The sequence below is a fragment of the Streptomyces sp. NPDC058308 genome (genome assembly GCF_042880275.1).
Lineage (GTDB): Bacteria > Actinomycetota > Actinomycetes > Streptomycetales > Streptomycetaceae > Streptomyces.
Genome location: NZ_JBHVZA010000002.1, coordinates 54,254 through 109,566 on the forward strand (window position 1 = coordinate 54,254; position 55,313 = coordinate 109,566).

The 55,313-nt window shown below is 72.9% G+C and carries 54 protein-coding genes, 1 pseudogene and 1 riboswitch (2 of these 56 running past the window's edge); of the genes and pseudogenes, 30 read left to right on the plus strand and 25 right to left on the minus strand.

The genetic code is table 11. The annotated features are described in order from the left end of the window. The 4 genes from ACFVYL_RS02815 to ACFVYL_RS02830 form a co-directional block, all read right to left on the minus strand. On the minus strand, nt 1-137 hold the beginning of the coding sequence (locus tag ACFVYL_RS02815) for an enoyl-CoA hydratase/isomerase family protein (RefSeq protein WP_389712513.1). 667 nt of this gene lie to the left of the window's left edge; only the first 137 of its 804 coding nucleotides appear in the window; the start codon lies at nt 135-137; its stop codon lies beyond the left edge, outside the window. A 135-nt stretch (nt 138-272) separates the two neighbouring features. Further along, entirely contained in the window at nt 273-494 is a 222-nt protein-coding gene (locus tag ACFVYL_RS02820; RefSeq protein WP_055550175.1) for a helix-turn-helix domain-containing protein, read from the minus strand. 398 nt (nt 495-892) lie between these two features. Beyond that, nucleotides 893-2,491, minus strand: a complete 1,599-nt coding sequence (locus tag ACFVYL_RS02825) for an ABC-F family ATP-binding cassette domain-containing protein (RefSeq protein WP_389712514.1) — start codon at nt 2,489-2,491, stop codon at nt 893-895. A gap of 122 nt (nt 2,492-2,613) precedes the next feature. Continuing rightward, nucleotides 2,614-3,378, minus strand: coding sequence for a hypothetical protein (locus tag ACFVYL_RS02830; RefSeq protein ID WP_389712515.1), 765 nt, complete (start codon nt 3,376-3,378; stop codon nt 2,614-2,616). A 227-nt stretch (nt 3,379-3,605) separates the two neighbouring features. Between ACFVYL_RS02830 and ACFVYL_RS02835 the strand changes: the two genes are divergently transcribed. Beyond that, entirely contained in the window at nt 3,606-4,496 is an 891-nt protein-coding gene (locus ACFVYL_RS02835) for a neutral zinc metallopeptidase (RefSeq protein WP_389712516.1), read from the plus strand. Nucleotides 4,497-4,499: 3 nt separating this feature from the next. Here ACFVYL_RS02835 and ACFVYL_RS02840 read toward each other — a convergent pair whose 3' ends face one another. The 3 genes from ACFVYL_RS02840 to ACFVYL_RS02850 all read right to left on the minus strand — a co-directional run bounded on the left by ACFVYL_RS02840 (nt 4,500) and on the right by ACFVYL_RS02850 (nt 7,960). Beyond that, nucleotides 4,500-5,960 (minus strand): hypothetical protein, encoded by a 1,461-nt coding sequence (locus ACFVYL_RS02840; RefSeq protein ID WP_389712517.1) that lies wholly within the window; start codon nt 5,958-5,960, stop codon nt 4,500-4,502. A gap of 111 nt (nt 5,961-6,071) precedes the next feature. Then, entirely contained in the window at nt 6,072-7,208 is a 1,137-nt protein-coding gene (locus ACFVYL_RS02845; RefSeq protein WP_389712518.1) for an alpha/beta hydrolase family protein, read from the minus strand. A 65-nt stretch (nt 7,209-7,273) separates the two neighbouring features. Continuing rightward, complete coding sequence (locus tag ACFVYL_RS02850; RefSeq protein WP_389712519.1) at nt 7,274-7,960, minus strand: class II aldolase/adducin family protein; 687 nt, start codon at nt 7,958-7,960, stop codon at nt 7,274-7,276. A gap of 355 nt (nt 7,961-8,315) precedes the next feature. Here ACFVYL_RS02850 and ACFVYL_RS02855 point away from each other — a divergent pair, with 355 nt between their 5' ends. The 7 genes from ACFVYL_RS02855 (at nt 8,316) to ACFVYL_RS02885 (ending at nt 16,807) form a co-directional block, all read left to right on the plus strand. Further along, a complete protein-coding gene (locus ACFVYL_RS02855) occupies nt 8,316-9,611 on the plus strand; it encodes an anion permease (protein ID WP_389712520.1) in 1,296 nt (431 codons plus the stop codon). 12 nt (nt 9,612-9,623) lie between these two features. Next, a complete protein-coding gene (locus ACFVYL_RS02860; protein ID WP_389712521.1) occupies nt 9,624-9,848 on the plus strand; it encodes a hypothetical protein in 225 nt (74 codons plus the stop codon). 188 nt (nt 9,849-10,036) lie between these two features. Next, nucleotides 10,037-10,110: riboswitch (cobalamin riboswitch) on the plus strand. A gap of 129 nt (nt 10,111-10,239) precedes the next feature. After that, the gene (locus tag ACFVYL_RS02865) at nt 10,240-11,196 is read left to right on the plus strand and encodes a cobalamin biosynthesis protein (RefSeq protein ID WP_389712522.1); all 957 of its coding nucleotides are present in this window, start codon (nt 10,240-10,242) and stop codon (nt 11,194-11,196) included. Further along, nucleotides 11,193-12,701 (plus strand): cobyric acid synthase, encoded by a 1,509-nt coding sequence (locus tag ACFVYL_RS02870; RefSeq protein WP_389712523.1) that lies wholly within the window; start codon nt 11,193-11,195, stop codon nt 12,699-12,701. The genes ACFVYL_RS02865 and ACFVYL_RS02870 overlap by 4 nt, the downstream gene beginning before the upstream one ends. Before the next feature lie 58 nt (nt 12,702-12,759). Then, nucleotides 12,760-14,835 (plus strand): putative cobaltochelatase, encoded by a 2,076-nt coding sequence (locus ACFVYL_RS02875; protein WP_389712524.1) that lies wholly within the window; start codon nt 12,760-12,762, stop codon nt 14,833-14,835. After that, entirely contained in the window at nt 14,835-15,443 is a 609-nt protein-coding gene (gene cobO / locus ACFVYL_RS02880; protein ID WP_389712525.1) for a cob(I)yrinic acid a,c-diamide adenosyltransferase, read from the plus strand. Before ACFVYL_RS02875 ends, cobO begins: the two co-directional genes overlap by 1 nt. Further along, a complete protein-coding gene (locus ACFVYL_RS02885) occupies nt 15,437-16,807 on the plus strand; it encodes a cobyrinate a,c-diamide synthase (protein ID WP_389712526.1) in 1,371 nt (456 codons plus the stop codon). Before cobO ends, ACFVYL_RS02885 begins: the two co-directional genes overlap by 7 nt. Before the next feature lie 14 nt (nt 16,808-16,821). Here ACFVYL_RS02885 and ACFVYL_RS02890 read toward each other — a convergent pair whose 3' ends face one another. Continuing rightward, nucleotides 16,822-17,553 carry a ZIP family metal transporter gene (locus ACFVYL_RS02890; RefSeq protein WP_389712527.1) on the minus strand — a complete coding sequence of 244 codons (732 nt, stop codon included), beginning with the start codon at nt 17,551-17,553 and terminating at the stop codon, nt 16,822-16,824. Nucleotides 17,554-17,628: 75 nt separating this feature from the next. Here ACFVYL_RS02890 and cobC point away from each other — a divergent pair, with 75 nt between their 5' ends. Continuing rightward, nucleotides 17,629-19,122 (plus strand): Rv2231c family pyridoxal phosphate-dependent protein CobC, encoded by a 1,494-nt coding sequence (gene cobC / locus ACFVYL_RS02895; protein WP_389712528.1) that lies wholly within the window; start codon nt 17,629-17,631, stop codon nt 19,120-19,122. A gap of 753 nt (nt 19,123-19,875) precedes the next feature. Here cobC and ACFVYL_RS02900 read toward each other — a convergent pair. Both ACFVYL_RS02900 and ACFVYL_RS02905 read right to left on the minus strand, forming a co-directional pair. Continuing rightward, a complete protein-coding gene (locus ACFVYL_RS02900) occupies nt 19,876-20,787 on the minus strand; it encodes an SCO1860 family LAETG-anchored protein (protein ID WP_389712529.1) in 912 nt (303 codons plus the stop codon). A 342-nt stretch (nt 20,788-21,129) separates the two neighbouring features. Further along, the gene (locus tag ACFVYL_RS02905) at nt 21,130-22,227 is read right to left on the minus strand and encodes an amidohydrolase family protein (protein ID WP_389712530.1); all 1,098 of its coding nucleotides are present in this window, start codon (nt 22,225-22,227) and stop codon (nt 21,130-21,132) included. 112 nt (nt 22,228-22,339) lie between these two features. Here ACFVYL_RS02905 and ACFVYL_RS02910 point away from each other — a divergent pair, with 112 nt between their 5' ends. From ACFVYL_RS02910 to thpD, 7 genes are all read left to right on the plus strand, one after another. Continuing rightward, complete coding sequence (locus tag ACFVYL_RS02910; protein WP_389712984.1) at nt 22,340-23,440, plus strand: pyridoxal-phosphate-dependent aminotransferase family protein; 1,101 nt, start codon at nt 22,340-22,342, stop codon at nt 23,438-23,440. Nucleotides 23,441-23,543: 103 nt separating this feature from the next. Next, nucleotides 23,544-23,726: a hypothetical protein gene (locus ACFVYL_RS02915; RefSeq protein ID WP_389712531.1), complete on the plus strand. Its 183-nt coding sequence runs from the start codon at nt 23,544-23,546 to the stop codon at nt 23,724-23,726. Then, a complete protein-coding gene (locus ACFVYL_RS02920; protein ID WP_389712532.1) occupies nt 23,723-24,247 on the plus strand; it encodes a DinB family protein in 525 nt (174 codons plus the stop codon). The genes ACFVYL_RS02915 and ACFVYL_RS02920 overlap by 4 nt, the downstream gene beginning before the upstream one ends. Before the next feature lie 373 nt (nt 24,248-24,620). Further along, a complete protein-coding gene (gene ectA, locus ACFVYL_RS02925; protein WP_389712533.1) occupies nt 24,621-25,172 on the plus strand; it encodes a diaminobutyrate acetyltransferase in 552 nt (183 codons plus the stop codon). 65 nt (nt 25,173-25,237) lie between these two features. Beyond that, nucleotides 25,238-26,509, plus strand: coding sequence for a diaminobutyrate--2-oxoglutarate transaminase (ectB, locus tag ACFVYL_RS02930; protein ID WP_389712534.1), 1,272 nt, complete (start codon nt 25,238-25,240; stop codon nt 26,507-26,509). Between the two features lie 52 nt (nt 26,510-26,561). After that, entirely contained in the window at nt 26,562-26,966 is a 405-nt protein-coding gene (locus tag ACFVYL_RS02935) for an ectoine synthase (RefSeq protein ID WP_362335612.1), read from the plus strand. A 51-nt stretch (nt 26,967-27,017) separates the two neighbouring features. Then, complete coding sequence (thpD, locus tag ACFVYL_RS02940; protein ID WP_389712535.1) at nt 27,018-27,917, plus strand: ectoine hydroxylase; 900 nt, start codon at nt 27,018-27,020, stop codon at nt 27,915-27,917. Between the two features lie 106 nt (nt 27,918-28,023). On the opposite strand, the gene ACFVYL_RS02945 is transcribed toward thpD, so the two are convergent. After that, nucleotides 28,024-29,085 (minus strand): alkene reductase, encoded by a 1,062-nt coding sequence (locus ACFVYL_RS02945; protein WP_389712536.1) that lies wholly within the window; start codon nt 29,083-29,085, stop codon nt 28,024-28,026. Nucleotides 29,086-29,254: 169 nt separating this feature from the next. Between ACFVYL_RS02945 and ACFVYL_RS02950 the strand changes: the two genes are divergently transcribed. Continuing rightward, nucleotides 29,255-29,776, plus strand: coding sequence for a MarR family winged helix-turn-helix transcriptional regulator (locus tag ACFVYL_RS02950; RefSeq protein ID WP_389712537.1), 522 nt, complete (start codon nt 29,255-29,257; stop codon nt 29,774-29,776). Nucleotides 29,777-29,839: 63 nt separating this feature from the next. Here ACFVYL_RS02950 and ACFVYL_RS02955 read toward each other — a convergent pair whose 3' ends face one another. The 5 genes from ACFVYL_RS02955 to ACFVYL_RS02975 all read right to left on the minus strand — a co-directional run bounded on the left by ACFVYL_RS02955 (nt 29,840) and on the right by ACFVYL_RS02975 (nt 33,872). Beyond that, nucleotides 29,840-30,874 carry a maleylpyruvate isomerase family mycothiol-dependent enzyme gene (locus ACFVYL_RS02955; RefSeq protein WP_389712538.1) on the minus strand — a complete coding sequence of 345 codons (1,035 nt, stop codon included), beginning with the start codon at nt 30,872-30,874 and terminating at the stop codon, nt 29,840-29,842. Further along, nucleotides 30,871-31,509 carry an RNA polymerase sigma factor gene (locus ACFVYL_RS02960; RefSeq protein WP_389712985.1) on the minus strand — a complete coding sequence of 213 codons (639 nt, stop codon included), beginning with the start codon at nt 31,507-31,509 and terminating at the stop codon, nt 30,871-30,873. The genes ACFVYL_RS02955 and ACFVYL_RS02960 overlap by 4 nt, the downstream gene beginning before the upstream one ends. A gap of 59 nt (nt 31,510-31,568) precedes the next feature. Further along, on the minus strand, nt 31,569-32,624 hold the full coding sequence (locus ACFVYL_RS02965; RefSeq protein WP_389712539.1) for an aminotransferase class V-fold PLP-dependent enzyme: 1,056 nt from the start codon (nt 32,622-32,624) through the stop codon (nt 31,569-31,571). Nucleotides 32,625-32,646: 22 nt separating this feature from the next. Next, entirely contained in the window at nt 32,647-33,363 is a 717-nt protein-coding gene (locus ACFVYL_RS02970) for a DsbA family oxidoreductase (protein WP_389712540.1), read from the minus strand. A 143-nt stretch (nt 33,364-33,506) separates the two neighbouring features. Next, nucleotides 33,507-33,872, minus strand: coding sequence for a winged helix-turn-helix transcriptional regulator (locus ACFVYL_RS02975; protein ID WP_389712541.1), 366 nt, complete (start codon nt 33,870-33,872; stop codon nt 33,507-33,509). 62 nt (nt 33,873-33,934) lie between these two features. Here ACFVYL_RS02975 and ACFVYL_RS02980 point away from each other — a divergent pair, with 62 nt between their 5' ends. Further along, entirely contained in the window at nt 33,935-35,074 is a 1,140-nt protein-coding gene (locus ACFVYL_RS02980) for a Gfo/Idh/MocA family protein (RefSeq protein WP_389712542.1), read from the plus strand. Between the two features lie 31 nt (nt 35,075-35,105). Here ACFVYL_RS02980 and ACFVYL_RS02985 read toward each other — a convergent pair. Both ACFVYL_RS02985 and ACFVYL_RS02990 read right to left on the minus strand, forming a co-directional pair. Further along, nucleotides 35,106-35,816 (minus strand): annotated as a pseudogene (locus tag ACFVYL_RS02985) (DUF1349 domain-containing protein). A 4-nt stretch (nt 35,817-35,820) separates the two neighbouring features. Further along, nucleotides 35,821-37,353 carry an aldehyde dehydrogenase (NADP(+)) gene (locus ACFVYL_RS02990; RefSeq protein ID WP_389712543.1) on the minus strand — a complete coding sequence of 511 codons (1,533 nt, stop codon included), beginning with the start codon at nt 37,351-37,353 and terminating at the stop codon, nt 35,821-35,823. A gap of 171 nt (nt 37,354-37,524) precedes the next feature. Here ACFVYL_RS02990 and ACFVYL_RS02995 point away from each other — a divergent pair, with 171 nt between their 5' ends. The 5 genes from ACFVYL_RS02995 (at nt 37,525) to ACFVYL_RS03015 (ending at nt 42,390) form a co-directional block, all read left to right on the plus strand. Next, on the plus strand, nt 37,525-38,298 hold the full coding sequence (locus ACFVYL_RS02995; RefSeq protein ID WP_389712544.1) for an IclR family transcriptional regulator: 774 nt from the start codon (nt 37,525-37,527) through the stop codon (nt 38,296-38,298). A gap of 3 nt (nt 38,299-38,301) precedes the next feature. Beyond that, the gene (locus ACFVYL_RS03000) at nt 38,302-38,778 is read left to right on the plus strand and encodes a GNAT family N-acetyltransferase (protein WP_389712545.1); all 477 of its coding nucleotides are present in this window, start codon (nt 38,302-38,304) and stop codon (nt 38,776-38,778) included. 139 nt (nt 38,779-38,917) lie between these two features. Further along, nucleotides 38,918-40,183 (plus strand): sensor histidine kinase, encoded by a 1,266-nt coding sequence (locus tag ACFVYL_RS03005; RefSeq protein WP_389712546.1) that lies wholly within the window; start codon nt 38,918-38,920, stop codon nt 40,181-40,183. Further along, nucleotides 40,180-40,842 carry a response regulator gene (locus ACFVYL_RS03010; protein ID WP_389712547.1) on the plus strand — a complete coding sequence of 221 codons (663 nt, stop codon included), beginning with the start codon at nt 40,180-40,182 and terminating at the stop codon, nt 40,840-40,842. Before ACFVYL_RS03005 ends, ACFVYL_RS03010 begins: the two co-directional genes overlap by 4 nt. A gap of 99 nt (nt 40,843-40,941) precedes the next feature. After that, on the plus strand, nt 40,942-42,390 hold the full coding sequence (locus tag ACFVYL_RS03015) for a peptidoglycan D,D-transpeptidase FtsI family protein (protein WP_389712548.1): 1,449 nt from the start codon (nt 40,942-40,944) through the stop codon (nt 42,388-42,390). Nucleotides 42,391-42,478: 88 nt separating this feature from the next. On the opposite strand, the gene ACFVYL_RS03020 is transcribed toward ACFVYL_RS03015, so the two are convergent. The 5 genes from ACFVYL_RS03020 to ACFVYL_RS03040 all read right to left on the minus strand — a co-directional run bounded on the left by ACFVYL_RS03020 (nt 42,479) and on the right by ACFVYL_RS03040 (nt 46,049). After that, nucleotides 42,479-43,240 (minus strand): hypothetical protein, encoded by a 762-nt coding sequence (locus tag ACFVYL_RS03020; protein WP_389712549.1) that lies wholly within the window; start codon nt 43,238-43,240, stop codon nt 42,479-42,481. Next, the gene (locus tag ACFVYL_RS03025; RefSeq protein ID WP_389712550.1) at nt 43,237-43,578 is read right to left on the minus strand and encodes a PadR family transcriptional regulator; all 342 of its coding nucleotides are present in this window, start codon (nt 43,576-43,578) and stop codon (nt 43,237-43,239) included. Before ACFVYL_RS03025 ends, ACFVYL_RS03020 begins: the two co-directional genes overlap by 4 nt. A 1-nt stretch (nt 43,579) precedes the next feature. Beyond that, entirely contained in the window at nt 43,580-44,323 is a 744-nt protein-coding gene (locus tag ACFVYL_RS03030; RefSeq protein ID WP_389712551.1) for a CPBP family intramembrane glutamic endopeptidase, read from the minus strand. 161 nt (nt 44,324-44,484) lie between these two features. Beyond that, nucleotides 44,485-45,276, minus strand: a complete 792-nt coding sequence (locus ACFVYL_RS03035; protein ID WP_389712552.1) for an HAD family acid phosphatase — start codon at nt 45,274-45,276, stop codon at nt 44,485-44,487. 185 nt (nt 45,277-45,461) lie between these two features. After that, the gene (locus ACFVYL_RS03040; RefSeq protein WP_389712986.1) at nt 45,462-46,049 is read right to left on the minus strand and encodes a TIGR03086 family metal-binding protein; all 588 of its coding nucleotides are present in this window, start codon (nt 46,047-46,049) and stop codon (nt 45,462-45,464) included. Between the two features lie 276 nt (nt 46,050-46,325). Here ACFVYL_RS03040 and ACFVYL_RS03045 point away from each other — a divergent pair, with 276 nt between their 5' ends. Further along, nucleotides 46,326-47,531 (plus strand): MFS transporter, encoded by a 1,206-nt coding sequence (locus ACFVYL_RS03045; protein WP_389712553.1) that lies wholly within the window; start codon nt 46,326-46,328, stop codon nt 47,529-47,531. Here ACFVYL_RS03045 and ACFVYL_RS03050 read toward each other — a convergent pair. Together ACFVYL_RS03050 and ACFVYL_RS03055 are read right to left on the minus strand one after the other, a co-directional pair. Next, nucleotides 47,506-48,690 (minus strand): hypothetical protein, encoded by a 1,185-nt coding sequence (locus ACFVYL_RS03050; RefSeq protein WP_389712554.1) that lies wholly within the window; start codon nt 48,688-48,690, stop codon nt 47,506-47,508. The two genes, ACFVYL_RS03045 and ACFVYL_RS03050, sit on opposite strands and share 26 nt — an antisense overlap. Then, on the minus strand, nt 48,687-49,661 hold the full coding sequence (locus ACFVYL_RS03055) for a 5-dehydro-4-deoxyglucarate dehydratase (protein ID WP_389712555.1): 975 nt from the start codon (nt 49,659-49,661) through the stop codon (nt 48,687-48,689). The genes ACFVYL_RS03050 and ACFVYL_RS03055 overlap by 4 nt, the downstream gene beginning before the upstream one ends. A gap of 255 nt (nt 49,662-49,916) precedes the next feature. On the opposite strand from ACFVYL_RS03055, the gene ACFVYL_RS03060 reads away from it, so the two are divergent. The 6 genes from ACFVYL_RS03060 to ACFVYL_RS03085 form a co-directional block, all read left to right on the plus strand. Beyond that, entirely contained in the window at nt 49,917-50,729 is an 813-nt protein-coding gene (locus tag ACFVYL_RS03060) for an NAD-dependent epimerase/dehydratase family protein (protein ID WP_389712556.1), read from the plus strand. Nucleotides 50,730-50,975: 246 nt separating this feature from the next. Next, complete coding sequence (locus ACFVYL_RS03065) at nt 50,976-51,746, plus strand: DeoR/GlpR family DNA-binding transcription regulator (protein ID WP_389712557.1); 771 nt, start codon at nt 50,976-50,978, stop codon at nt 51,744-51,746. Between the two features lie 131 nt (nt 51,747-51,877). Further along, complete coding sequence (locus ACFVYL_RS03070) at nt 51,878-53,245, plus strand: ABC transporter substrate-binding protein (RefSeq protein WP_389712558.1); 1,368 nt, start codon at nt 51,878-51,880, stop codon at nt 53,243-53,245. Next, on the plus strand, nt 53,242-54,195 hold the full coding sequence (locus tag ACFVYL_RS03075; protein ID WP_389712559.1) for a carbohydrate ABC transporter permease: 954 nt from the start codon (nt 53,242-53,244) through the stop codon (nt 54,193-54,195). Before ACFVYL_RS03070 ends, ACFVYL_RS03075 begins: the two co-directional genes overlap by 4 nt. Then, nucleotides 54,195-55,025: a carbohydrate ABC transporter permease gene (locus ACFVYL_RS03080; protein WP_389712560.1), complete on the plus strand. Its 831-nt coding sequence runs from the start codon at nt 54,195-54,197 to the stop codon at nt 55,023-55,025. Before ACFVYL_RS03075 ends, ACFVYL_RS03080 begins: the two co-directional genes overlap by 1 nt. A 16-nt stretch (nt 55,026-55,041) precedes the next feature. After that, on the plus strand, nt 55,042-55,313 hold the beginning of the coding sequence (locus ACFVYL_RS03085) for a zinc-dependent alcohol dehydrogenase family protein (protein ID WP_389712561.1). Its footprint extends 718 nt past the window's final position; 272 of the gene's 990 nt are visible here — the first part of the coding sequence; the start codon lies at nt 55,042-55,044; the stop codon falls past the right edge of the window.

Sequence of the window (55,313 nt, forward strand, 5' to 3'; positions counted from 1 at the left end):
GCCCTCCACAGCGCGGGAGATTGGGCGTTGCGCTTGGCCGGATTGGTCAGCGTCACCGTGGCGACGGCCTCGTCGATGGTGAGGCGTACGCCGTCCTTGTCGAGAACCGGTGCGAGCTCGCTGTCGGACGAAGCCATGGGTGCCTCCGATGGGGGTGCGGTCGGGCGGACGCACAGGAGCGCCCGTAAGTGACTGCACAGTAACCACCCGGTCGGTCGGCCGACCTACCGGGTGGTCACCATCGGACCACTGGTACAGCGTGCCGCCCGCCGTCAGCCGGCGGCGGCCTTCTTGCCTCGCGTCGCCCCGCCGCGTCCCCGCAGCGTGACGCCGGATTCGCTGAGCATGCGGTGCACAAACCCGTAGCTACGGCCGGTCTCCTCGGCCAACGCACGGATGCTCGCACCGCCGTCGTACTTCTTCTTCAGGTCTGCCGCGAGCTTGTCGCGCGCGGCGCCGGTTACCCGGCTGCCCTTCTTCAGAGTCTCGGCCACCCGTGCCTCCTCGTGGGAAGTGCGCTCTGGACTTCTCATGATCACCCCTCTCGCGCTTCCTGGCCACCCATTCGACAAGGTCCATACGACGAGGTTTGCCGCTCCATAAGCGGCGGACACGAGCGGAATTATCGATTCCGCGCGCCGAATTTCGATCAATCGACCGGTCGCTCCCGCGAACCGGCAGGTCAGGGCCGTGCCAGGCGATAAGGCAAGCCCGTGTGCAGCTCAGCGCCAAAATCCGTGTATGACACACCTCGGTACGAGGAGAGCTCACACAGATGAGGGATCACCGATCGGCCGAATGATCCATACCCAGTGGATCAGTCATTCGATCAAGCGCGGTGGACGCCCCGGCACGGGGCGTCCCGGGGCGCCGGAGGTTCAAAGACAGGCTCTCAGGCGAGGGCGACCAGATCCGCGTAGTCCTGGCCCCAGAGGTCCTCGACACCGTCGGGCAGCAGGATGATCCGCTCCGGCTGGAGCGCCTCCACGGCGCCCTCGTCGTGCGTGACGAGGACGACCGCGCCCTTGTAGGTGCGCAGCGCGCCGAGGATCTCCTCGCGGCTGGCCGGGTCGAGGTTGTTGGTGGGCTCGTCGAGGAGGAGGACGTTGGCGGAGGAGACGACGAGGGTCGCGAGCGCGAGCCGGGTCTTCTCGCCGCCGGAGAGCACACCCGCCGGCTTGTCGACGTCGTCTCCGGAGAAGAGGAACGAGCCGAGCGTCTTGCGCACCTCGACAAGGTCGAGGTCGGGGGCGGCCGAGCGCATGTTCTCCAGGACCGTGCGCTCGGGGTCGAGGGTCTCGTGCTCCTGCGCGTAGTAGCCGAGCTTGAGGCCGTGGCCCTCGATGACCTGCCCGGTGTCGGGCTTCTCGGCGCCGCCGAGGAGCCGCAGGAGGGTGGTCTTGCCCGCGCCGTTGAGGCCGAGGATGACGACGCGCGAGCCCTTGTCGATGGCGAGGTCGACATCGGTGAAGATCTCCAGCGAGCCGTACGACTTCGACAGGCCCTCGGCCATCAGCGGCGTCTTGCCGCACGGCGAGGGCTCGGGGAAGCGCAGCTTGGCGACCTTGTCGTTCTGGCGCACCGCCTCCAGGCCCGCAAGGAGCTTGTCGGCGCGCTTGGCCATGTTCTGCGCGGCGACGGTCTTGGTGGCCTTGGCGCGCATCTTGTCGGCCTGCGAGTGGAGCGTCGCGGCCTTCTTCTCGGCGTTCTGACGCTCGCGCTTGCGGCGCTTCTCGTCGGACTCGCGCTGCTGCTGGTAGAGCTTCCAGCCCATGTTGTAGACGTCGATCTGGGCGCGGTTGGCGTCCAGGTAGAACACCTTGTTGACGACCGTCTCGACCAGGTCGACGTCGTGGGAGATCACGATGAAGCCGCCGCGGTACGTCTTCAGGTAGTCGCGCAGCCAGACGATCGAGTCGGCGTCGAGGTGGTTGGTCGGCTCGTCGAGGAGGAGCGTGTCGGCGTCCGAGAAGAGGATGCGGGCCAGCTCGATACGGCGGCGCTGACCACCGGAGAGCGTGTGCAGGGGCTGGCCGAGCACGCGGTCGGGGAGGTTGAGCGCGGCGGCGATGGTGGCGGCCTCGGCCTCGGCGGCGTACCCGCCCTTGGTGAGGAACTCCGTCTCCTGGCGCTCGTACTGCTTGAGGGCCTTATCGCGGGTCGCGCCCGAGCCGCTCGCGATGCGCTGCTCGTTCTCGCGCATCTTGCGGATCAGGGTGTCGAGGCCGCGCGCGGAGAGGATGCGGTCGCGCGCCAGGACGTCGAGGTCGCCGGTGCGGGGGTCCTGCGGAAGATAGCCGACCTCTCCGGAGCGGGAGATCGTGCCGCCGGCGGGGATGCCCTCACCGGCCAGACACTTGGTGAGGGTGGTCTTGCCCGCCCCATTGCGGCCGACGAGGCCGATGCGGTCGCCCTTCGCGATGCGGAAGGTGGCGTTCTCAATGAGGATGCGGGCGCCGGCGCGCAGCTCGATGCCGGAAGCGGTGATCACGGGGTTCTCCTGAAACAGAGTGGACGGCGAGAGGGACGACTGAGGTGCTCAGGAACCGGTGTCTATGCCGTCCAACTGAGGAGAGGTGCTGCCATGACAGCCAGTCTAACGGGCCGTCGCAACTACTTTTCCGGGCCGCTGCCGTGCTCGGCGCCCCCGTTGCCCAGCGGAGTGCGCCCCGGAACGATTCTTCCGTAGTCGTCCACCGCGATGACCTGCGCCGTCCAGGACGCGGTGGCGCCCGCGCAGGGCTGGGCGATCAGCAGGGCCCCGTCTCTGCGCACGGAGCGCGCGGGTTCGAAGGCGCAGCCGGAGCGCGCGGGCAGCACCCAGCGCAGATCGCCGTCCGCGGTGCGGTAGGCGGCGATGCGGTGCGGGGTGACGACGGCCAGCATACGGGCGTCCGGGGCGAGCGGCTGCAGGACCCCGGCGCCGCCGCGCGCGGCCGGGGTGCGCAGCCAGGCGGCGCTCTCGGGCACGGCCCGGTGCCAGCGCACGGAGCCGCCGTCGCCGCGCGCGGTGTCGGTGACCAGGCCGTCGTTCCAGAGCGCGAGGGCGTGGCCCGGCGCGGGCAGGAGCGCCACGGGACGGCGCCCCTGGCGCGTGTACGTCCAGTGGGGGCGGCCGCTCCGGGTGTCGTACGCCTCGACGGCCCGGCCTCTCGTGCGCAGTGCGGGGTCGGCGTCGGGTGCGGCCACGCGCGCGTGCAACGTGAGGCGGTCTCCGTAGGGGGCGGGCCGCGAGTGGTGGGCGGCGGTGATGAGCGGCAGCGCGAGCAGGGCGAGCGCCACGGGCAGGGCGATACGGGTGCCGAGGCGGGCCGGGGCGGACCACGGGACGGGTGCCTCGTGCGGCAGGCCGGTCGAGTCGAGCGGCAGAGCGGACATGACGCCCCCCTTCGGTACCCACTGCCCACGGATCAGGCGCAGAGCGTAGCGGCGGGGGTCCGGGAGGGCCGCCGTGCGGCGGGGCGACACGGCGGCGGGCGGTCCGCGTCCCCCGTTCGGACCTCCGTCCGGCGCCCGGCGGCGGAGCTCGTACCAGGATGAAGTGGCCGGTAGCCCGGTGCGGGGCGACGCGCGTCGTCCCGGATGCGCGGCAGAGGGGTGCGCCCATGCAGTTCGACGACGACGCCGACCTGGACACCTCGGAGGTGCAGGATGTGCGCGGCAGTCGGATCCCCGGCGGCCGCGCGACCGTGGGCGGCGGCATCGCCGGTCTGATCGCGCTGCTCCTGGGGCTGTTCTTCGGAGTGGGCCCCGACCAGCTGGGGCTCTCCTCCGGCAACGACGAGCCCTCGGCCACGTCCTCGTCCCTCGCGGAGGTCCAGCAGAGCTGCCGCACGGGGCACGACGCGAACAGCAAGGAGGACTGCCGCATCGTGGCGGTGGTCAACAGCGTCCAGGACTACTGGCGCCCGGAGTTCCAGCGCAGGCGGGGCACGTACTCCTCCGCGCCGACCGTTCTGTTCACCAGCCGCGTGGGCACCGCCTGCGGCACGGCCACCTCGGCGGTCGGCCCCTTCTACTGCCCCGGCGACAAGAAGGTCTACCTCGACCTGGGCTTCTTCGACGACCTGCGGACCAAGTTCGGCTCAAGCGGCGGCCCCTTCGCGCAGGCGTACGTGGTGGCCCACGAGTACGGGCACCACGTGCAGAACCTGATGGGAACCCTGCAGCGCTCCCAGGACGGGCGCACCGGCCGCGACAGCAACGCCGTGAAGGTCGAGCTGCAGGCCGACTGCTACGCCGGGGTCTGGGCGCGGCACGCGACCCGCAGCCCGGACGAGCGCACGGGCAAGCCGCTGATCAGCAGCCTCGACGACAACGACATCCGCGACGGCCTGGACGCGGCGGCCGCGGTCGGCGACGACCGGATCCAGGAGAAGTTCCAGGGCCGGGTCACCCCCGAGTCCTGGACCCACGGCTCGGCGCAGCAGCGCCAGCAGTGGTTCTACCAGGGCTACCGCACCGGCGACATGGGGCAGTGCGACACGTTCCGCTGAGGGTCACTCGCCGCCGGTGTGGACCTGGAAGGCCGCGCGGCGCACCGCCTTGGCGAGGGCCGGGTCGGGGTGGGCCGCGGCCAGGGCGACCAGGACCTGGACGGTGCGGGGGTGCCCGGCGCGGCGCACCTCGTCGAGGAGGGCGGGCACGGTGGGCTGGACCGCCGACTCCAGGTGCCGGACGAGGAGCTGGGTCTCGCCGTGGTCCGCGACGGCCGCCGCGGTGTCGATCCACAGCCAGGTGGACTCCTCGCGGGTCAGCACGAGGTGGACGTCCTCGGGGTCGGCGCCCTCCTGCTCGGCGAGCCACAGCAGGGCGTAGGGGCGCAGCGAGACCTCGTCGACGATGGCCCTGACCTCCGCCTCGGCCGGTGCGCCGACCACCCGCAGGGCCTCGAAGGCCAGGCCGCGCAGGAGGGCGTCCTCGCCGCGGGCGGCGGTGAGGAGTTCGGTGACGGCGCTGGAGACGGTGCGGGCGGCGAGCCAGGCGCGGTACTCGGCGCGGGCGGCGTTGGGGCGCAGGCGGGCGCAGCCGCGCAGCATGTCCTCGGCGGACTGTTCGATGTGCCCGGCGGGGCTCTGGGCGGCGACGCAGATCTGCTCCAGCTTGACCCAGACCGCCCAGCTGCCGAGCGGGGTGAGCACGGCCTGCCCGTCGGCGCAGGTCAGCGCGCCGACGGCGGCGAGGCCGTGCAGGGCCCAGTCGAGGAGGGCGGGGAGCGGGGCGTCCTCGGGGCAGTCGGCCGGGACGGCGGGCTCGGGCTGGGGCCCGTAGGGGATCTCGCAGCGCTCGGTGCGCAGTTCCGTGACGCGCTGGTCCAGGAGGTCGAGCAGCTGCGGTACGGGCACGGGGCCCGCCGACAGCTGCAGCAGGGAGAGGACCTGTGGCATGGCCTCGACGACCTCGGCGACCGCCGCGGGGGCGAGGGCGTCGGGCGCCGGGTGGGCCAGCGACCAGGCGTCGAAGAGGGCGACCCAGCCGCGCAGCACGGCGGTGTCGTCGCGGTCCCAGGCGCGCAGCCGCCAGCCGGGCCTGGCGCTGTCGCCGTGCACCTCGACGAGGCCCGCGAGGCGTGCGGTGTCCCAGTCGGCGCGGACCTGAGCGGGGGTCAGGCCCAGCTCGGCGGCGGCCTGTTCGGCGGTGGCGTCGGAGAGCGTGCCCTTGCCGCCGGGCGAGCCTTCGGTGCGGCGGCCGGGCCCCGGGCGCAGGGCGTCGTCGGCCCAGCGGGCGACCCGTACGGCGTCGGCGAGGCCGGCGCGCGCCGCGCGGGCCAGCTCCGAGGGGGCGGGCGTGCCCTCGGGCGGCCGGGGCGCGGGACGGCGCGTGCGGCGGTTGCTCATCGCGCCGGGGGCGGCCGAGAGGGGGCGTGTCGCGTCGCGCCGGGCTTCTCCTCGCTCTTCGGCCCTCTGGTAGGGCGCACGGACAAGTCGGAGCCTGGAGTCGCGCGGGGTACGGGACGTCACGGGAACAGTCTTCCTGTTGACGGTCCGAAAACCCAAACGGAATGGGGACGGGGGCCGTTCACCCGCCGTGCGCCGGGGCTGGGCGCGGCGTGCGGGTGGGCGTGCGGAGGGTCACAGCAAGGGGGTGAGGAAGCGGCGCAGCACCTCTTCGTAGCCCTGCGGGTCGGCGTTCCACATGGCGCCGTGCGGCGCGTCCTGCACGGGGTGCAGCGTGACCAGATCCGGACGCTGAGCAGCCAGTTGCCGGGAGAGGCCCCAGGGCGCGACGGCGTCGTCAGGACCGTGCACGAGCAGGGTGGGGACCCGCAGCACGCCGGGGCCCGCGGCGGCCAGGATCCGGTCGCCGCGCAGTCCCGTGCGCCCCTGTGCCGCACGGACCGCAAGCGGAAGGAGTGGTCCGGGGGTGCGGCGGGCGCCTGCGAGGGCGCGCAGGGTGGTCTCCCAGTTGAGGACCGGGGAGTCCAGGACGAGGCCGCTGATCCGGTCGCGCAAGGCGGAGTGCGCGGCGGCGTGCAGGCACATGGCGGCGCCGGTGGACCAGCCGTGCAGGACGACGCGCTCGGCGCCCTGGCGCACGGCGTGGCGCAGGGCGGCGTCCAGGTCGCGCCACTCCGACTCGCCGAGGTGGCCGAGGCCGTCCGGGGAGCGGGGCGCGCCGGGGTCGCCGCGGTAGGCGAGGTCGAGGACCGGCACTTGCAGGCGGCGCAGGAAGTCCATGACGACCATGGGGTGTTCGCGGGTCGTGCCCAGGCCGTGCACGGTGATGACCCAGGTGTCGCGGGCGCCGGGCACGAACCAGGCGGGCAGGGCGCCGAGCTCGCCGGGGATGTCGACGTCCGTGTGGTCGATGCCGAGCGCGGAGCGCGGGTCCCCGATGTGGACCTGCGGGGTGAGCCAGACGCGGGCGCCGGGGTCCAGGGAGCCGCGGGTGACGGCTTCGAGGCGGCGTACGACCGTGTCGGCCTCGTGCGGGGCGGACTCCAGGACGGGTCCGACGATCGCGTGGGTGCCGTTGCCGCTCAGGCCGTATGTGCCGGGGCGGCGGCTCGCCAGGGCGCGGGTCAGGCTGATCTGACCCGCGGCCGTGGCGTGCACGGTCAGGCGTGGCTCGGTCGGCAGGGGGCGGCCCGCGGGCGCCCTGAGGGCGGCGTCGCTGGCGAACCGGCCCGCCGCGATCGCGGCTGCGGCTGTTCCTAGGGCGGCTGTTACTGCGGTGACGGCCGCTGCCGTCGCTTTGGCTGGGCGCACCGTCCCAGTGTCCGGGGGCGAGGCCCCGGAGGCCAGTGGGCGGTACCCGTGGGGTGAGTCGTGGCTCAGGTGGCGGACTGGCCGTACCCCCGCAGCTTCTGGGCCGCCTCGCGCAGCCGGTCCGGGGACAGGAGCGTCGGGGTGTGGCCGGGAACCGCTGCGGCGGTGAGCCAGAGGCGGGACATCCATTCCAGCTGGGCCGTGCGGTCGTAGGCCTGGTCGAGGCTGTCCCCGTAGGTGACCGTGCCGTGGTTCTGGAGGAGGCATCCGGTGCGGTCGCGCAGGGCGTGGAGCATGTTCCCGGCCAGCTCCTCGGTGCCGTACAGCGCGTACGGGGCGACCCGGACCGGGCCGCCGAGGGCGGCGGTCATGTAGTGGACGGCGGGGAGCTCCGGGACCAGCATGGAGACGGCCGTGGCGTGCACGGCGTGGGTGTGGACGACCGCCCGCGCGCCGGTGTCGCGGTAGATCGCGAGGTGCATGGGCAGTTCGCTGGTGGGCGTGAGGCCGCCGATGATCCGGTGGCCGTCGAGGTCGACGCCGAGCGCGTCCTCGGGCCGCAGTCTGTCGTACGGGACGCCGCTCGGGGTGACCAGGACGGTGTCGCCGACCCGTAGGGAGACGTTGCCCGAGGTGCCGACGACCAGGCCGTCCCGCACCGTCCTGCGGGCCGTCCCGACCAGCTCGTCCCAGGCCCGCGCGAGCGCGTCCCCGTCCAGCTGCCGTCCTTGCCGCTGCCGCTGCTCAGTCATGCGGTGATCCTGCCAGCCGGACGCCCCGCGCTGGAGAGCGGAGGGCGCCGGGGGCGGCCCCGCAGGGGATTCCGGTTACGGCGGCGGGCCGCCGGGTGACGGGGCTCTCCCCACCGGTTTCGCAGCCGTTCGGAGGGGTGCGCGCCGGGGCCGCCGCCGGATGGCGGAACCCGACACTCCGCCCCGTTTGCGGGGGTCCCGCCACCGCTCCGTACGATCGGGATCAGACACCTGCTCAATACGGAGCAAGGGCACTCCGCTTCGGGTCACCGCACCGCCCGGCCCAGTTCACTTTCCGTTCACCCGGATTGCCTACGTTCCATATGCCACTGACGTCCAACAGAAGCCTGGGTAAATGGAACACATCACGCTTCTCCTCGGGATCGTGATCGTTACCGCTCTCGTGTTCGATTTCACGAACGGTTTCCACGACACTGCCAACGCGATGGCGACGACCATCTCGACCGGCGCTCTGAAGCCCAAGACGGCGGTGGCCATGTCCGCCGTGCTGAACCTCGTCGGCGCCTTCCTCTCCGTCGAAGTCGCCAAGACGATCTCCGGCGGCATCGTCAATGAGGACGGCCTCAAGACCGAGGTCATTTTCGCCGCGCTCGTCGGCGCGATTCTCTGGAACCTCCTCACCTGGCTGGTGGGCCTGCCCTCCAGCTCCTCCCACGCGCTCTTCGGCGGCCTCATCGGCGCCGCGGTCATGTCGATGGGCTGGTCGTCGATCAACGGCGGCACCGTCGTCACCAAGATCCTGATCCCGGCCGTCGCGGCCCCGCTGGTCGCGGGCATCGCCGCGACGCTGGCCACGCGCCTGACGTACCGCATCGGCCGCAACACGGACCAGAAGGCCACCGCCAAGGGCTACCGCGCAGGCCAGATCGCCTCCGCCGGACTCGTCTCCCTGGCCCACGGCACCAACGACGCGCAGAAGACCATGGGCATCATCACGCTCGCCCTGATCACGGGCGGCGTCCTGAACCCCGGCGCCAACCCCCCGATGTGGGTCATCGTCTCGGCCGGCATCGCCATCGCGCTCGGCACCTACCTCGGTGGCTGGCGCATCATCCGCACCATGGGCAAGGGCCTGACCGACCTCGCGCCGCAGCAGGGCTTCGCCGCCCAGACCAGCGCCGCGACCGCGATCCTCGCCTCCTCCCACATCGGCTTCTCGCTCTCCACCACCCAGGTCTGCTCGGGCGCCGTGATGGGCGCGGGCCTCGGCCGCAAGGGCGGCGTGGTCCGCTGGTCGACCGCCACCCGGATGTTCGTCGCGTGGGGCCTGACCCTGCCGGCGGCGGGCCTGGTCGGCGCGGGCGCCGAGTTCCTCACCAAGCAGGGCCCCTGGGGCATCACGGCCACCGCGGCGCTCCTGGTCGCGGGGGCGGGCGTGATCTGGGCACTCTCCCGGCGCAACGCCGTCGACCACACCAACGTCACGGACGACGAGATCCGCCACGACGACACCGCGGGCACCGAGCCCGCGGGCGTGGTGACCACCGCGATCGCCGCCGTCACGCCGCCCCCCGTGGGCGCGATGGCCGCTTCCGTCCCCTCGGACGCGTCCCTCAAGGCCACCGTCGCGGCCCCGACCACCACCACGACCGGCGCCATGGCGGACCCCGCCCGGCCCGCGACCGTGTAAGGACAGACCAGCATGAGCATCGACTGGGCAGCTCTCGGCTCCGTCTTCGGAGTCAGCCTCGCGGTGACCGTGGCCCTGGTGGGCCTCTTCACCCTCGGCATCGTCGGCCTCTCCAAGCAGGAGACGGCGGCCGCCTCCACCGGTGGCTCCGCCGCCCTCGCGCGCACCGGCGCGTACGCCTGCTTCGCCCTGTGCGCGGCGGCGGTGGCGTACGGGATCTTCCTGATCGTCGCCTGACGGCAGCGCCGTCGACCGACGGCGGCTTTCCCTCGTGGGGCGCGGAGCGTGCGAACGCTCCGCGCCCCACGCGCATGCCCGGGGCCCCCGCGTGTGGGCCCCAACACACTCTCCCGCCGCAGGTCAACAGCGAGTTGACGGGCCTTCGCGGGCCGTGGTGGACTGCCCGGGCCAACTACGGCGGCAGCAGAGGAAGCCGGTGCGAATCCGGCGCGGTCCCGCCACTGTCACCGGGGAGCCACTCCCCGCGAGCCAGGAACTCTCGCCGCCGATCACGTCGAACCAGGGCGCGGACACCCTGAGTGAGGACATATCGCGATGCTCGGCCGCCCGGTGCCGCCTTCCCCTCTGAGTACGAGTTCCCTCCTCAGCGCAGTGACGGGCTGAGCCCATGAGTGCCGATCGCGACTTCGCGTACGGCGCCGCCGCCGGCCTCCTCGGTGACCTGCTGCTCGGCGATCCGCGCCGGGGCCACCCGGTCGCCGCGTTCGGCCGCGCCGCGGGCGCCGTCGAGCGGGTGCTGTGGCGCGACCACCGCGGCTGGGGCGCACTGCACGCCGTGGTGTGCGCCGGGGGCGCGGCGGGTGCCGCCGCCCTCGCCACCGCCCTCGTACGCCGCTCCCGGGCCGGATCCGTCGCGCTGACCGCCGCCGCCACCTGGGCCGTCGTCGGCGGTACGTCCCTTACGCGGGAGGCGCGGGCCATCGGCGGGGCGCTGCAGGCCGGGGACATCGAGGTCGCGCGGGAGCGGCTGCCGCACCTGTGCGGACGGGACCCGCAGGCGCTGGACGCCGACGGCATCGCCCGGGCCGTCGTGGAGTCCGTCGCCGAGAACACCTCCGACGCGGTCGTCGGGGCGCTCGTGTGGGGCGCGCTGGGCGGCGTCCCCGGGTTCGTCGGGTTCCGGGCCGTCAACACGCTGGACGCGATGGTGGGCCACAAGTCGCCCCGGTACCGGCGCTACGGCTGGGCCTGTGCCCGCCTCGACGACGTCTTCGGCTGGCCGGGCGCGCGGCTCACCGCGGGCCTCGCGGCGCTGGCCGGCGACTCTCCCTCGGGGGCGGTACGGGCGTGGCGCGCCGACGCGGACGCGCATCCGAGCCCGAATGCCGGGCCCGTCGAGGCGGCCTTCGCCGGGGCGCTGGGCGTACGGCTCGGGGGAACGCTCTCGTACGGGGGGCGGGTCGAGCACCGGCCCGTTCTGAACGCGGCGGGGCGCGACGTCGAGGCGGGGGACATCGAGCGGGCCGCCGAGCTGTCCCGCCGGGTCGGCCTGCTCGCCCTCGGGGTCGTGGTGGGTGCCCGCTGGGTGCTGCGGTCGGCAACGTCAGGGAGAAGGAAAGCATGAGCGGTGGACTGCTGGTCGCCGGGACCACATCGGACGCCGGGAAGAGCGTCGTCACCGCCGGCATCTGCCGGTGGCTGACGCGCAAAGGGGTCTCCGTCGCGCCGTTCAAGGCGCAGAACATGTCCCTCAACTCCTTCGTCACCCGCGAGGGGGCGGAGATCGGCCGGGCCCAGGCCATGCAGGCGCAGGCCGCCCGCGTCGAGCCCAGCGCGCTGATGAACCCCGTCCTGCTCAAGCCCGGCGGCGACCGCTCCAGCCAGGTCGTGCTGATGGGCAAGCCGGTCGGCGAGATGAGTGCGCGTGGCTACCACGGAGGGCGGCAGGCGCAGTTGCTCGACACCGTCGTGGGATGCCTGGCGGAGCTCCGGGGCACGTATGACGCCGTGATCTGCGAAGGCGCGGGCAGTCCCGCCGAGATCAACCTGCGGCGCACCGACATCGTGAACATGGGCATCGCGCGAGCCGCCCGCTTCCCCGTCCTGGTGGTCGGGGACATCGACCGGGGCGGGGTGTTCGCGTCGTTCTTCGGGACGACGGCGCTGCTGAGCGCGGCCGACCAGGAACTCGTCGCGGGCTACCTGGTGAACAAGTTCCGGGGTGACGTCTCCCTGCTCGAACCCGGGCTCGACATGCTGCACGGGCTCACCGGGCGGCGCACGTACGGCGTGCTGCCGTTCCAGCACGGGCTCGGCATCGACGAGGAGGACGGCCTGCGGGTCTCCCTGCGGGGCGCCGTCCGGGAGTCCGTGGTGGCCCCGCCGGTCGGCGAGGACGTGCTGCGGGTCGCCGTGTGCGCGGTGCCGCTGATGTCCAACTTCACCGACGTGGACGCGCTGGCCGCCGAGCCGGGCGTCGTCGTGCGGTTCGTGGACCGGGCCGAGGAACTCGTCGACGCCGACCTCGTCGTCGTACCGGGCACGCGCGGGACCGTGCGCGCCCTGCGGTGGCTGCGCGAGCGCGGCCTCGCGGACGCCCTCGCCCGCCGCGCTGCCGAGGGCAGACCGGTGCTCGGCATCTGCGGCGGCTTCCAGGTCCTCGGCGAGCACATCGAGGACGAGGTGGAGTCGCGGGCCGGGTCCGTCGACGGGCTCGGGCTGCTGCCGGTGCGGGTGCGGTTCGCCCGCGAGAAGACCCTCGCCCGGCCGGTGGGCCAGGCCCTCGGCGAGCCCGTCGAGGGGTACGAGATCCATCACGGCGTCGCCGAAGTCCTCGGCGGGGAGGCCTTCTTGGACGGCTGCCGGGTCGGCGAGGTGTGGGGCACGCACTGGCACGGGTCTCTGGAGAGCGACGCGTTCCGGCGCCGGTTCCTCACCGAGGTCGCCCGCGCGGCCGGGCGCCGCTTCGTCCCCGCACCCGACACCAGCTTCGGGACGCTGCGCGAGGAACAGCTCGACCTGCTCGGCGACCTGATCGAAGAACACGCGGACACGGACGGCCTGTTGGGCCTGATCGAGAACGGCGCGCCGGCCGGGCTGCCGTTCATCGCGCCAGGAGCGCCGTCGTGAGCGCACTCGTGAGCGCCCTCGTGAGCACCACCACGCACCACCGCATCAAGGAGGCTCAGTGACCACCCCGTACCCGTTCACCGCTCTCGTCGGCCAGGACGACCTGCGGCTCGCGCTCCTGCTGAACGCCGTCTCGCCCGCCGTGGGCGGTGTGCTCGTGCGCGGGGAGAAGGGCACCGCCAAGTCCACCGCCGTGCGCGCGCTCTCGGCGCTGCTTCCCGAGGTGCCGGTCGTCGCCGGGTGCCGCTTCTCGTGCGATCCGAAGGCCGCCGACCCGAACTGCCCGGACGGCCCGCACGAGGCGGGCGGCGCCACCGCGCGGCCCGCGCGGATGGTGGAGCTGCCCGTCGGCGCGTCCGAGGACCGGCTCGTCGGCGCCCTGGACATCGAGCGGGCGCTCGCGGAGGGCGTGAAGGCCTTCGAACCGGGCCTCCTCGCCGACGCGCACCGCGGCATCCTCTACGTCGACGAGGTCAACCTCCTCCACGACCACCTGGTCGACCTCCTCCTGGACGCGGCCGCGATGGGCGCCTCGTACGTGGAGCGCGAGGGCGTCTCCGTGCGGCACGCCGCGCGCTTCCTGCTCGTCGGCACGATGAACCCGGAAGAGGGCGAGCTGCGGCCGCAGTTGCTGGACCGGTTCGGGCTCACCGTCGAGGTGGCCGCCTCCCGCGAGACCGATCAGCGCGTCGAGGTCGTCCGGCGCAGGCTCGCCTACGACGACGACCCCGAGGGCTTCGCCGGGCGCTGGCACGAGGACGAGGGCGCGCTGCGCGAGCGGGTCGTGGCGGCCCGCGCGCTGCTCCCCCAGGTCACCCTGGGCGACGCGGCGCTCCGGCAGATCGCGGCGACCTGCGCGGCGTTCGAGGTCGACGGGATGCGCGCGGACATCGTGATGGCGCGCACGGCGACGGCTCTCGCCGCGTGGGCGGGCCGTACCGACGTGCAGAGCGAGGACGTGCGCCAGGCCGCGCTCCTCGCGCTGCCGCACCGCAGGCGCCGCAACCCCTTCGACGCGCCGGGCCTCGACGAGGACAAGCTCGACGAGACGCTGGAGGAGGCGCGCCAGGACGAGCCTTCCGAGGAGCCCGAGCCCCCGGAGGGCGACGACGACCCCGACGGCGGCGGCCCTGACGGGGGCCCCGACGGCGGGGGCGGCGGACAGCCACCGGCCGACGGCCCCGACTCCCCCGCGCCCGACCTGCCCGCGCAGAACCAGGGCCGGGGCCCCGACGAGTCGGCCGCACCGCAGGAGCCCGCCCCCGCGCCGGGCGGCGCCGCCGGCGAGCAGCAGGCCGTGCGGGCCGGCGAGCCGTTCCGCACCAAGATGCTGAGCGTGCCCGGCATCGGCGAGGGCGCCGCGGGCCGCCGCTCGCGTGCCCGCACCGAGCACGGGCGCACGACGGGTTCGCGCCGCCCCCGAGGCGCCCTGACCAAGCTGCACCTGGCGGCCACGGTGCAGGCCGCGGCCCCGCACCAGAAGGCGCGCGGGCGCTCCGGCACCGGGCTCGTCGTACGCCGTGACGATCTGCGGCAGGCGACGCGCGAGGGCCGCGAGGGCAACCTCGTGCTGTTCGTCGTGGACGCCTCCGGGTCGATGGCGGCGCGGCAGCGGATGAGCGCCGTCAAGGGCGCCGTGCTCTCGCTCCTCCTCGACGCCTACCAGCGGCGCGACAAGGTGGGGCTCGTGACGTTCCGGGGCACGGGGGCCGAGGTGGCGCTGCCGCCGACGTCGTCGGTGGACGCGGCCGCCGCCCGGCTTGAATCGCTGCCGACCGGTGGCCGCACTCCGCTGGCCGCGGGCCTGCTGAAGGCGCACGACGTACTGCGGGTCGAGCGGCTGCGGGACGCGGCGCGGCGGCCGCTCGTGGTCGTGGTGACGGACGGGCGCGCGACGGGCGGTGTGGAGCCGGTGGCCCAGGCGGGGCGTGCGGCGCGGCTGTTCGCCGCCGACAAGGTCGCCTCGGTGGTCGTCGACTGCGAGTCCGGTTACGTACGCCTGGGCCTCGCGGGACAGTTGGCGGGTGAGCTCGGCGCGACGGCCGTGACCCTCGACGAGCTGCGGGCGGACTCGATCGCCGGCCTCGTCAAGGACGTACAGACAATGAACTCGCCTTCGAGGAGGGCCGCTTAATGCCGCAGGGACAGCCGAACGTGGTACCGGACGACGGCCTCACGACGCGCCAGCGCCGCAACCGTCCACTGGTCTTCGTGCACACGGGCATCGGCAAGGGCAAGTCGACCGCCGCGTTCGGGCTCGCGCTGCGCGCCTGGAATCAGGGGTGGCCCGTCGGGGTCTTCCAGTTCGTGAAGTCGGCGAAGTGGAAGGTCGGCGAGGAGAACGCGCTGAAGGTCCTCGGCGCGTCGGGCGAGGGCGGCACGGTCGCCTGGCACAAGATGGGCGAGGGCTGGTCGTGGATCCAGCGCGCCCCCGCCGAGGGCGAGTTGACGAACGAGGACAAGGCCCGCGAGGGGTGGGAGCAGGTCAAGCGGGACCTCGCCGAGGAGACGTACAAGCTGTACGTCCTCGACGAGTTCGCCTACCCGATGCACTGGGGCTGGATCGACGTCGAGGAGGTCGTCGAGGTCCTCCGCGGCCGTCCCGGCACCCAGCACGTCGTCATCACCGGCCGCAACGCGCCGCAGCAGCTGATCGACTTCGCCGACCTGGTCACCGACATGTCGAAGGTCAAGCACCCGATGGACGCGGGCCAGAAGGGCCAGAGGGGCATCGAGTGGTAGCTCGCCTCGTCATCGCGGCGCCGTCGTCGGGCAGCGGCAAGACGACCGTCGCGACGGGCCTGATGGCCGCGTTCGCGGCGGCCGGGCTCGCCGTGTCGCCGCACAAGGTCGGGCCCGACTACATCGACCCCGGCTACCACGCGCTTGCGACCGGCCGCCCCGGCCGCAACCTCGACGCGTACCTGTGCGGACCCGACCTGATCGCGCCGCTGTTCGCGCACGGCTCCGCGGGCTGCGACCTCGCCGTGGTCGAGGGCGTGATGGGGATGTACGACGGAGCCGCCGGGCAGGGCGAACTGGCCTCCACCGCGCACGTCGCGAAGCTGCTGCGGGCGCCGGTCGTGCTGGTCGTCGACGCGTCGTCGCAGTCCCGTTCGGTGGCGGCGCTGGTGCACGGCTTCGCGTCCTGGGACCCCGAGGTGCGCATCGCCGGGGTGATCCTCAACAAGGTCGGCTCGGACCGGCACGAGGCGTTGCTGCGGGAAGCCCTGGACGAGTCAGGGGTTCCGGTGCTCGGCGCACTGCGCCGCGCGCGTCAAGTCAGCGCGCCTTCACGTCACTTGGGGCTCGTGCCGGTCGCCGAGCGACAGCCGGAGGCGGTGGAGTCGGTCGCCGCGCTGGCCGCGCAGGTGCGGGAGGGGTGCGACCTGGACGCGCTTCTGGCGCTGGCCCGCTCGGCACCTGCCCTGCCGGGGGAGGTCTGGTCCCCGGAGGCGGGACTCGGTTCATCACCGGCGTCGCCGGGTTCGTCCTCATACGCCGGACGGGCTGTTGTCGCGGTCGCCGGTGGGGCCGCCTTCACCTTCTCCTACGCCGAGCACGCCGAGCTGCTCACCGCCGCCGGGGCGGAGGTCGTACCGTTCGACCCGCTCCGCGACGAGCAACTCCCTGTCGAAACCGCCGGGTTGGTCATCGGGGGCGGCTTTCCCGAGGTGTACGCGCCCGAGCTCTCCGCCAACGAACAGCTCAGGAAGGCCGTCGCCGAACTCGCCCTCTCCGGCGCGCCCGTGGCCGCCGAGTGCGCGGGTCTGCTGTACCTCTGCCGGGAGCTGGACGGGAAGCCGATGTGCGGGGTGCTCGAAGCCGAGGCGCGGATGGCGGAGCGGCTGACGCTCGGGTACCGGGAAGCGGTGGCCGTGTCCGACAGCGTGCTGGCCGTCGCCGGCACGCGGATGCGGGGCCACGAGTTCCACCGCACCACCGTCGAGCCCGGCGCGGGGCCGACGCCCGCCTGGGGCCTGCATGCGCCCGAGCGGCGCGTCGAGGGCTTCGTCCAGGCCAACGTGCACGCCAGCTACCTGCACACGCACTGGGCGGCGGAGCCCGGGATCGCGCGCCGCTTCGTCGAGAGCTGCGCGCGGTGACCGCACGCGGCGGCTCAGCCCGCGACGCCCACCACGAGCCAGATGAACGCCGCGCCCGCCACCGTGCACAGCAGGGTCGAGCGGGCCGGGTGGTCGTGGTGCGCCTCGGGCAGGATCTCGGCCGCCGCGAGGTACAGCAGCGCGCCGCCGAAGAACCCGAGATAGCAGCCGAGCAGTTGCTCCGGAATGGTGAACAGCAGGGTCGACGCGGCGCCCACCACCGGCGCCACCGCGTCCGCGAACAGCATCGCGAGCGCCTTGCGGCGGGCGTTCCCGTACAGGCTGGTGATCGTGTACGTGTTGAAGCCGTCCGCGAAGTCGTGGGCGACGACGGCCAGCGCCACGGCCACTCCCATGCCGCCGCCCACCTGGAAGGCGGCGCCGATCGCGACGCCGTCCATGACGCTGTGCCCGACCATCGCGGCGGCGGCCGTGAGGCCGACCTGGGGGACCCGGCCGTGCCCGGGCTCGCCCGCGCCGTGCGCGGCCTGGCGGCCCGCGAGGAGGCGTTCGACCAGATGGGCGACGAGAAAGCCCGCCACGAACAGCAGCAACGCCGCCGGCACGCCGAAGACGGGATCGCCCGCGGCGTCCAGCGCCTCCGGCAGCAGATCGAGGCCGACGACACCGAGCATGAGACCGCCCGCGAGCCCCAGGACGAGATGGCGCCGGTCGGTGACCCGCTGGGCCGTCCAGCCGCCCACCAGGGTCATGAGGAAGGCGCCGAGCGCCACGAACACCGCCATGGGCCCTTGCTATCCGATTGACCCCCTGCCGCGCACATCCATCACTCCTCCCTCCCGTACGAAAGGACCGGTTCCATGTCCGGTGCCGGAAAGATGACACCCGCCGAGGACGTCGTTCTCGTCGTCGGCGTCGGCGCCTGCGAGGACGCCCCGGCGGATGAGGTGCTCGGCCTCGTCCGGGAGGCGGTCCGCGAGGCGGGCTTCCCCGAAGGGGCGGTCGCCAAGCTGGCCACCGTCGACGTCAAGGGCGAGGAGCCGGCGATCGTCCGGGCGGCGCAGTGGCTCGGGGTGCCGCTCGTGACGTACTCGGCGCGGGAGCTGGCGGAGGTCACGGTGCCGAACCCGACCGCGCGGTCCCGCGCCGCGGTCGGCACGCCGTCCGTGGCGGAGGCGGCGGCGCTGCGCGGCGGCGGTCGGCTCCTCGTCCCCAAGCGCAAGTCGGCGCCTGAAGGACGACCCCCCATGGCGACGTGCGCGATCGCGGGCCGCCCACGCGCCACCGCCACCGCCACCGCCCCCGCACCCCCGGCCCACGACCTGCGCCACCACGGGGACGCGGAGGTACGGGACGACGGCGCGGACCTCACCGACCTGGCGGTCAACGTACGGTCCGACACTCCCCCTGCCTGGCTCAAGGAAGTCATCGCCGCGTCCCTCGACGGCCTGGCCGCCTACCCCGACGGGCGGGCGGCACGCGAGGCGGTGGCGGCGCGGCACGGGCTCACCCCTGACCGGGTCCTGCTGACCTCCGGCGCGGCGGAGGCCTTCGTCCTGCTCGCCCGCGCCCTGAAGGTCCGTCACCCCTACGTCGTGCACCCGCAGTTCACCGAGCCGGAGGCGGCGCTGCGGGACGCCGGGCACGAGGTCGGGCGCGTACTGCTGCGGGAAGAGGACGGTTTCCGGCTCGACCCCCGCGCGGTGCCGGAAGAGGCCGACCTGGTGGTCGTCGGCAACCCCACGAACCCCACGTCCGTCCTGCACCCCACCACCTCGGTCGCCGAACTGGCGCGCCCCGGGCGGGTCCTGGTGGTGGACGAGGCGTTCATGGACGCGGTGCCGGGCGAACGGGAGGCGCTGGCCGACCGTACGGACGTGCCCGGCCTCGTGGTGCTGCGCAGCCTCACGAAGACGTGGGGCCTGGCCGGGCTGCGGATCGGCTACGTCCTCGCCGCGCCCGACCTCATCGCCGCCCTCGCGCAGGCGCAGCCGCTGTGGCCGGTGTCCTCGCCGGCCCTCGCCGCGGCGCGGGCATGTGTGTCGCCGAGGGCCCTCGCAGAGGCCGGTCACGCGGCACACCGGGTCGCCGCGGACCGGACCCACCTGCTCGCGGGCCTCGCGGACCTTGCTCCCCTCGGAGTCCGCGCGGTGGGGCCGGCGGAGGGGCCCTTCCTGTTGATACGGGTGCCCGGGGCGGCCGGGGTGCGCGAACGGCTTCGGGGGCGGGGGTTTGCGGTGCGGCGTGGCGATACGTTTCCTGGCCTGGGGCCTGACTGGATTCGGGTTGCCGTCCGGGACCGGGGCACGTCGGATCGCTTCCTGTCCGCCCTCGCGGCGACGGTTCGGCGGTAGCGGGCCTCCCTCCGCTTGCCTCCTGACGGTACGAACAGGCCCGCCGCTCCGCGGCGGAGGGGGCCGGGGGTGGGTGGGTGTCCCCCCGCTTCCTCACTCGCCGTACGAACAGGCCCGCCGCTGCGCGGCGGAGTTATCCCACCCACCCACCCGTTTGCCCCGCGACGTACGGCGGGAGTAGGGGCGGGTGGGTGGGGGCTGGGGGGCGTGACCATCTGCAGGAGTAAGGGCGGGAGCGTTTGCCCCGCGCCGTACAGCGGGAGTAGGGGCGGGGGCCTTGCCCCGCGACGTACGGCGGGAGTAGGGGCGGGTGGGTGGGGGGTGCCGTGACCATCCGCAGGAGTAAGGGCGGGAGCGTTTGCCCCGCGCCGTACAGCGGGAGTTGGAGCGTGCCCCTTTGCCCTGCGACGTACGGCGGGAGTTGAAGCGGGGGCCTTTACCCCGCGACGTACGGCGGGAGTCGGGGCGGGGGCGTCTGCCCCGCGCCGTACGGCAGGAGTCGGAGCGGGAGCGCGTTTGCCTCACCGGGCCGCGGGAGTCGGAGTCGTAGCCAGCCGCCCCCACCGGCCTGCCAGCCGCCCGAGCGGCCCGAGGGGGCGTGGGGGTATGTGCGCACGGAGCACCGAGCATCCTCTGGCGTCTTTGTCCGTGCAGCGCGACGCAGGGATGGCGAGTACGCACATACCCCCACGCCCCCGCCCCCCACCACCGGACACAAGGCGACCCCGCCCAAGCGCAGCCGCACACGCCCCGTCAGCGGCGCGACCTCCGCGTCAGCGCCACCGTCCCGCCCCCCGCCGCCAGCAGCGCCACCGCTCCGCCCGCCACGTACGGCGTCAGCGAACTGCCGCCGGTCTCCGCCAAGTTGGCCTCCCGCCCCGCACCCTGCGGCTTCGGCTCGGGATTTGCCGCTCGGTCCTTCGGGGGGACCGAGCCCGGCGCCTCGCACCCCGCCCCGGCCAGTCGTACCGTGCCCGTCACCTCCGCGACGTTCAGCTTCAGCGGGTTCACAGACACCGTCAGCTCCAGCGCGGAGGCCGCGGCCGTCCGTGACGTCACCCGCGTCCTGGACAGGTCGAGCCGGACCTCGCCGACCCCCGGCACCTTCACCTCGGTCGTGCCCCGGGCGGCCAGCGTGACCTTCTTACCGAGAACCGTCACCGCCCCCAGCAGATTCGATTCGGCAACGGGCCGCTCGCCCGCCGTGCAGACGGCCTTGGACGTCACCTGGCCGACCTCGACGAGGGAGAGCAGCGGCAGCCCCGGCACATGCAGCGCGGCGTGCGCGATGTTGCTGTAGCCCTGCGCCGTGCCACCCCGCACGGTCGCTTTCGCCGTGGCCACGTCGGCGCGCAGCACGGTGAAGGGGCGGCCGCCGTCGACGCCGTTCAGCCGGGCGGTCAGTGCGGTCCGATGGGCGCCGCCGGGGGCCCGCACCTCGTTCAGGGCGACCTTGAGCGGGACGTTCAGGGTCTTGTTGAGCAGGGAGACGTTCAGCCCGGTGCGCAGCACGACGGCGTCGGCCCGCCCGCCCCGGTGGCCGTCGCCGCCCGTGGCCTGCGCGGCCCCCGCGCCGGCGAGCGCCGCGGGCCCCGCGGTGAGCGCGGTGACGGCGGCGACGACGCAGAGACGGCGTGCGGGCATGCGGAAGGTGTTGCTGTTCAAAGTGGTGGAACCCCCACAAGAGTCACGGGCCACCGGCGGCGTACGCCACAAGGGGACAACACGTGCGCACCGTCCGATGGCGTCGCCCCACATCGGTGAGGGCGACGCCGGAATCTTTACGCACCGAGAGTGAACGGTCAGCAACCTGACGTGAGTTCACCCCAAAGGGCGCTTTCCGCCCCTGTATTCGAATCAAGCGACACGCGCGTTCCCCCGCATCACCCGAGCATCTCGCCCACCGCGCACGGGTGTTAATGCGCACGCCCCCACACCACCGGGACCGACGGAGTCAACGACCCGCACCACCACTGAACAACGCCCAGGTCAAGCCGCCCTCCAACCTCACCCCACCACCCGCCCGTTCAGCACCACCCTGCGCGGCGCCGCGAGCACGCGCACGTCCTCCCGGGGATCCGTCTCGTACACCACGAAGTCCGCCGGCGCACCCTCGGTCAGTCCGGGGCGTCCGAGCCACTCCCGCGCGCCCCACGTCGTCGCCGAGAGCGCGTCCACCGCGGGGATGCCCGCGAGGGTCAGCTCGGCGACCTCCGCGGCCACCAGGCCGTGGGCCAGGGAGCCGCCGGCGTCGGTGCCCGCGTAGATCGGGACGCCCGCGTCGTACGCGGCGCGCACGGTGTCGTAGCGGCGTGCGTGCAGTCGGCGCATATGGTCCGACCAGCGGGGGAACTTCTTCTCGCCACCCGCGGCCAGATCCGGGAACGTGGCGATGTTGACCAGCGTGGGGACGATGGCGACGCCGCGCTCGGCGAAGAGCGGGATCGTGTCCTCAGTCAGACCCGTGGCGTGCTCGATGCAGTCGATGCCCGCCTCGACCAGGTCGCGCAGGGAGTCCTCGGCGAAGCAGTGGGCCGTGACGCGGGCGCCGAGCCGGTGGGCCTCCGCGATCGCCGCCGCCACCGCGCCGCGCGGCCAGCACGCCGTCAGGTCGCCCGCCTCGCGGTCGATCCAGTCGCCGACGAGCTTGACCCAGCCGTCCCCGCGCCGCGCCTCCCGGGCGACGTACTCGACCAGGTCCTCGGGCTCGATCTCGTGGGCGTAGTTGCGGATGTACCGCCGGGTGCGCGCGATGTGGCGGCCCGCCCGGATGATCTTGGGGAGGTCCTCGCGGTCGTCGATCCAGCGAGTGTCGGAGGGCGAACCCGCGTCCCGGAGCAGGAGGGCGCCGATCTCGCGGTCGGTGAGCGCCTGCTTCTCCGCGGTGGCGGCGTCGACCGGGCCGTGCGCGTCCAGGCCGACGTGGCAGTGCGCGTCGACCAGTCCGGGCAGCGCCCAGCCGTCGACGGTGCGGACGTCGTCCGCGGCCGTCCCGACGGGGCGGTCGTACGTCACCCTGCCCCCGACCACCCACAGTTCGTCCCGTACGTCATCGGGCCCGACGAGCACCCGCCCCTTCATGTGCAGCACCGCGTGATCGTTCATGGGCAGCAGCTTAGGAGGCACTCACAACGCCCGGTACGGGGCCGGTCGGTACGCTCAGTACGGCAGCCCGAACGACCTCGTGAGCGAAGTGAGCAGTGACGTGAGCAGTACCGTGACGCACCCCTTTCTGGACCTGGCGCCGCTGAGCGCCCAGCACTTCGCCGCCATCGAGGCGCGGGTGGCGGGGCTGCTGGCCACCGAGCAGGACGTCGTGATCATGCAGGGTGAGGCGCTGCTGCCCCTGGAGGGGTGCATCCGGGGTGTGGCGCGGCCGGGCACGACCGCGCTGAACGTGATCACCGGCCCGTACGGCCAGACCTTCGGGAACTGGCTGCGGGACTGCGGCGCGACCGTCATCGACCTCGCCGTGCCGTTCCACACGGCCGTCACCGCCGACCAGGTGCGCCGGGCCTTCGCCGAGCACCCGGAGATCGACTTCGTCTCGCTGGTGCACGCCGAGGCCGCGACGGGCAACACCAACCCGGTCGCGGAGATCGGCGAGGTCGTACGCGCGCACGACGCGCTGTTCATGCTGGACGCGGTCGCCTCGGTGGCCGCCGAGCCGCTGCTGCCGGACGCGTGGGGCGTGGACCTGTGCGTGATCGGCGCGCAGAAGGCGATGGGCGGTCCGGCGGGTGTCTCCGCGGTGTCGGTGAGCGAGCGGGCCTGGCAGCGCATCGCCGCCAATCCGCAGGCGCCGCGCCGCTCCTACCTCTCGCTCCTGGACTGGAAGGAGCGCTGGATCGACGGCGGCCGCAAGGCCCTGCTGCACGCGCCGGCCCAGCTGGAGATGCTCGCCCTCGAGGCGTGCGTGGAGCGCATCGAGACGGAGGGCCTCGACGCCCTGATGGCGCGGCACGCCACCGCCGCGGCCGCCACCCGCGCGGGCGCGCTCGCGCTGGGCGGGGGCCTGGAGCCGTACGTGTACGAGGCATCCGACGCGGCCCCGGTCGCCACCACCCTGCGGGCGCCCTCGGGCACGGACGCCTCGGAGCTGGTCGCGCGGGCGCTCGCCGCGGACCCGGTGCTTCCGCTGGTCGCCGGGGGCGGGGCCCTGGCCAAGGAGATGATCCGGGTCAACCACTACGGGCCGGACGCGACCCGTGGCGTGGTGCACGCCTGCGTCGCCGCTCTGGGCGCCGCGATGGGCGAGGCCGGTCTCCCGGTCGACCTGGAGGCGGCCCGCCGCGCGGTGACCGACGCCTGGCGCTGAGCCCGGCCGGAGGCCGTCGCCGCGACGACCGCGTCCGGGGCGGCGCGCAGGCCCGTACAGACCCCCGGCCGACAGTCTCGACAAGGCGCCCGCCGCCCACCTCATGGACAAGCCAGCCGCCCACCTCGTCGACAAACCCGTCGTCCACCTCGTGGACAAACCAGCCGCCCACCTCATAGACAAGCCCGCCGCCCACCTCCTCGACAAACCCGTCGCCCGCCCCCTCGACAACCTGTACGAAACCCCTGCGGCCGCCCACCACCCCATGACACCGTGCTTGTCATGACCACACTTCCCGATGGCCGCCCCATCCCGCCGCTGACCGCCGACGAACCGACGATGCTGGCGAGCTGGCTCGACCTGCACCGCGCCACCCTGGCGATGAAGTGCGCGGGGCTCGACGACGAGCAGACGCTGCGCACGCCCGTGGAGCCGTCCGGGCTCTCGCTCTTCGGGCTCGTGCAGCACCTCGCCGAGGTGGAGCGGGAGTGGTTCCAGCAGGTGTTCGCCGGGCGCGACGTCCAGCCGCTCTACGAGGGCGAGCCCGGGGGCTTCACCCTGGACCGGACACGGAGCTTCGCCGAGGTGCTCAAGGTGTGGGAGCGCGAGGTCGCCGTGAGCCGGGAGATCTGCGCGGGACGCTCGCTCGACGAGACGGGGCGGTTCGACGCGGAGGTGGCGCCCCTCGTGGGCGGCGAGCAGGTCAGTCTGCGCTGGATCCTGATCCATCTGATCGAGGAGTACGCGCGGCACAACGGCCACGCGGATCTCCTGCGCGAACGCATCGACGGCGTGACGGGAACGTGAACCGCGCGCGCGTGGACATGAATCGGGCGCGCCTAAAAAGCACTCACCGAACATCGTCCGCCAATTCATCCGCGAATTCTCACGAATTCTTTATCAACACAGCTTCCCGTATTCTTCTGCCCGCTTTCCCGAGACCTAAACACTAAGATTTCGACAGCACTAATCACCGTAATTCGGACACCATCCGGACGGGCCGCTTCCGTGTGACGCACTCCACATCGCGCCCGTTTTGCGAAGAATTACCCGCCCAAACACGGACATAGCGCCGAAGTTTCATGCGGGCGCGCACCCCCGCGCGATAACATATAAGGCGCGCTGACGTAACCCCTTCCCCCGATGCAATTCCAGAAATTGCTCGGTAAATTCAATCCGCATGACCGCTGCACAAGCCGATCTACCGACCGACCTGCAGGCGAAATTCTTGGAAATGCCTGAGGGGCTGCGACTCGACAGTCCCGCCGTCGCCGACGGCGCCGCCATCTGGCGTATCGCCCGCGACTCCAAGGTGCTGGACCTCAACTCTTCGTACAGCTACCTGCTGTGGTGCCGCGACTTCGCGGCGACCTCCGTGGTGGCCCGTGACGCCGACGGCGAGCCGGTGGGCTTCCTCACCGGCTACATCCGGCCCGAGCGCCCGGACACCCTCTTTGTCTGGCAGGTGGCCGTCGATCACGGACAGCGCGGCCGCGGCCTGGCCGGCGCGCTGCTCGACGGGCTGACCGCGAAGGTCGTCGCCGGGCGCGCGCCGCTCACGGTCGAGACGACCATCACGCCCGGGAACACCGCGTCCGAGCGGCTGTTCCTCTCCTACGCACGGCGCCACGGCGCGTCGGTCGAGCGGAAGACCCTCTTCGACGCGGGTCTCTTCCCGGATGACGGGCACGAGCCCGAGGTGCTCTACCGCATCGGTCCGGTCAACCCCTGAGCTTCGCTCCCCCCGCACCCGCAACCCCCCACTCCCACGCCTTTCCATCTCCCAGGAGATCTGCTGTGACCATCACCCAGCCCGACCTGAGCGTCTTCGAGACCCTGGAGTCGGAGGTGCGCAGCTACTGCCGCGGTTGGCCTACGGTCTTCGACCGCGCGCAGGGCAGCCGCATGTACGACGAGGACGGCCACGAGTACCTCGACTTCTTCGCCGGAGCCGGTTCACTCAACTACGGCCACAACAACCCGGTCCTGAAACGCGCCCTCATCGACTACCTGGAGCGCGACGGGGTCGTCCACGGCCTCGACATGTCGACCAGCGCCAAGCGCGCCTTCCTGGAGTCGTTCCAGAACATCATCCTGCGCCCGCGTGACCTGCCGTACAAGGTCATGTTCCCGGGCCCGACGGGCACCAACGCCGTCGAGGCCGCGCTGAAGCTGGCGCGCAAGGTCAAGGGCCGCGAGTCGATCGTGTCCTTCACCAACGCGTTCCACGGCATGTCGCTCGGCTCCCTCGCGGTGACCGGCAACGCCTTCAAGCGGGCGGGCGCCGGCATCCCGCTGGTGCACGGCACCCCGATGCCGTTCGACAACTACCTGGACGGCCGGACCCCCGACTTCATCTGGTTCGAGCGGCTCCTGGAGGACCAGGGCTCCGGCCTCAACCAGCCCGCCGCCGTGATCGTCGAGACGGTGCAGGGCGAGGGCGGCATCAACGTGGCCCGCGCCGAGTGGCTGCGCAAGCTCGCCGACGTGTGCGAGCGCTGGGACATGCTCCTGATCGTCGACGACATCCAGATGGGCTGCGGCCGCACCGGTGCGTTCTTCTCCTTCGAGGAGGCGGGCATCACGCCGGACATCGTGACGGTGTCGAAGTCCATCAGCGGCTACGGCATGCCGATGTCGCTGTGCATGTTCAAGCCGGAACTCGACGTGTGGGAGCCGGGCGAGCACAACGGCACGTTCCGCGGCAACAACCCCGCCTTCGTGACGGCCGCCGCCGCCCTGGAGGCCTACTGGGCCGACGGCTCGGCGATGGAGAAGCAGACCCGCGCCCGCGGCGAGCAGGTGGAGCAGGTGCTCTCCGCGATCGTCGAGGAGAACCGCGCGGAGATCAAGGAGTTCCGCGGCCGCGGCCTTGTCTGGGGCATCGAGTTCCTGGACAAGGAGCGCGCGAGCGCCGTGGCCAAGCGGGCCTTCGAACTGGGCCTGCTCATCGAGACTTCCGGCCCCGAGGGCGAGGTCGTCAAGCTCCTTCCGGCGCTGACGATCACCCCCGACGAGCTGGACGAGGGGCTGCGCACGCTGGCCCGCGCGGTCCGCGAGACCGCCTGACCGAGCGAACCGGCAACCCCCGGCACCGTAAGAGAAAAGGAACCAACTCACCGTGATCGTCCGTTCGTTCAAGGACATTGAAGGCACCGACCGCCATGTGAAGGCCGCTTCGGGCACCTGGGAGAGCAAGCGCATCGTTCTCGCCAAGGAGCGCGTCGGCTTCTCGCTGCACGAGACCATCCTGTACGCGGGTACGGAGACGTCGATGTGGTACGCGAACCACATCGAGGCCGTCGTCTGCACCAAGGGTGAGGCGGAGCTGACCGACGACACGACCGGCGAGAAGTACACGATCACGCCGGGCACCATGTACCTGCTCGACGGGCACGAGAAGCACACCATGCGGATCAAGGAAGACTTCCACTGCCTGTGCGTCTTCAACCCGCCCGTCACGGGTCGTGAGGACCACGACGAGAACGGCGTGTACCCGCTGCTGACGGAGCCGGACGCGGACTGACACCACCTACATCCCGAACAGGGCCGTACGAGAGGAGAGGCAGGCAACACCATGACCACCGCACCCGAACGCACCAGTGACCTGTACCCGACCCGTGGCGCCGAAGAGGTGCTGATCGAGCGCAAGGACCCCGTCGTGTGGTCCGAGCCGGGTGCAGCGGGGCCGATCACGGCCGGGGATCTGGCCGGGTTCGAGCGGGACGGTTTCCTGGCGATCGACCAGTTGATCACCCCGGACGAAGTGAGCGTGTACCACGCCGAGCTGGAGCGGCTCGTCAACGATCCGACGATGCGCGCGGACGACCGCTCCATCGTGGAGCCGCGCTCCCAGGAGATCCGGTCGATCTTCGAGGTCCACAAGATCAGCGAGCTCTTCGGCAGGCTCGCCGCGGACCCGCGGGTCGTCGGCAGGGCGCGGCAGATCCTCGGCTCGGACGTGTACGTCCACCAGTCGCGGATCAACGTGAAGCCGGGCTTCGGCGCCTCCGGGTTCTACTGGCACTCGGACTTCGAGACCTGGCACGCGGAGGACGGCCTGCCGAACATGCGGACCGTCTCGGTGTCCATCGCGCTGACGAAGAATTACGACACCAACGGTGGTCTCATGATCATGCCGGGGTCGCACAAGACGTTCCTCGGCTGTGCGGGCGCCACGCCGAAGGACAACTACAAGCGGTCGCTGCAGATGCAGGACGCGGGCATCCCGTCGGACGAGACGCTCACGCACCTCGCGTCCGACTACGGCATCCGCCTGTTCACGGGTGAGGCGGGCTCGGCGACCTGGTTCGACTGCAACGCCATGCACGGCTCGGGGGACAACATCACCCCGTACCCGCGCAGCAACGTCTTCATCGTGTTCAACAGCGTGGAGAACACGGCGGTGGAACCGTTCTCGGCGCCGGTGCGCCGGCCCGAGTACATCGGGGCGCGGGACTTCACCCCCGTCAAGTGAGGTAGCGCGTACGCGAATCGGCCCGGCACCCCCCGTGGGAGCCGGGCCGATTCGTCGTGTACGGAGGGCGGTCGGCAGTCGCCAGTCGACACTCGACGGGGTCGGGCTACAGCGCCGGGTAGTCCGTGTAGCCCTTCTCGGTGCCGCCGTAGTAGGTCGCCCGGTCCGGTGTGTTGTACGGGCCCCCAGCGCGCAGACGGGCCGGCAGGTCGGGGTTGGCGAGGAACAGCGCGCCGAAGGTCACGATGTCCGCGGTGCCGTCTTCGATCAGTGCCAGTGCGTCGGGGCCCGTGGGTCCCTCGCTCTGCGGGTTCAGGACGAACGTGCCGCCGAACTCCCGGCGCAGCCTGAGGGTCAGCTCGCGGGCCTCGCCCACCTCCATGACGTGCAGGTACGCGAGGTCCAGCGCGGCCAGTTCCTTCGCGAGCGCGGTGTACGCGGGCGCCGGGTCGGGCTCGGAGATGCCGTTGGCGGGGTTGCCGGGCGAGACGCGGAAGCCGGTGCGGTGCGCGCCGATCTGAGCGGCGACGGCCGTGGCCGCCTCGACGGCGAAGCGGATGCGGTTCTCGACCGTGCCGCCCCATTCGTCGGTGCGGTGGTTGGAGCCGGGCGCGAGGAACTGGTGGATCAGATAGCCGTTGGCGCCGTGCAGTTCGACCCCGTCGAAGCCCGCGTCGACGGCGGCCCGTGCGGCGGCGGCGAAGTCGGCGACGGTGGCGCGGACTTCGGCGCCGGTCAGCTCGCGCGGGGTGACGAAGTCCTTGAGGCCCTCGGCGGTGTAGACCTGCCCTTCGGCGGCGACGGGTGAGGGGGCGACGTTGACGAGGCCGTCGGGCAGCAGGACGGGGTGGCCGACGCGGCCCGCGTGCATGAGCTGGGCGAAGATCGTGCCGCCCGCGGCGTGCACGGCGTCGGTGACCTTGCGCCAGGCGGCGACCTGCTCCGTGCTGTGCAGGCCCGGAGTGTCGGGGTATCCCTGGCCGACCACAGAGGGTTGTATCCCCTCGGTGACGATCAGGCCCGCGGAGGCGCGCTGGGCGTAGTACTCGGCGGTCAGTTCCGTGGCGACACCGCCCTCACCGGCGCGGCTGCGGGTCATGGGGGCCATGGCGATGCGGTTACGGAGTGTGCGGCCGGACAGGTCGATCGGGTCGAACGCGGTGCTCATCAGGGACTCCCGGGCTGATTTATGTGGTCGGCCAATCAATCGGGCCGAGGCCACTGTAACCCATTCCTTGGCCGACCAAGGTAATCTTTTCGAAGACGTATTGCGCAGGACATACGGCGGCCCGGCACAGCAGCCGGACCGCGCCTGCGACGACCGACAGGAGCCCCTCATGAAGGCCGACACCGTGCAGGCCCCGCCGGCCGACCCCGTCTGTACCCCCGGCGCGTCCGGTGTCGCCGCGGCGGGGCCCGTCAGCCTCGCCGTCAGCCGAGTGGCCCGGCTGCACCGCATCGCCGCGGGCAAGGTCCTCAAGGAGCTCGGCCTCTACCCCGGCCAGGAGTTCGTGATGATGCACCTGTGGGAGGCGGGCGCGGTGCGGCAGGCCGAGCTGATCAAGGCGGTCGACCTCGACCCCTCGACGGTCACGAAGATGCTGCAGCGCCTGGAGCAGGCCGGGCACGTGCGGCGCCGCCCCGACCCGTCCGACCGGCGCGCGGTGCTCGTCGAGGCCAGCGCGGCCAGCTGCGGCCTGCTGACCCAAGTGGAGCGCGCCTGGGCCGAGTTGGAGGGCCATACGCTGACGGGTCTGGACGAGACCGAGCGCGCGGACCTGGCCAGGCTGCTCGCCAAGGTGGAGGCGAACCTCTGCAAGGAGACCGAGGACTGCCCGGAGCGCAAGGGCCGCCCCTAGGCCCTGTCGTCCCCTGCCTTTCTGCCCCACGACGACAGGAACCGGCGGTCCGGTTCCCGGGCCCTACAGCCACGCCAGCGACGCCGCCCGGGTCAGCAGCCGCCGGGCCGCCGAGGCGTCGCCCACCGCGGCGCGCGACACCCGGTCCGGCGCCCGTCGGCCGCCCACGAGGAGACAGAAGTCGACGGGGTCGAGGACGAGCTCGGCCCGTACCGGCTCGTCCGCGCTGCCGAGCACCCACTCGGTCTCGCCGCCCTCCCCCGAGACGGTGAGCGCGACGGGCGCCGCCCGCGGGCCGAGGGCCGGACCGAGCAGCCGGACGGCCAGCCGCACGAGCTGCCACAGGTGCGGGGGCGGCGGCGGGGGCACGACCCGGTCGAGCGCGCCGCCGATGTCGTCGGCGTGCACCCAGGTCTCGAAGGCCCGCGCCAGGAAGTGGTCGGCGACGGGCAGCCGCACCCCCGCGATGTCCGTGGCGCGGGCGGCGCGCTCGGGGTCGTGGGCGGCCCGGGACGAGAGCAGCCCGGCGGCCTGCGCCCGCCACGCGGAGACGGTCCGGGCGGGCGTACGGGCTCGCTCGCGCTGGATCACCTCGCGGGTCCGCGCCTCCCACGCCGTGCGCCACGACGTGCCGTCCGGCGTGCGCGGTACGGCCACCCGCGGATGCGGCCCGCCCACCCCCACGTGCCGGGCGAGCGGCTCGTCGGCGGCGATGAGGTGGGCGACGGTGTCGTGCACGTCCCAGTCGTGCACGACCGGCGTGCCCCAGGGGCCGCGCTCGTCCAACTCGGCGAGGAGCGCCTGGAGTCCGGCGACCGCCGCGGCGTAGGGCGCCGCGTGCGGGGCGGTGCGCAGGGCGGGGGCGCGGGTCCGCAGGGCCAGGGAGAGGCCGTGCGCGGCGGGGGGCGCGCCGGGCACGGGGTCCGGCACGGCGGGGCCGTCCAGGTGGCGCACCGTGGCCCGCAGCCGGGCGGCCTCGGCGGTGCAGGGCGCACAGTCCCGGAGGTGGCGGCCGACCTCGGCCTCGTCGCCCGGCATCAGGGCGTGCACGGCCCAGGCGCCGAGCAGCTCACGTACCGTTTCGTGGTCGGGCGTCACGGGCGTTCACCTCGCAGGGGCGGGTCCGCGAGGGTCTCGGCCAGGGTGCGCAGGGCCGTTCTCAGGCGGGTCTTGGCGGTGCCTTCGGGGATGCCGAGTTCGACGGCGGTCTGCCGGTAGGTGCGGCCCGCGAAGTAGGCCAGGTGCACCACCTGCTGCTGGGGCAGCGGGAGCCGGGCGAGGGCGGAGTGCAGGAGGAGGGAGCGCTCCTGCTCCAGGATCGCCTCGTCCGGGGCGGGCCCCGGCGCCGGGGCCGCCCGCAGGGCCGCTTCGTCGGCGTGGACGGCCTTGCGGTGCCGCTCCTCGCCGCGCACCCAGTCCACGGCGCGCCGGTGCGCGAGCATCGAGAGCCAGCCGCGCAGGCTGCCCCGGCGTACGTCGAAGGCGTAGGGCCTGCTCCACAGGTGGGCGAAGACCTCCTGCGCCACGTCCTCGGCGGCGTTGTGGTCCCGGGTGACGCGGGCCGCGACGCGGCGGACGAGCGGGCCGTACGCGGCGTAGGCCTCGGCGAGGGCGGCCTCCTCGCCGTAGACGAGCCGCCGGTGCAGTCCCGCGTCGGCCGGGGGTCTGCCCGGGCCGGCCCGCAGGTCCGGCGTGCCCGGCTCCTCGAAGGACGGCTCCACCGGCACCACCACCTCGCGCGGGCCACCTCGTTCCGCCAAGCCTGGCGCCCCGGGGCCCGGCGCGCCAGGCCTCAGCCGGACAGGACGTCGAGGAGCCGGTCCACGTCCGCCTCCGTGTTGTACAGATGGAACGTGGCCCGCAGGTGTCCCGCCCGCGCCGAGGTGAGGATGCCCGCGCGGGCCAGCTCCGGTGCGCGGTCTGCCAGTCCGGGTACGGAGACGATGGGGGTGGTACCCGGCACCGGGGCGTGGCCGAGATGTATGAGTCCGGCGCGGTAGCGGGCGGCGAGTGCCGTGTCGTGGGCGTGGATCGCGCCGATCCCGGCCTCCTCGACGAGGGTGAGCGCGGCAGCGGCGCCGTGGTAGGCGAGGAAGGCGGTGGGCTCGTCGAAGCGGCGGGCGTCCGGGGCGAGTTCGGCGAGCGGGCCGTACGTGGAGTGCCAGCCGTCCGCCGACGCGAGCCAGCCGCCGTGCAGCGGGGCCAGGGATTCCTGCGCCTCTTCGCGCACCGTCAGGAACGACACGCCGCGCGGACACAGCAGCCATTTGAAGGCGCCGGTCACGGTGTAGTCGTAGGCGCCCGCCTCGACCGGCAGCCAGCCCACCGCCTGGGTCGCGTCGAGCAGCGTGCGCGCGCCGTGGGCGGCCGCCGCGGCGCGGACGGCCGCGAGGTCGGCGGTGCGGCCGTCGGCGGACTGGACGCAGGAGAAGGAGACGAGCGCCGTCGTCGGCGCGATCGCCTCGGCGAGCCCGTCCAGCGGCGCGTACCGCATCTTGAGGTCGCCGCGGAGCACGAAGGGGTTCACGATGGAGGCGAACTCGCCCTCGGGTACGAGGACTTCGGCTCCCGCGGGCAAGGAGGCGGCGATCAGCCCCGCGTGCACCGCGACCGAGGTCCCGACGGCCACCCGGCCGGGCGCCACCGAGACGAGCCGGGCGAAGGCGGCCCGGACCGCGTCCACCACCTCGAAGTCGCCGGCGCCGCCCGGCCGCCCCGCGCCGTTCTCGGCGGCGAGCGCGCACACCGCCTCGATGGCGCGGCGGGGCAGGAGACCGCAGACCGCGGTGTTCAGGTAGGTCGATGCGGGAGCGAATTCGGTGCCGTTGTTGATCCCCATGGACTCCATGGGGATCAACCTATGCGGCCGTTCAGGCCTGCGGAACCGCGCATCCTTCGGGGCCGCAGGCGTCGCCGCCGTCAGCGGCGGCGAGGGTGGTCAGCGGCGAACGCTCGCCCCACGCCTGCTCCAGGGCCTGCGTGAAGACCTCGGCGGGCTGGGCGCCGGAGATGCCGTACTTGCGGTCGAGGACGAAGAACGGCACGCCGTTCGCGCCCAGCTCGGCGGCCTCGCGCTCGTCGGCGCGGACGTCGTCGGCGTACCGCTGGGGGTCGGCGAGGACGGCCCGGACCTCGCCCTCGTCCAGACCCGCCTCGACGGCGAGCTCCACGACGCGCGCGTCGTCCGCGAAGACGGACCGCTCCTCGGCGAAGTTCGCGCGGTAGAGCAGGCCGATCAGCTCGTCCTGCCTGCCCTGCTCCGCGGCGAAGTGCAGGAGGCGGTGCATGTCGAAGGTGTTGCCGTGGTCGCGGCCCTCGGTGCGGTAGTCGAGGCCTTCGGCGGCGGCGTTCTCACCGAGCCGCCGCTCGCCCTCGCGGGCCTGCTCCTCGCTCATGCCGTACTTCTGCATGAGCATCGGCAGCACGAGCCCGGTCTCGCCCTTGGCCCGGCCGGGGTCCAGCTCGAAGGAGCGGTGCACGACCTCGACGCCCTCGCGGTGCGGGAAGGCGGCGAGGGCCTTCTCGAAGCGGGCCTTGCCCACGTAGCACCAGGGGCAGGCGATGTCGCTCCAGATCTCGACGCGCATGTGTGTGGCTCTCTTCAGGTCGTACGTCGGGTGGGTACGGAGGGGGCCTCCGCTCCCGGGACCAACACACGGGCAAAGCGCCGCATTCCCCCGCCCTCACTTCCCGAGCGGGGTCGGCTCGCCACCGGCGGGTGGCGATCACCTCACTCCCCCACCGTGAACTTCCCCGTGTTCGCCCTGATCCAGGTGCGCAGGTGGGCCAGGGGTTCCAGGGCGCCGCGGCCGAGGCCGGTCAGTTCGTATTCGACGCGGGGCGGGACCTCGGCGTAGACCGTGCGCCGGACGAGGCCGTGCTCCTCCAGGCGGCGCAGCGTCTGGGTGAGCACCTTGGGGCTCACCCCTTCCAGCTTGCGGCGCAGCTCGCCGAAGCGGCGCGGGCCGTCCTCCAGGGCGGTGATCGCGAGGCCGGTCCACTTGTTGACGAGCAGCTCGAAGATCGCGCGGCCGGGGCAGAGCAGGCCGTAGATGTCGTGGCGGCCGCGGCCGTCATCGTGGGTCTGACCAGTCATGGTTTCTGGAATATAGCAAGGTCCCTTGCGGGTTATCAGGGCCTCACGGCTACCGTCCCGGCATGGATTCCCGCACCGCCCCCACTCCCCCTCCTGCCCCCGCCCCCGTCCGCGTCGGCCTCGTCGGGCTCTCCGCCCGCGGCGGCTGGGCGCCCCATTCCCACCTCCCCGCGCTGACCCGCCTCCAGGGGTACGAGCTGCGCGCCCTGGCCGCGTCGAGCGAGCCCTCCGCGCGGGCCGCGGGCGAGAAGTACGGCGTGCCGCTGGCCTTCGGCTCGGCCGCCGGGCTCGTCCGCAGCGACGAGGTCGACCTCGTCGTGGTGAGCGTGCGGGTGCCGCTGCACCGCGAGGTGATCCTCGCCGCGCTCGGCGCGGGCAAGGCGGTCCTCTCCGAGTGGCCGCTCGGCAACGGCCGCGCCGAGGCCGAGGAGCTGGCGGCGGCCGCCGACCGGGCCGGTGTGCGGACGTTCGCGGGGCTGCAGGCGCGCTCGGCGCCGGCGGTGCGGTTCGTCCGCGACCTCGTCGCCGACGGCTACGTCGGTGAGGTCCTGTCGAGCAGTGTCGTCGCGTCGGGGCGGCGCTGGGGCCCCGTCTTCGAGCCGTCCGGTGAGTACCTCCTGGACAGGCGGAACGGCGGGACCATGCTGACGATCCCCTTCGGCCACACGGTCGACGCCGTCGCCCTGGTGCTCGGCGAGTTCACCGAGGTCTCCGCGACCCTGGCGACCCGGCGTCCGGTCGTGCACGAGGAGGGCACGGGCCGCCCGGCGGCCATGACCGTCGACGACCAGATCGCGGTGACCGGCAGGCTGGGCTCGGGGGCCGTGGCCTCGGTGCACTTCCGGGCCGGCCTCTCCCGGGGCACGGACTTCCACTGGGAGATCAACGGCACCGAGGGCGACCTGGTGGTCACGGGTGATTCGGGCCATCTCCAGCAGGCGTCCCTGTCCATCCGCGGCGGGCGGGGCGCGGACTCGTCGGTCACCGAACTCCCCGTCCCCGCACGCTACTTCGGCGTACCGGACATCGACGGCCTGCGCGGCCTTCCCGCGTACAACGTGGGGGCGCAGTACGCGCAGATCCTCACCGACCTCACCGAAGGCACCGCGCACGTACCGGACTTCGCGCACGCGGCGCGGCGCCAGCGGCTGCTCGACGCCGTCGAACGGTCGGCCGCCACCGGCACCCGCGTGATGCTTTAGGGCCCTCCCCCGGAGATGCGCCAGAAGGACCCTAGGAGCCGTCCCGCAGCCCCTTCGGCCAGTTGGGGCGGAACTCGATGTGGTCGTACGTCACCACGCATCCCTCGCCCACCGGCGACTGCGCCAGGAAGCCGACGAGCGCGGCGCTCGCCGTCTCCTCGTCCTCCTCGTCGCCGAGCGAGAAGATCCGCACGAAGGTCCACCGCTCGCCGTCCGTCGAGGCGTGGAACGCGAAGGCCGACCCCGTACGGCTGATGCGCAGCCAGGCGGTGCTGCCGTCCACCACGAAGGCGTTGGCGTCGCCGGAGTGGCCGCGGGTGACGACCGTGCAGATCGTGGGCTCGTCCGGGGAGCGCTCCAGGCAGAGCTTGGCCCACTCCCGCTCGTCCACGTGCAGGTACAGCACGCCCGCGTCGAAGGCGGCGGCGAAGCCGACCGTGACGCGGGCGATCAGCTGGAAGTCGCCCTCGGGCGCGCCGAGGAGGCGCGGTGCGTCGGATGCGGGCTCCACGACGGCGCCCGATGGGAGTCCCCCCTGCTCCTTAAGAGCTTGATGGGGGTCCCCCCTGCTCCTTAAGAGCTTGATGGGGGTCCCCCCTGCTCCTTAAGAGCTTGGGGGAGGCACGAAGCGGTCCTGGCGGGCGCCCGCCCAGCCGGTGAGCACGCCGCCCTCGTGGGACCAGTGGCCGTCGGGGCCGTACGTGCGCAGCGGGAAGGGCAGTTCGGGAAGGGTGACGTCCATGGCCTCAGTGTTCCAGCCGGCCGTCGACGCGGCGCGCCAGTCCCAGCGGGTTGTCGTCGCGCAGCTCCGGCGGGAGCAGCGCCTCGGGAGTGCTCTGGTACGCGACGGGCCGCAGCCAGCGCTCGACGGCCGTGCCGCCCACCGACGTCGAGGTCGACGTGGTCGCGGGGTAGGGGCCGCCGTGGTGCTGGGCCGGGGCGACGGCGACGCCCGTGGGCCAGCCGTCGACGAGGACGCGCCCGGCGAGCGGGGTGAGCTCGGCGAGCAGCTCCGCGCCCCGGCCGCTCTCCCCCGCCGCCTCGTCCGAGGACAGCTGCACGGTGGCGGTGAGGTTGCCGGGCAGCCGGGAGAGGACGGCGGTGATCTCCGCGTCGTCGGCGTACCGTGCGACGACGGTGACCGGGCCGAAGCACTCCTCCAGGAGCAGGTCGTGCGCTCCTTCCTGGGCGAGGCGCGCGGCCGGGACGGTCAGGAAGCCCGCGCTGACGGTGTGCTCGCCGCCCGCGCCGGGGGTCACCGGTGCGTCCACGTCCGGGAGTTGGGCGCGCTCGCGCACCCCGGCGACGAAGTTGTCCCGCATCCGGTGGTCGAGGAGCACCCCGGACTCGGTGTTGCTGACCGCGTCGGTCAGGGACTTCACGAGCTGGTCGCCGCCCCCGCCCTCGGGGGCCAGGACCAGGCCCGGCTTGACGCAGAACTGGCCGACGCCGAGCGTCATGGAGCCCGCGAGCCCGGCGCCGATCTGCTCACCGCGCTCGGCGGCCGCGGCCTCGGTGACCACGACGGGGTTGAGGGAGCCGAGCTCGCCGTGGAAGGGGATCGGCACGGGCCGGGCCGCGGCCGCGTCGAAGAGCGCGCGCCCGCCGCGGATGGAGCCGGTGAAGCCGGCGCCGGCGACCAGCGGGTGCTTCACGAGTTCGACGCCCGCCTCGAAGCCGTGCACCAGGCCGAGCACGCCCTCGGGGATGCCGTGCCGGGCGGCGGCCCTGCGCAGCACGGAGGCGACCAGCTCGGAGGTGCCCGGGTGGTCGGGGTGGGCCTTGACGACCACGGGGCAGCCCGCGGCGAGCGCGCTCGCGGTGTCGCCGCCGGGCACGGAGAAGGCGAAGGGGAAGTTGGAGGCGGAGTAGACCGCGACGACGCCGAGCGGGATCTTGTAGCGGCGCAGGTCGGGGACGGGCGGGGTCGCCGAGGCGTCGGGGTGGTCGATGACGATGCCGAGGAAGGCGCCCTCGTCGACGATGCCGGCGAAGGAGCGCAACTGGTAGCAGGTGCGCGCGAGTTCGCCGGTGAGGCGGACGGGCCCGAGCGCGGTCTCCGCGTCGGCGGCCTCCACGAGGTGGTCCTTCGCCTCTTCGAGGAGCTCCGCCGCGGTGCGCAGGAAGGCGGCGCGCACCGCGCGGTCGGCCAGCGCGGGCGCGGCGTCCCGGGCGGCGCGGACGGTCAGGTCGACCTCCTCGGCCGTGGCTTCCACCGCAACCTGCTCGCGCTGCTTCCCGGTTCGGGGGTCGACACTCCAGACTGGTGCTGCTGCCACCGCGGATTCCCTTTCCAGAGGTACTGCCAGGGTCGTATGAGGGGTCGTGCCGAGGGTCTTGCCGGAGGTATGCCACTCACCAGGGCTGTTCGATATGCTGAACGCCGTCTTCGTCGGTGAATGTACGGGGACTCGGAGACTATTTCTCGGCGTTCAAAGGGGTCAAGGGCGATGTCGGCTGGCGAGACCGGAGGCGGTGCGCAGGTCAAGTCCGCGGTGCGGACGGTGGAATTGCTCGAGTACTTCGCGGGCCGTCCCGGAATGCATTCCCTTGCCGCGGTCCAGGAGGCCGTCGGATATCCCAAGTCGAGCCTCTACATGCTGCTCCGCACCCTGGTCGAGCTCGGCTGGGTCGAGACGGACGCGACCGGCACGCGGTACGGCATCGGGGTCCGCGCCCTGCTCGTCGGCACGTCGTACATCGACGGCGACGAGGTCGTGGCCGCCGCCCGGCCGACCCTGGACCGGCTCTCCGACGACACCACGGAGACCATCCACCTCGCCCGGCTCGACGGCACGAACGTCGTCTACCTCGCCACCCGCCAGTCGCAGCACTATCTCCGGCCCTTCACGCGAGTGGGCCGCCGCCTCCCCGCGCACTCCACGTCGCTCGGCAAGGCGCTGCTCGCGACCCACACCGACGAGCAGGTCCGCAAGCTGCTCCCGGAGACGCTGCCCGCGCTCACCGAGCACACCATCACCGACCGCGAGAAGCTCATCGAGGAGCTGCACGCGGTGCGCGAGCAGGGCTTCGCGGTGGACCGCGAGGAGAACACCCTGGGGCTGCGCTGCTTCGGCGTCGCCATCCCCTACCGCACTCCGGCCCGCGACGCGATCAGCTGCTCGGTGCCGGTGGCGCGGCTCACGCCCGCGCACGAGCAGATGGTCAAGGACGCCCTGTTCGACGCTCGGGACCGGCTGTCACTGGCAACTCGTAGGCTCTGACGCATGGATGTCAGCCTGCGCGAAGTGCACGACAGCGATCTGCCCGTCTTCTTCCGGCAGATGAACGATCCCGAGTCGAGCCACATGGCCGCCTTCACCCCCGAGGACCCGGCCGACCGCGACCGCTTCGACGCCCAGTGGGCGAAGATGCGCTCCGCCGCGGACACGGACGTGCGCACCGTCCTCGCCGACGGGGACGTGGTGGGGAGCGCCGGGGTGTACGGGGCGCCGGGCGAGCGCGAGGTCACGTACTGGATCGACCGCGCGTACTGGGGGCGTGGCCTGGCCACGGCGGCCCTGCGCGGCCTCCTGGAACTGGAGCCGGACCGGCCGCTCTACGCCCGCGCGGCGGCGGACAACACCGGCTCGATCCGGGTCCTGGAGAAGTGCGGCTTCCGCCTCTCCACCACCGAGCGGGGGTACGCCCCGGCGCGCGGGGCGGAGATCGACGAGGTCGTCCTCGTCCTGCACGAGCGCTGAGCCTCCGCCGCGCGGCCCACCGGCCTGATGTACGGCCCACCGGCCTGATGTACCTGACTTACGCTGTGCACATGATCACCGGAACGACCGTGGCCGCCGTCGGCGCGCGGTTCCCCGACGAGCGGGCGGGCCGCACGGCGTGAGGGCACTGGCCTCGGCCCTGTTCGGGCGCCGGGTGCGCCGCCGGTGGATCCACCTCATCCTCGGCGGCGCCCTCGCCATGCCGTACGTCTTCGTCGGCTCCGTGATCGTGGGGCCGCTCTTCGAGGACGCCCGGATCTTCGGCTCGTTCGGCTCGCAGCTCGCCTCGTTCGCGGTCGGGCTGCCGCTGGCCGCGGTCACCGCGCTCTTCCCGCTGACCCGGCCGATGTCGGTGGCCGCCGTACGGGCGCTGTGCGCGGTGCCGGACGAGTCGCTCGCCGACGGTCCCGCCCGGTCCCGGGCCGCGCGCGGACGCACCGTCGCCTGGTTCACGCTGCACCTCGGCCTCGGCGGGATCGTCAGCGGCATGTCGCTAGCGCTGCCGCCGTTCGCGGGCGTCCTGATCACCCTGCCCTTCGTCGCCGTACTGCACGGCGGCCGCGTCGGGCTGCCCGAAGTCTTCGGCGAGCCCTGGCTGGTGGCGCTCGCGCCGGTCGTCGGTCTCGCGTTGCTCGCGGCGCTCGCGGCGTGCGCGGCCACGGCCGGCGGACTGCTCGCGCGCTGGGCGCCCGCCCTGCTCGGACCCACGCCCGCCGACCGGCTCGCGGCCGCCGAGCAGCGCGCCGCCGACCTCGCGGTGCGCAACCGGCTCGCGCGCGAGCTGCACGACTCGGTCGGGCACGCCCTGAGCGCCGTCACGCTCCAGGCGAGCGCGGCCCGCCGGGTCCTCGACCACGACGTGGAGTTCGCCCGCCAGGCGCTGGCTGCCATCGAGGACACCGCACGCCGCACGGTGGGCGAACTCGACGCCGTGCTCGGCGTGTTGAGAGAGGCCGACGGCGCCCGTCCGACGGCGCCCGCGCCCACGCTCGCCGCCGACCTGGACGGACTCCTGAGCCGGACCGGGGCGGGCGGCCTCCGGGTGAGCTCAGCCGTCGACGTGGACCCCGCGTCCGTGCCCCCGCTGGTCTCCCGCGAGGCCTACCGCATCGTGCAGGAGGCCCTCAGCAACGCGCTGCGGCACGGCGGCGAGGACACCCCCGTCACCCTGCGCATCGCCCGGGACGGCGCCGACCTGACCGTCACCGCCGAGAACCCGCTGCCGCCCCGCGCCGCCCCCGCCCGCCCCGGCGGCGGCCACGGCCTGCGCGGCATCGCGGACCGGGCCCGGCTGCTCGGCGGCACGTCCCGCGCGGGCCCCGCGCAGGGCACGTGGCGAGTGGACGTACGACTTCCGTTGCAGGGACCGAAGGGACAGCCATGACGGCGCACACCGATATCCGGGTCGTCCTCGCCGACGACGAACGCATGGTCCGCACCGCCCTGCGCGCGATCCTCTCCGCCGAATCCGGCATCGAGGTGGTCGGCGAGGCGGCGACGGGCGCCGAGGCGGTCGCCGTCGTACGGGAGCTGCGGCCGGACGTGGTCCTGATGGACGTCCGTATGCCGGAGGTCGACGGCATCCGCGCCACCGAGCAGATCCTGCGGACGATGCCGGAGCCGCCGCGCGTCGTGGTCGTGACCACCTTCGAGAACGACGCGTACGTGTACGAGGCGCTCCGCGCGGGAGCCGCGGGATTCCTGCTCAAGCGGGCGGACGCCGACGAGCTCGTCCAGGCGGTCCGGCTCGTCTCGCGCAGCGACTCCCTCCTCTTCCCCTCGGCGGTCCGCGCCCTGGCCACCGAGCACGGCCGCGCCAAGGCGGCGCCGCCCGCCTGGGTGGCGCGGCTCACCGGCCGGGAGAGCGAGGTCCTGCGGCTGATGGCGGCGGGCCTGACGAACGCGGAGATCGCCGGGCGGATGGGCGTGGGACCTGCGACGGTGAAGACGCATGTCGCGGCCGTCCTCGCCAAGACGGGCGCGCGGGACCGCACCCAGGCGGTGATCGCGGCGTACGAGGCTGATTTCATGAAGACCGCTTGAATCGGCCCGGCCGGTGCCTCCATGAGGAGTTCCTGAGAAAACGGCCGCAAGCGCACCAGAAGGGAACGAATCTCTCCCCTCCGTTCGTCTTCCCACGGGATGAACAAGACGATCAGGCGCGCCTCGGTCTTCGCACTGCTGCTCGTGCTCGCCCTGCTGATACGGGCGACATGGGTGCAGTTCCACGACTCGACGGCGCTCGCGGACGACAAGCACAACCGGCGCAACGCGATCGAGCAGTACGCGCACCCGCTGGGCGACATCATCGTGGGCGGTGAGGCCATCACCGGCTCCGAGCGGACGAAAGGCGGAGACCTCGCGTACAAACGCACCTACAAGGACGGCGACCTTTACTCACCCGTCACGGGCTACAGCTCCCAGGTCTTCGGCGCCACCCAGCTCGAAGGCGTCTACAAGGACCTGCTCGACGGCACCGACAACCGTCTGAAGACGCCCCTGGACACGCTCACCAACAAGCGTGCCGACCCTGGTGACGTCGTGACGACGATCGACCCCGCGGTGCAGAAGGCCGGGTACAAGGCGCTGGGCGACACCAAGGGCGCCGCGGTGGCCATCGACCCCGAGAGCGGCAAGATCCTCGGCATGGTCTCGACGCCGTCGTACGACCCGTCGAAGATCAGCGGTTCCACCGACTCCGAGGCGTGGCAGAAGCTGACCACCGACAAGGAGAAGCCGATGGTCAACCGCGCGATGCGCCAGCCGCTCCCGCCCGGCTCGACCTTCAAGCTGGTCGTCGCGGCCGCGGCCCTGGAGGACGGTCTCTACGGCTCGGTGGACACGAGGACGAGCAGCCCGAACCCGTACACGCTGCCCGGCACCCGGCAGGTCCTCCACAACGAGAACCGGTCGGCCCCCTGCGAGAACGCCGACATCCGCACGGCGCTCCAGTACTCCTGCAACAACGTCTTCGCCAAGATGGCCGTCGACCTGGGCCAGGACAAGGTCAAGGACATGGCGGAGAAGCTGGGCTTCAACGCCGACAAGCTGGACGTCCCGGTGCGCGCGGGCAAGAGCGTCTACCCCTCCGGCATGGACAAGGCGCAGACGGGGCTCAGCGGCATCGGCCAGTTCGACGTGACGGCGACGCCGCTGCAGATGTCGATGGTGTCGGCGGCCATCGCCAACGGCGGCGAGCTCGCGAAGCCGCACATGGTCTCCCAGATCAGCGACTCCGGCGGCGACGTCCTGGAGAAGTACGACGACGGCGAGTCCCAGCGCGTCATGGACAAGTCCACCGCCGAGGGCCTGCAGTCCGCAATGCAGACGGTCGTCGAGAAGGGCACCGGTTCGAACGCGAAGATCGCCGACGCGACGGTCGGCGGCAAGACGGGCACGGCCCAGCACGGCGAGAACAACAGCAAGACGCCGTACGCCTGGTTCACGTCGTACGCCAAGGGCAGCGACGGCAAGCAGGTGGCGGTCGCGGTGATGATCGAGTCGTCGAGCGCGGCCCGCGACGAGGTCAGCGGCAACGGCCTGGCGGCACCGATCGCGAAGGCGATGATGTCGGCGGCACTGAAGTCCTGACGCGCACTCGCCGGGCCTGACGCGCGCACCGCACACCTGAGAGCCTGGGTCATATCCCCGAGGCGCCGCCCCCGACCCGCCCCCCGGGTCAGGGGCGGCGCCCGCGCCATGTCTGCAGGACCCAGACCACGGCTGCGACCGCTCCCGCCCCGGCGAGCAGCCCCACCACGAAGCCGATCCCGGAGCTCGCTTCACCGTCGTCGACGGCCACCGCGACGCCTGCCACGACCACCGCGACGGCGAGCACGGCGAGCAGCGCGTAGAACTTGCCGCTGAGGAAACTGGTCCGCCGGGGCGCCGGTGGCGGTGACTCCACCCGGGCCGCGGGGCCGAGGCTCGCCGCGCGCGGGCGCTTGAACCACGCGTAGATCACCCAGGTCCCGCACGCCTCCCAGCCGTCGGGTGCGAGCCGCTCGTCGAGGCCCTCGCGCCCGCGCGTGACCAGCTCGCGCCGGTACTCCCAGCGCTGCGGCTGCGCCAGGTCGCGGTGGCTCACGAAGCGCCCGAGGGCGTCGACCCGCTCGACCTCCCAGCCCTCGTCGCCGAAGCGGTTCAGGAGCTCCTCGTCGACGTAGGTGTCGGCGGTCCAGCGCCAGGTCTCCACCGTGTCGCCCGGCGCCGCCGGTGCCCGCTCCCCCGCGGCGGGCACCAGCTGCCTGGCGAACTCGTCCGCCGGGCCGAACTCGGCCTCCGCGTCGTCGGCGCCGGCCTCCTCCAGGTGCGCGGCCAGGTCCGTGACGGTCGCCTCGACGCGGTCGGCGGGCAGGCCGTGCGCCCGCAGCCGCTCGGCGAGGCCGATGAGGTAACTGTCGCGCTCGTACCGCGCGTTCGTCGCGTCCGTGGTGTTCATCGTGGGGTCACTCCTGCCTTCGCGAGGACGTCGCGTACGGATCCGTCGAAGGCGAGCCAGAGGCCCCCCTGTTCGCCGAGGGTTTCGCGGCCGGCGTCGGTGAGCCGGTAGTAGCGGCGGCCCGGTCCCTTCTCGGTCGCGCGGAACTCCGCGGAGACCAGGCCCGCCTCCTCCAGGCGGTTCAGTACGGGATAGAGCGTGCCGCCCTTGATCTGGCCGAAGCCGGCGGCGTCGAGCAGCTTGGCGATCTCGTAGCCGTAGCTCTCGCCGTCGGTGAGCCCGGCGAGCACGAGGAGGTCGAGTACGCCCTTGAACCAGCTGGCGCGGCGGTCGGTCACTTCACTGTGCCTTTCGGACGGCGGGCGCGGCGCGCGGCCTGTCGGGCGCGGGCAGCGTCAGATCGCGTACGGAGAGGGCGACGTGCACGGCGACGGGGAGCAGCAGGCTGCCCGTCGCGAGGTAGAGGCCGGTGAACACCGCGCCGAAGAGGGCGAAGCCGAGGACGCCCTGGCGGCCCTGGTAGCACCCGGCGACCGCGTAGACGAGGACGGAGAGGGCGGCCGCCACGTAGAGGTCGAGCCCGAGTGCGCCGACGCCGAAGGCGATGAGGAGGCCGCGGTAGACCAGTTCGGAGCAGAGTCCGTCGCTCACGGCGACGGCGATCGCGAGCCTGCGCTCCTCGGGGTTGCGCGGCAGCATCGCCTCGATGGCGGCGAGCCCCGGCACGTTCCTGCCGCGCTCCGCGAGGTCGTGGAAGTTCCGTCCCGAGGCCGCGGCGATCGCCGTGCAGATGAGGATTCCGGCGACGGCGTAGATGGGCCGCTCGGGCAGGGCCAGGCCGAGGTCGGCGGCGTCCGTCCCCGGCGAGAGCAGCAGCGCCGCGGCGGCGAAGGCGGCGAAGGTCCAGGCGAGGACGAGCACGAGGCCGAAGTAGCGGACCAGGGCGCGGGGTTCGGTGTCCCTGCGGCGGGCCAGCGAGCCGTACATCCGGCGGCCGGTCCAGGGCTCGCCGAGCAGCAGGTACGCGGCGAGGGTGGCGGTGACGGCGGTCGATGCCGTCGAGAAGTCCGGCGAGATGGTCATGGGATCCCCGTTTCCCGAAGGGGCCGCGCGGCGTGCGTGTGCCGCACGCCGCGCGGTCCCCGAGCGTCTGAGCTGCCTAGACCGTATGGCGACCTAGTCAGGATTGCAACCTAGGTGGCGCAGCCGACGCCGGAATCTCGCGGAATCTCCCGTGCTCCCGGTCAGCCCACGTAGTACGTCGGGTTCGGGAGCTTGTACGTCTTGTCGGCGTAGCCGCCCGCGAGGTCGGACGTCTGGTCGCCGAAGCTGGCGACGATGTTGTAGCCGGTCGACTCGATGTACTTGCGGGTGCCTTCCTTGAACTGGACGGTGGTGCAGTTCCAGGCGGCGGGCGTCGCGCAATTCGCCAGGTACGCGGGCGGGTTCGCCTTGTCCTTGGTGAAGACGTGCGTGCGGTCGAGCGCGGTGTCGTAGCCCGCCCTGGCGAGGTTGGTCACGGCGCCCTCCCGCAGCGGCTCGGCGAGCCCGGTGAGGAAGAAGACCTCGACGCCCTTGCGCTTGGCGTACTTCACCAGCTGGGGCATGCCGAAGACCGCGGGACGCTTGGCCTCCTTGACGTAGGCGTTCCAACTATCGTTGTTGTACGTGTAGTTCGTCGACTTCTCGTAGTCGAAACTGAGCAGCGCGGTGTCGTCGACGTCGAGGACGATCGCGGGCTTCTTGCCGTGCCGGGTGTGGTGCGCGGCCTTCTTTATGTCCTTCTTCGCCTTGGCCTGGATGCGGGCCAGGTCCTTGGCGTACGGGCTGTCGGGCGAGGACTTCCACACGCCGTCGGCGTCCTTGGCGGCGCCGTAGTAGGCGTCGATCTCGCCGACGAGGAGACCGATGTTGTGGGGCTCCGCGGTGGGGCGCGCCTCGGCCTGGTCCGCGCTGGCGGCACCGGTGGCGTAGAGGGCGGCGCCGGCGACGGTGCAAGCGGTGGCCAGGCCGGCCACGCGTAGGGACTTCCGCATGTATTGCGTCTCCGCATCAGGGTTCGGGCAGGTCAAGGACTGTCTACGCGCATCAACCCTGGTGTGGGGAGGGGGCGGGATGACCCTTTACCTGATCCATACCTGTGGGGCGGACTGATCCGTACCTGTGTGGTGGACCCGATCCGTACCTGTGCGGTGGACCCGATCCGTAGCTGTGTGGCGGGTCAGACCCGCGGCCGCCAGCCCGGGTCGCGGCCGCTCAGGCCGATCACCCGGTCGAGCAGCGGCGCGCCGTCCGGCACCGGCACCGGCGTCCCGAACAGACCGGCCCCGTCCGGGGTGTCCCCGGCGGGCTCCGCCTGCGCCGCGGGGGACAGCAGGGCCCGCGCGCCCTCCAGGCTCGCCGCGTCCGGCGCGTACTCCTGCCCCGTGGCGCGCGCCAGGTCCCAGCCGTGGACGACGAGTTCGTCGAGCGCGACGAGGCCCGCGACCTCGCCCGGCAGGTCGATGCCGCCCGCGCGGGTCATGCCCTGCCAGGCCGCCGGGTCGCGCCACGCCCCGGCCATGCCGTCGAGCGCCTTGGGCAGCTCCTCGCGCCAGGTGGGGCCGACGTCGGGCAGGACGCTGCCGGGGTTCCGGTCGAGGGCCGGCCCGAACTCCTTGCGGGCGGCCTCCTCGAACGCTCCGGCGAGGCCGAGCAGATGGCCGAGGAGGTGGCGTACGGCGTAGTCGGGGCAGGGCGTGGGCGCCGCGAGCTGCTCGTCGGTGATGCGCCCGGCGATCCGCACCACGAGGCGGGCCTGCGGGCCCAGGTCGGGAACGGCGTCGCCAGTGGTGCCGGTGGCTCCGGCGGAGCCAGTGGTGTCGGTGGCGTGGGTGGTGTCGGTGGAGCCAGTGGTGTCGGTCACGGGAACTCCCTGATGCGTACGGGTCACGGGCGGCGGCGGGCCGGGGCGGGCCGCGGCATAAGGCGGCCGTCTCGGTACCTCTCCCTTGTAGACCCGCCCCGCGCCGTGAACTCATCGCCCTCGCCCTAGGGAAAGCACCCGATACCGCCGCCGGGGCCTTAGAAGCCAGCATCACCAGGCATGACACCGACGATCGGGCGCGTCCTGCGGGACCGCAACGCCGGGCTGTACCTCGGGGCGGTGGTGGTCTCCGGCTTCGGCAGCTCCGCGCTGTGGCTGGCCTCCGGGATCTGGGTGAAGGAGCTGACCGGGTCCGACGGGCTCGCCGCGCTCTGCCAGTTCGCGCTCTGGGCGCCCACCCTCGCGGGCCCCCTGCTCGGCACGCTCGCCGACCGCACCCGCCGCAGACCGCTCCTCATGGCCGCCCATCTCGCGCTCGGCGCCCTGCTCCTGTCCCTGTTCGCCGTCGACACCGCGGGACGGCTCTGGATCCTCTTCGCCGTCCTGCTCCTGTACGGGGCGTGCGGCGTCGTCACGGACGCCGCGGAGGCCGCCCTGGTCGCGACGGCCGTCGACAAGGAGCTGCTGGGCGACTTCAACGGCCTGCGGATGACCGCGAACGAGGGCATGAAACTGGTGGCTCCGCTCGCCGGGGCGGGCCTCTTCGCCGCCTACGGGGGCGCCCGGGTGGCGCTCCTGGACGCGGTGACGTTCGTGCTCGCGGCGGGCATGTTCGCGCTCCTGCGGGTGCGGGAGAGCGCGCCGGCGCCGGACCGCTCGTCGCTGCGGGCGCGGACCGGGGAGGGGGCGCGGTACCTGTGGGGGCACGCACGGCTGCGGCCCCTCGTGCTTGCGGGCGGCCTGACGATGCTGAGTTCGGGGATCAGCGGTGCGGCCCTCTTCGCGATCGTCGAGGGCCTCGGCCGCTCCCCCTCGTACACGGGCGTGCTGTACGTCGCGCAGGGCGCCGGTTCCGTGGCGGTGGGCGTGGCGTCGGGGGCGCTGATGCGGCGGTTCGGGGCGCGGCGGTTCGCGGGCGCGGGCATCGCGCTGACCGGCGGGGCCGCGGTGCTGAGCGCGCTGCCGTACGACGCGGCGGTGCTCGTGGGCAGCTTCACGAACGGCGTCGGGCTGCCCTGCGTGCTCATCGCCGCCCTGACGGCGGTCCAGCGGGAGACGCCGGACACGCTCGTGGGACGGGTCGCGGCGACCGCCAACACCCTGATGTTCACGCCGACCGCGCTCGGCATCGCGGCGGGCGCGGCCCTCGTGGAGAGCGTCGACCACCGTGTGCTGCTGCCGGTGCTCGCGGGGGCGCGGCTGCTGATCGCCGCGCCCCTGCTGTGGCCCCGGGAGCGGGTTACTTCACGTCCGCCCAGGGCTTGAGAGCTTCGCCGACGAGGGCGAGATCGCCGTCCGACGCCAGGCCCGCGTGGTAGAGCCGCAGTTCGGTGGCGCCGAGCTCCGCGGCACGGGCCGCGTCGGCGGCGAGCGTGGCGGGGCTGCCGCCCATGCCGCTCACCACGGTGAGGTTGGCGGCCAGGACCGTGCCGTCCCCGCCCTGCCCGGCGAACGGTGCGAGCAGGCGCGGGCCGCCCGTGCAGGGCACGACCACTCCGTCGGCCACGGAGAGGATGTGCGCCGGGTCGACGCCCGCGTTCGCACCGCAGTGGTACGTCACCGGGTCGGCGTGGAGCAGCACCTGGAAACCGGGCCCCTCGGCACGCGCCGCCGCGCGGACCGCGCCGACGGCGGCCTCCTGGAGGGTGCGGGCGGCCGTCTCGCGCCACGCGCGCGTGGCCGCCGCCCGGTCCGGGCCGATCAGTTCCTCCACGGCGGTCCAGCCGTCGGGCTCGCCCGCTCCGCGCCACAAGGGCTCCAGGGCGCCGCGGACGACGGCCGCGAGCTCGTCCGGGTCGAGGCCCTGTCCTGCGTACCCCTGACGGCAGGAGGCGCAGAAGCACAGCGACATCAGGTACTGCCCGGCCTCACCGAGGGGGACACCGGCGATCTTGTCGTGGGCGTGCGGGTGCGCGAGGCCGTACCAGCCGCAGGACTCCAGTTCGGTGCCGCGCGTGCCGGGGCGCACGGCGGCCTCCGCGGCGAGGTCGACCAGGTACGCGCGCGTGGCGGGCCGGGCGATGCAGGGCGCCCAGGGGTAGCGGTCGCCGTAGGCGTTCACCACGGAGGTCGCCGGATGGTCTTCGCCCATACGGGAGTTGTGGGCGAGGACCACCCAGCTGTGCACCTCGATCCCGGCGTCGCCGAGCGCCCGCGCCGCCTCTCCGTAGGCATCGCCCGGCGCCCACTCCCCGGCGGCGTACGGCCGCGGCTCGCGCCCTTGCCAGCGCTCGCCCGGCGGGTAGAGGACGGCGGCGTGGGCGGCCGTGACGACGCGGTGGCGGGGGTGGCGCGGGGTCAGGGCGCGCGTGGAGTGGTAGGCGGCGGCCAGGGTGACCTGGCGGATGCCCAGAGCGGCGAGGCGGGCGGGCGCGTCGGGGTCGCCGACGACGTCCCAGGGGTAGAGGAACGCGGCGGCCTTCACACGCCCTCCCCGAAGCCGCCGGGCAGCCCGCCCCGCAGCAACTCCCGGCCCCGCTCGACGAGTTCCGCGAGCCGCTTGACGTGTTCGGCGTCCGGCTCGTGCAGCGGTGGCCGTACGTGGCCGACGTCGAGGCCGCCGAGCCGCACGCCCGCCTTGACGAGGGAGACGGCGTAGCCGCGGCCGAGGGCGCGCAGCTCCACGAAGGGCCGGTAGAAGCCGTCGACGAGCCGGTCGACGGCGGCGTCGCCCTCCGGCGTGCCCGCGTTGAACGCGCGGTGGAAGGCGAGCGCGATGTCGGGCGCGAAGCAGAAGACCGCCGAGGAGTAGAGGGTCACGCCGATGCCCCGGTAGGCGAGCCCGGTGAGCTCCGCGGTCGGCAGGCCGTTGAAGTACAGGAAGCCGCCCGGCACTTCACTGCGCACGGCGCTGACCGTGCGCTGCATCAGGTCCATGTCGCCGAGGCCGTCCTTGAAGCCGATGACGCCGTCCGCGCGCGCGAGCGCGACGACCGTCTCCGGGGTGAGGACGGCGTTGTCGCGCTGGTAGACGATGACGTCCAGGGAGGTGGCCGCGGCCAGTTCGGTGTAGTGCCGGATCAGCCCCTCCTGCCCGGCGACGACGAGATAGGGCGGCATGGCGAGGAGGCCGTCGGCGCCGGCCTCCTCGGCGAGGCGCGCGTACCGCACGGCGAGCGCGGTGCCGTACCCGGTGCCCGCGACCACCGGGACACGCCCCGCGGCCTCGTCGACGGCGGCGGCGACGCACTCCTGGAACTCCTCGGGGGTCAGGGCGTGGAACTCGCCGGTGCCGCAGCAGGCGAACACGGCCGCCGCCCCGGCGTCGATACCGTCGCGCACGTGGTCACGGAAGGTGTCCAGGTCGAGGGCGCCGTCGGGCCCGTACGCGGTGACCGGGAAGAAGAGCGGCCCGCTGGGGACGCGGAGTCGGCAAGCGAGGGGGGCTGACGTCACGGGCTCTCCCTAGGCGCGCGTGCGGGGCGTGCACGTTTCTGATCCATGTCCATGTCCCTGAACACGACCACGCTAAGGCGCCCGATCGAGCCCGGTCAAGCGGACGAACTCCCCGCCCAGGAGCGGAGTTACCCCCTCCCCCGACCCTCGGCACGGCGCGCCACGGACACTTGACGCCGCGCGACGAAGATCCCTAGCGTGTCCATACATGTGAATCCTGTACGTGGATACATACGCCGCCCGAGGAGACCCGTCATGCCCGCTCCCCGCACCGTCCTGCTCACCGGCGCCGCCGGCGGCCTCGGCACCCTGATGCGCGGACTCCTGCCGACGACGTACGGCTACGACCTGCGCCTGCTCGACGTGCGTCCCGTCGAGGGCGAACCGGACGCCATCACGGCCGACCTCGCCGACACGGCGGCCCTGCGCGAGGCCGTGCGCGGGGTCGACGCGGTCCTCCATCTGGCGGGCATCTCCCTGGAGTCCACCTTCGAGAAGATCCTGCGCGCCAACATCGAAGGCACGTACAACCTCTACGAGGCGGCCCGCGAGGAAGGCGTCCGCCGGATCGTCTTCGCCTCCTCCAACCACGCGGTGGGCTTCACCCCGCGCCCCCGGGGCGACGACCCGCTGATCCCGGTCGACACCCCGCGCCGCCCCGACACCTTCTACGGCCTGTCGAAGTCCTTCGGCGAGGACCTCGCCCAGCTCTACTGGGACAAGCACGGCATCGAGACCGTCTCGGTCCGCATCGGGTCGTGCTTCCCGGAGCCGTCGAGCGTGCGGATGCTGTCGATCTGGCTGAGCCCCGAGGACGGCGCGCGCCTCTTCCACGCGGCGCTCACCGCCGAGGACGTCGGGCACACGGTGGTCCACGGCTCCTCCGCCAACACCCGCCTGTGGTGGGACCTCTCGTCCGCACGGGCGCTCGGCTACGCCCCGCAGGACGACTCCGAGCGGTACGCGGAGAAGCTCCTCGCCGAGCAGGGCGAACTGGATCCGGCCCATCCCGGCCAGACGCGCCTGGGGGGCCACTTCTGCACGAACCCGCCGGTGTGGCCGTACTGACCGCACCGGGCGCCGCCCGCCCCCGTCCGGTGCCCGCCCGCCCCCATCCGGGCACCGAACGGGCAGCGCGACCCCCACGAACGGGCACGCCCCCGGCCCGCCGCACAGGCCGCCGCCCCGCCAAGCGGGCACAAACGGGCAGCATCGAGCCCGCTGCGAGCCTGGTCACCCCCCGGCCCGGACTGTAGAACTTCCCCACAGGGCCCGAACGGGCACGCACCGACCCAGGGGAAGAAGGTGGCGCCGATGACCGCGGAAGAACGTCAGCGGCGGATCGTCAACGCGGCCCGCCACTCCGGCTCCGTCGACGTGTCGGTGCTCGCCGGGGAGCTCGGGGTCGCGAAGGAGACCGTCCGCCGCGATCTGCGGGCCCTGGAGGACCACGGTCTGGTCCGCCGCACCCACGGCGGCGCCTACCCCGTGGAGAGCGCGGGCTTCGAGACCACCCTCGCCTTCCGCACCACCATGCACGTCCCCGAGAAGCGGCGCATCGCGGCCGCCGCGGCGGAGCTCCTCGGCGACGCCGAGACGGTCTTCGTCGACGAGGGCTTCACCCCGCAGCTGATCGCCGAGGCCCTGCCCGGCGCCGCGGCGGGCCGCGCCCTGACCGTTGTCACCGCCTCACTGGCCACCGCGGGCGCCCTCGCCGAGGCCGAGAACATCACCGTCCTGCTGCTCGGCGGCCGGGTACGCCCCGGCACGCTCGCCACCGTCGACCACTGGACGACGCGCATGCTGGCCGGATTCGTCATCGACCTGGCGTACATCGGCGCCAACGGCATCTCCCGCGAACACGGCCTGACGACCCCCGATCCCGCGGTCAGCGAGGTGAAGGCGCAGGCGATCAGGGCGTCGCGGCGCACCGTGTTCCTGGGCGTGCACACCAAGTTCGGAGCGACGAGCTTCTGCCGCTTCGCGGGGATCGGCGACCTGGACGCGATCGTCACGAGCAGCCGGCTGCCCGCGTCCGAGGCGCACCGCTACTCACTCCTGGGCCCCCAGGTCATCCGCACCTGACCGACCGCTCCCCCGCGCCCCCTCCAACTCCCTCCCCTCCCCTCCCTCCCTCTCTGCGCACCTCGCGGACTTCCGCACGCCTCGGCGCGCCCCGAACACCTCTCTTGCCCCTCCAAGTTCAGGAGCGATTCATGCGAACCCCGAGCCGACGGGGGCCGCGCACGCTCGCCGCGGCCGCCGCAGGGGCGCTGCTCGCCCCGCTGCTCGCCGGCTGCTGGACCGGTGCCGGCGGGTCCGGTTCAGGCGGCGACTCCATCAACGTCCTCATGGTGAACAACCCGCAGATGGTGGAGTTGCAGAAGCTCACCGCCGCCCACTTCACCAAGGAGACGGGCATCAAGGTGAACTTCACCGTCCTGCCGGAGAACGACGTCCGCGACAAGATCAGCCAGGACTTCGCCAACCAGGCAGGCCAGTACGACGTCGCGACGCTCAGCAACTACGAGATACCGATCTACGCCAGGAACGGCTGGCTGCACGAGGTCGGTTCGTACGCGCGAAAGGACCGGGCGTACGACGAGAAGGACATCCTGGCGCCGATGCGCCAGTCCCTCACCGGCAACGACGGCAAGCTCTACGGACAGCCCTTCTACGGGGAGTCGTCCTTCCTGATGTACCGCAAGGACGTCTTCAAGAAGGCCGGCCTGACCATGCCCGAGCACCCCACCTGGCAGCAGGTGGCCGACCTCGCCGCCCGGGTGGACGGCAAGGAGCCGGGGATGAAGGGCATCTGTCTGCGCGGGCTGCCCGGCTGGGGCGAGGTGATGGCGCCACTGACGACCGTGGTGAACACGTTCGGGGGCACCTGGTTCGACAAGGGGTGGAAGGCCCGTCTGGACTCCCCCGAGTTCGAAAAGGCAACCCGCTTCTACGTAGACCTCGTCCGCGAGCACGGCGAGTCAGGTGCCGCGCAGTCCGGCTACGCCGAGTGCCTCAACAACCTCACCCAGGGCAAGACCGCCATGTGGTACGACGCGACGGCCGCCGCGGGATCGCTCGAGTCCGCCAAGTCCCCGGTCAAGGACAAGATCGGCTACGTGCCCGCCCCGGTGGCGCGGACGGAGAGCTCCGGGTGGCTCTACACCTGGGCCTGGGGTATGCAGAAGGCCTCCCACAACCCGGACAAGGCCTGGAAGTTCATCTCCTGGGCGTCGGGCAAGGAGTACGAGAAGCTCGTCGGCGAGAAGACCGGCTGGTCGAACGTCCCCGCGGGCAAACGCGCGTCGACCTACGCGAACCCCGCCTACCGCGAGGAAGCCGCCGCCTTCCAGGACGTCACCCGCGCCGCCATCGAGGGCGCGCGGCCCCGCGACCCGGGCGTGCAGCCCCGCCCGGCGCCCGGCATCCAGTTCGTCGGCATCCCCGAGTTCACCGACCTCGGCACCAAGGTCTCCCAGGAGATCAGCGCGGCCATCGCCGGACGCCAGTCCGTCGGGTCGGCCCTGGAGAAGTCGCAGGAGCTCGCCGAGAAGATCTCCGAGGAGTACGAGGGACGATGACCGCCACCGCAAGCACCACCGCCGTGGGACACGCGCGCGTGCCCGGCGCGACGGCGTCCAGGCCACCGGGACGGCTGCGCGCCTGGGCGACCCGGGCGCCCCTGCTGCCCGCACTCATCTTCATGATCGCCGTGACCCAACTGCCCTTCGTGGCCACGCTGGTGATCTCCTTCTTCGACTGGAACGCCCTCTACCCGGACGCCCGCAGCTTCACCGGGTTCGCCAACTACACCGAGGTCCTCACCGACCCGGACCTGCGCAAGTCCGTGCTGACCACGATCGTCCTGACGGCCACCGTCGTGCTGGCGAGCCTGGTCGCGGGGCTCGGCCTCGCGCTGCTCCTGAACCGCAGGTTCCGCGGTCGCGGCCTGGTGCGCACGCTCCTCATCGCGCCGTTCCTGCTGGTCCCCGTGGCCGCGGCGCTGCTGTGGAAGCACGTGCTCTACAACCCCGAGTACGGGCTCTTCAACGGCCTCCTGCACTGGGTCGGCGGGGACTCCGCGGCCCAGCCCGACTGGATCTCCAACACCCCGCTCCTCGCCGTCGAGGCCTCCTTGGTGTGGCAGTGGACGCCCTTCATGATGCTGATCCTGCTCGCGGGGCTGCAGAGCCGTGACCCCGAGCTGATCGAGGCGGCCCGGATGGACGGCGCCGGCAACTGGCAGGTCTTCCGCCATCTGACGCTGCCGCACCTGCGCCGCTACCTCGAACTGGGCGCGCTGCTCGGCTCGATCTACATAGTGCAGAACTTCGACGCCGTCTTCACCCTCACCTCGGGCGGCCTCGGCACCGCCAACCTGCCGTACACCGTCTACCAGAGCTTCTACCAGGCCCACGAGAACGGCCTGGCCTCCGCGGCGGGCGTGCTCGTCGTCATCGGCTCGCTCGTCATCGCGACCTTCGCGCTGCGGGTCGTCTCGTCCCTGTTCCGTGCGGAGGTGTCCCGCTGATGAGCAACGTACGCGGCAAGGGAATCGGCCTGGGGCTCACCGCCTGGCTCGCCGGGATCCTGTTCTTCCTGCCCATCGCCTGGATGGCGCTGACCTCCTTCCACTCGGAGGAGGACGCGGCGACCAACCCGCCCTCGCTCGCCGCCTCGCTCACCCTCGACGGCTACCGCGAGTTCTTCGGCTCGGGCGGCGGCGCGAGCCCCTGGCCCTCGCTCGTCAACTCGACGGTGGCGTCCGTCGTCTCGACCCTGTGCGTGCTGGTCCTGGCCCTGCCGGCCGCCTACGCGCTGTCCATCAGGCCGGTGAAGAAGTGGACGGACGTGCTCTTCTTCTTCCTGTCCACGAAGATGCTGCCGGTCGTGGCGGGCCTGTTGCCGATCTACCTCTTCGCCAAGAACACCGGCCTCCTCGACAACATCTGGCTGCTTGTCCTCCTCTACACCTCGATGAACCTGCCGATCGCGGTGTGGATGATGCAGTCGTTCCTCGCCGAGGTCCCCAAACCGGTCATCGAGGCCGCCCAGATAGACGGGGCGCGGCTGCCGACGATCCTCACGCGCGTGGTGGCGCCCATCGCACTGCCCGGGATCGCCGCGACCTCCCTGATCTGTTTCATCTTCAGCTGGAACGAACTGCTCTTCGCCCGGGTGCTGACGGGCGTCGTCGCCCAGACCGCGCCCGTCTTCCTGACCGGCTTCATCACCAGCCAGGGCCTGTTCCTCGCGAAGGTGTGCGCCGCGTCGCTCATGATCTCCCTGCCGGTGCTCGCCGCGGGGTTCGCCGCCCAGGACAAGCTGGTCCAGGGCCTGTCGTTGGGAGCCGTCAAATGAACCAGGGAGCCGTCAAGTGAAGGCCGCCATCATCGAGTCCGTCGGCAGGGCCGTCGTCGAAGAGCTGCCCGACCCCGCGCCGGGACCCCGCGAGGTCGTCGTCGAGGTCGCCGCGTGCGGGCTGTGCGGGACCGACCTGCACATCCTCCAGGGCGAGTTCGCGCCCACCCTGCCGGTCGTGCCGGGGCACGAGTTCGCCGGTGAGGTCGTCGCGCTCGGCAGCGACGTGCGCACGCTCGCCGTGGGCGACCGGGTCGCCGTGGACCCCTCGCTGCACTGCCACGAGTG

Excerpts from the sequence above, each read along its gene's own strand:
- ACFVYL_RS02830 (WP_389712515.1), bottom strand. The coding sequence starts at position 3,378 with ATGTCCGCTCTGCCGCTCGACTCGACCGGCCTGCCGCACGAGGCACCC.
- ACFVYL_RS02835 (WP_389712516.1), top strand. The coding sequence starts at position 3,606 with ATGCAGTTCGACGACGACGCCGACCTGGACACCTCGGAGGTGCAGGAT.
- ACFVYL_RS02850 (WP_389712519.1), bottom strand. The coding sequence starts at position 7,960 with ATGACTGAGCAGCGGCAGCGGCAAGGACGGCAGCTGGACGGGGACGCG.
- ACFVYL_RS02855 (WP_389712520.1), top strand. The coding sequence starts at position 8,316 with ATGGAACACATCACGCTTCTCCTCGGGATCGTGATCGTTACCGCTCTC.
- ACFVYL_RS02860 (WP_389712521.1), top strand. The coding sequence starts at position 9,624 with ATGAGCATCGACTGGGCAGCTCTCGGCTCCGTCTTCGGAGTCAGCCTC.
- ACFVYL_RS02865 (WP_389712522.1), top strand. The coding sequence starts at position 10,240 with ATGAGTGCCGATCGCGACTTCGCGTACGGCGCCGCCGCCGGCCTCCTC.
- ACFVYL_RS02870 (WP_389712523.1), top strand. The coding sequence starts at position 11,193 with ATGAGCGGTGGACTGCTGGTCGCCGGGACCACATCGGACGCCGGGAAG.
- cobO (WP_389712525.1), top strand. The coding sequence starts at position 14,835 with ATGCCGCAGGGACAGCCGAACGTGGTACCGGACGACGGCCTCACGACG.
- ACFVYL_RS02890 (WP_389712527.1), bottom strand. The coding sequence starts at position 17,553 with ATGGCGGTGTTCGTGGCGCTCGGCGCCTTCCTCATGACCCTGGTGGGC.
- cobC (WP_389712528.1), top strand. The coding sequence starts at position 17,629 with ATGTCCGGTGCCGGAAAGATGACACCCGCCGAGGACGTCGTTCTCGTC.
- ACFVYL_RS02905 (WP_389712530.1), bottom strand. The coding sequence starts at position 22,227 with ATGAACGATCACGCGGTGCTGCACATGAAGGGGCGGGTGCTCGTCGGG.
- ACFVYL_RS02915 (WP_389712531.1), top strand. The coding sequence starts at position 23,544 with ATGGACAAGCCAGCCGCCCACCTCGTCGACAAACCCGTCGTCCACCTC.
- ACFVYL_RS02920 (WP_389712532.1), top strand. The coding sequence starts at position 23,723 with ATGACCACACTTCCCGATGGCCGCCCCATCCCGCCGCTGACCGCCGAC.
- ectA (WP_389712533.1), top strand. The coding sequence starts at position 24,621 with ATGACCGCTGCACAAGCCGATCTACCGACCGACCTGCAGGCGAAATTC.
- thpD (WP_389712535.1), top strand. The coding sequence starts at position 27,018 with ATGACCACCGCACCCGAACGCACCAGTGACCTGTACCCGACCCGTGGC.
- ACFVYL_RS02945 (WP_389712536.1), bottom strand. The coding sequence starts at position 29,085 with ATGAGCACCGCGTTCGACCCGATCGACCTGTCCGGCCGCACACTCCGT.
- ACFVYL_RS02950 (WP_389712537.1), top strand. The coding sequence starts at position 29,255 with ATGAAGGCCGACACCGTGCAGGCCCCGCCGGCCGACCCCGTCTGTACC.
- ACFVYL_RS02965 (WP_389712539.1), bottom strand. The coding sequence starts at position 32,624 with ATGGAGTCCATGGGGATCAACAACGGCACCGAATTCGCTCCCGCATCG.
- ACFVYL_RS02970 (WP_389712540.1), bottom strand. The coding sequence starts at position 33,363 with ATGCGCGTCGAGATCTGGAGCGACATCGCCTGCCCCTGGTGCTACGTG.
- ACFVYL_RS02975 (WP_389712541.1), bottom strand. The coding sequence starts at position 33,872 with ATGACTGGTCAGACCCACGATGACGGCCGCGGCCGCCACGACATCTAC.
- ACFVYL_RS02980 (WP_389712542.1), top strand. The coding sequence starts at position 33,935 with ATGGATTCCCGCACCGCCCCCACTCCCCCTCCTGCCCCCGCCCCCGTC.
- ACFVYL_RS02995 (WP_389712544.1), top strand. The coding sequence starts at position 37,525 with ATGTCGGCTGGCGAGACCGGAGGCGGTGCGCAGGTCAAGTCCGCGGTG.
- ACFVYL_RS03000 (WP_389712545.1), top strand. The coding sequence starts at position 38,302 with ATGGATGTCAGCCTGCGCGAAGTGCACGACAGCGATCTGCCCGTCTTC.
- ACFVYL_RS03010 (WP_389712547.1), top strand. The coding sequence starts at position 40,180 with ATGACGGCGCACACCGATATCCGGGTCGTCCTCGCCGACGACGAACGC.
- ACFVYL_RS03015 (WP_389712548.1), top strand. The coding sequence starts at position 40,942 with ATGAACAAGACGATCAGGCGCGCCTCGGTCTTCGCACTGCTGCTCGTG.
- ACFVYL_RS03020 (WP_389712549.1), bottom strand. The coding sequence starts at position 43,240 with ATGAACACCACGGACGCGACGAACGCGCGGTACGAGCGCGACAGTTAC.
- ACFVYL_RS03030 (WP_389712551.1), bottom strand. The coding sequence starts at position 44,323 with ATGACCATCTCGCCGGACTTCTCGACGGCATCGACCGCCGTCACCGCC.
- ACFVYL_RS03035 (WP_389712552.1), bottom strand. The coding sequence starts at position 45,276 with ATGCGGAAGTCCCTACGCGTGGCCGGCCTGGCCACCGCTTGCACCGTC.
- ACFVYL_RS03045 (WP_389712553.1), top strand. The coding sequence starts at position 46,326 with ATGACACCGACGATCGGGCGCGTCCTGCGGGACCGCAACGCCGGGCTG.
- ACFVYL_RS03060 (WP_389712556.1), top strand. The coding sequence starts at position 49,917 with ATGCCCGCTCCCCGCACCGTCCTGCTCACCGGCGCCGCCGGCGGCCTC.
- ACFVYL_RS03065 (WP_389712557.1), top strand. The coding sequence starts at position 50,976 with ATGACCGCGGAAGAACGTCAGCGGCGGATCGTCAACGCGGCCCGCCAC.
- ACFVYL_RS03070 (WP_389712558.1), top strand. The coding sequence starts at position 51,878 with ATGCGAACCCCGAGCCGACGGGGGCCGCGCACGCTCGCCGCGGCCGCC.
- ACFVYL_RS03075 (WP_389712559.1), top strand. The coding sequence starts at position 53,242 with ATGACCGCCACCGCAAGCACCACCGCCGTGGGACACGCGCGCGTGCCC.
- ACFVYL_RS03080 (WP_389712560.1), top strand. The coding sequence starts at position 54,195 with ATGAGCAACGTACGCGGCAAGGGAATCGGCCTGGGGCTCACCGCCTGG.